The organism is Streptomyces sp. NPDC043854 (genome assembly GCF_056436005.1).
Genome location: NZ_JBWKDK010000003.1, coordinates 113872 through 169036, shown reverse-complemented (window position 1 = coordinate 169036; position 55165 = coordinate 113872). Strand labels below are relative to the sequence as shown.

The window sequence follows — 55165 nt, the reverse complement described above, 5'->3', positions numbered from 1 at the left end:
AGATCAACCGGGCCCGAAAGAGTCAGGGGCGGCTCGGCGTCGATGGCCTGGCCGTGCAGGTCGCCTTCGCCGCATTCGGCGGACGCACCCCAGCCGAGATCCGCGAGGGCCTGGTCCAGCTCGCCTCGCTCGCCGTGGCCGCCATCGAGCAGATCGACCGGGAGGAGCGGTGAACGAGCCGCTGCCGGGCAGCCCCGGCCCGACCCTGACCCGCCTGTACGAGGAGCTGGAGCCCGACGTGCGCGAGACCGTCCTCGTCCGGCTGCTGGACGGCTCATCGGCCGAGCGCCTAGCACTGGTCCTGCGCCGGCACGGACACACCGTGAGCGCCTCCACCATCCGCACGTACCGCCGATCCCTTCGCGATGGAGTATAAAGTTTGAACCAGACGGAACTGCTGAACGACCTGCTTGCCACACCGGCCGCACCGGCCATCGCTGCACGGCAGACCGACCCAGACAGGGATTTCACCCGTCAGATCGAGGTCACTGGCGACGCGGCCGAGGTGACCGTCCGGGGCCCCGAGGGCATCGACCCCGAGTCAACGGCGGCCGACGTGCTCCGCGCACACCAGCTCGACCCTGCCGAGTGGGAGGTCACAGGCTTCCGCTCCTCGGAGTGGACCATGGCCAACGGTGAGCCGGGGGTCTCCGCCCGGTTCTCATTCGGTCGCCGCAAGGTGTCGGCGGCTGCCGAGCGGCCGAGTATCGACGAGCTGCTGAAGGTGTTCGACGAGGCGCCGGGCTGGATGCCCCTCCATGTGGAGGGGGAGCACACTCTGATCGTCGCGCTGGGCGACATGCAGTTCGGCAAGATCGACGGCGACGGATACGAGGGCACGCTCCTGCGGGCGATGCACTGCATCGACAAGGCCGCGGATCTCCTCGACGTGTACCGCACCCGCTTCAAGATCGAGCACGTCCACCTCGCGTGGCTCGGCGATCACGTCGAAGGCTTCCAGAGCCAGGGCGGCGCGAACGCGTGGCGCACCGGTCTGACCCTCACCGAGCAGATCCGTCTCACCCGGCGCCTCATGGCCCACGCGATCATCAAGTTCGCTCCCGAAGTATCCCGCCTGACCGTCGTCGCCGTTCCCGGAAACCACGGCGAGGCCGTGAGGTTCGGCAAGGGCATTACCCGCTACGACGACAGCCACGACACCGACGCCCTGATCTCCGTCAGTGAAGCCCTTGCTCTCGCAGGCGAGGAGTTCGCGCACGTTGAGGTGTACGTCCCGGAGACGGACGAGCTGACAGTCGTCGTCGACTGCTCAGGCACGGTCGTCGCGCACGCGCACGGCCACCAATGGAAGGGCGGCAAGCATTTCGACTGGTGGCGGGGCCAGGCGTTCGACAAGACGAGCGCCATGCACACTGCCGATCTTCTGCTGGCCGGTCATCTGCACCACGAGTTCATCGACACGGACGGCCCGCGGACTTTCGCGCAGGTGCCGGCGATGGAGTCGGAGTCGACGTGGTGGCGGCACAGGAAGGGCACGCGGGGTGCTCCCGGCCTTCTTGTCCTGGTCACCAAGGACGGCGAAGTGCCGGTCAAGGAGGTCGTCAGGTGAGTACCCCACCGGCCGCCGACTGGCGAATCCTTGACCTGCCCGCGGTCGTGGCCCTTGCGGGCCGTGCCGCCCGCCGAATCGCGGACGGCTACGAGGACACCCTGACCATGGAGTACGAAGACGCCCGGCAGGAGGCACTGATCATCCTGGCGACGAAGCCCGCCATGGTGAACGAATGCCTTGCTGACCCCACGCTCGGCCTTGGGGTGCTCTATCACCGCCTGGTCCTAGACCTGGTTGACCGCGTGAAGACAGAGGCCAAGCGGCGCATCCGCCACACCTCCTTTGAGGCGGCCTGCGAGGCGGCCGAGAGGGGGCGCGTGTGAGCGGATACGAGCGGCGGCTCGTCGAGCACCTGCTTCCCGCCGTATGGGACGTGGAAGCCGCGTACGGCATCCGCAACCCGCAGGCCCCCGACGCGGACATGCCGAAGGGCACGGTCGACAAGAAGGCCGCGGGGACGCTGTTCGCCCACCTCGCGGACATCCGGCGGGGCTGGAAGTCGGCCCCCCTCTCCCTGGCAGAGAGGCGCGCGCTGTTTATGCGCTTCGCCCTCGACTGGGACGACCAGCGGATCGCAGTCCGCGAGACAGTGACCGACCGAGCAGTCCGCTACCGCCTCGAGCGCGGTGTCGGCAAGCTCGCGGCCCACCTCAACGGCGGCGAGTACATCGACAGCTACGACGAAATGGACACCGCAGCGTGAGCGAACCCCTGCCCGAGGAGCCGCCGATCCAGGAGCCCCAGCCTTCCGTGGACCCGCCCGCCGGCATGAACCCGGAGGACCTCGAGTTTTGGGACGACGCGACCCTGACCTTCTACGAGCGTCGCGCAGACGGAACGGTCGTCGCCCGGCCCTACTCGGAGGCCGAAATCGCGCACCACGAAGAGGAGCTGACACTCGACAGCTTGCACGCCGAGGCCGGGTCTGCGATCGACTATCTCGACGAGCGAATCGACCTGAGCCTCGCCTACCTCGCCCTGCCCGCACCAACCGGCGAGGAGACGGCAGGACAGGTCCGGGTGCTGTCCGACCTCTCGTCCTACAGCGCCGGCACCCTCAAGCGGCTGATCAAGGTCTTGGCCGTCATGCTGAACAAGCCGATCTAACCCCGCGCGACATGCCGGTGCGAGTAACTACCGTGCCATGCAGCCCAGTTGGGCCCTCCAAAGAGGGCCCTTCTGGCGTTTCCGCAGGTAGACTGCTTGCATGACGTTCAAGATGACGTGGGCGCTGATCGCCGAGCACGCGAACGAGTGGACCGGCAGCGACTTCAGCGAGGCTGCGTCGGTGCTGGAGAAAGAGGTTGGCGCGGCCGTCTCGGCGAGCGGCATGAATGAGGGCACTCAGACGCACTTCCGCGAGACGTTCCTCGCCCCTGTCCGCGACGACATTCCAGGTGCCGGAAGGGAAGCAGTCGAGGCCGGACACGGCTGGGATAAGGCCGCAGGGCCTCTGCTCGTCGTCCTCGCGCCGACACTCTGACTGGAGAAGTCGCGAAGACCCCGCCACCCAGAGAACTGTGTCGAGGTCATCGCCACTCATGCGTCAGGCTGACACCCTCAGCCTCTTCACCATGATCGCGAAGACGGGCGAATCGTCGAAGGGCTGCTGCTCACCAGCCTTCTCGTACCCCCATGACTGGTAGAGCGCCTGCACCTTGGGGTGGGTCACGTCGACCAGGAGGGTCGCCACGTCCTCATCGCGACTGTCGACGAGGGCCGCATGGAGCTGAGTGGACACGCCGGTCTTCCGCCACTCCTCCATGACCATGAGCTCAGACAGGGCAAACACCGTGGCTTCCGGCGCAACGGAGTCGGGACGGTCTGAGCTCTTCCACCAAGCGCCGGGCTTGAAGGCCGCACCGTACGCGAAGCCCGTGGGTGCCCCCTTGTCGAAGCCGACTACGCAGGCCCAGGTCTCATTGCCACTCCAGTGATCCACGAACCAGGCGAAGCGTTCCCGCTCGTGGAAGCGGTCCTCCTCACCGTCGTAGACGGCATCGTGCATGTCGAGAAGCATCTCCCGGATGTCGGCAGCGTCCTCGTGGGTATACGTCTTCAGATCCATGCCTGTGCCCTCTCTGCCCAGTCCAGAACGCTGGGCTCCCTTGTTCCCGACGACACCATGAGCTTGCGGACGTTCGCCAGGGTGTCAGTGGTCCGCTTCGAGCCGCGGACGCGCCCCAGGAGTTCCGCCGCTCGGTCGCCAGTTACGCAGGCCGATTCGAAGTCCCCCTGCCTGGCCTGTGCCAACGACAGATGCGCGATGTAGTACGTCCGGTTGCGCACGCGGTCGGGATGGATGGCAGCCAGCGCACGATGCAGGTGATACTCGGCGCGGTCCGGTTCGTTCAGACGTAGCCAGACGATCGAAGTCAGCCCGTCAAGCTCCGCCCCGTCGAAGAACTCGATCCAGGGCGGTCGCTGGATGGGGGCGTGCCGGCCGAATGACCGCTCGGCTGCCCCGAGGGCCTTCATTGCTGCCGAGCGATCGTTCCGGCCAGCGTAGGCGTGAGCGTTCCTCATGTGAGCGAGCGAGGCGTAGAGCGGGTCCTTCTTGGCGATCGACAGACTCTTCGCTGCGTCAGCCGCTGCGGACACTTCCGCGTGGTCCTTGCGCTGCCCGGCAACCATCGAGAGGTGGTTCCAGACGTGGTACTGCGTTTCGCTGTCTCCGGACAGACCGGCGAACGTGACGGCTGTGTCCAGGTGGCCTCTGGCACGGCTTCGGGCTTGAGCATCAATCGCGGCGAAGGCCGCGGAACACGTCACGTCGGAGGCGAGGCAGTACAGCTTGGTCCGCACCCTCGTTGAAGCAGCTCTGCCTCCGGCCAAGGCCGACTTGATCCGCATGGCAAGCTCCACCGCATCGTTTTCGACCTTCTGAGCGCCGCCGAATTCCTGGTCCTGAGCGATGATCTTGGCGTGCTCGGCCTCGAAGCGATGCACGTCGCTCTGACCCAGGCGTCGGGTGGCGCCGACCGTAGCTGCGACGGCTGTTCCGACGGCGAGGGTGAAGATGGAGCGGCGGTGCATGGGGTCCTCCGGAGGCGCCTGTACTGCTTTCTTGGACCGGGGGACGAAACCTAAGTCGGTCGCCGAACGGCCAAGGACCTTCTCGATGCTCAGCCGCTGCTTCGCGTGCGGCCACCGGGTCTGGCCAGCCAGCAAGCGCCGGACGTCGCGGTCCGTCATGTGTCCAGGCTGACCGGTCAGGGTCTCGATTTCGGCATTGACGCGTCTGGCTAACTCCGCCTGTCCCATCTGGCAGTCAGTCATCGCCGCAGCCAGTTCGCGGTTTTCTCCCACAGCCGCACGGTAGCGGGGCCACCCACGCGGGCGACACCCCGAAGGTAAAAATCACCGGGGTCACTCCGCGTGCGTCTTGGGAATTCACCTGTCCTCACTGGCCGCCCGGCGGTGAACTTTCCTAGTCGCAAGCCGCAGTAAAGGAGGCAGGCACCGCCCATGGCGCCTGGCTGCATGGAGGACAGCACCCGCCCACCCCCTCGGTGATGAGGTGCTCCACCGCTCCCGAAGGGAAGACCCCTTGACCATGATCGCGACCAGATCCAGCGCCGTTGACGTCCCCGGCTATAGCGAGACGTTGCCCTGCGAGGCCGAGTCTGTGAGTCGGTCCCGCCGTCTCATCCGGACCGCCCTGAACGCCTGGGGACTCGACAGCCTGATCGACAGCGGCGTTCTGGTCGTCTCCGAGCTGGTGGCCAACTCCGTACAGCACAGCGGATGCACGCTGGTGCGTGTAAGCGTTCAGCGGCGGGCCGAAGACCGGGTACGCGTCACGGTATCCGACAAGTGTCGTGACGTGCCGGTGGTCGGCGGTCCGGGGGCAGACGACGAGACGGGCCGCGGCCTGGTCATCGTGGAATACCTCGCTGACGTCTGGACCGTTGACCGTCGACGCTGGGGCAAGGTCGTATGGGCAGAGCTAACCGTCGAGGCGAGCGCCTGATGGGCAGGCACGCGAAGCCCCGGAGGTTCGCACTCATCCGCGATGTCCTTCCGTCCGGCGGCCCGAACGATCTGCGGGTAGCCGGGGAAGCCTGGGGGCACGAGTTACCGGAGCAGGGCCACCTCGTCGAGTACGCCTTGGAGGCAACGGACACCGCAACGCTGCGGCGTTTCCTGGAGGCGATGCGCCGCCAGCTCGTGTCGGAGCAGGCCGGCACACCGGTTCGGATCACACCCGAGACGATCCGGCAGACGGCGGAGTACGTGTTCAGTGGGCACCTCGACGAGGTCGACGATGCCGAGCTGATTGCCACGGTGCTCACCTTGCGGGGCTACCTCGCTGCCTTGGTGGACGAGGCGGAAGGGCTGCTGGATGGCGGTCGCGTGGTGGTCCGCGAGCTGATCGGCCGCGCGAGAGCAGTCGTCGATGAAGACGGCTGCCCGAACTTGCTCATCGCCCAGCACGCCGCGGCTACTGCCCGGGACCTCCTCTCGCTGCTCGAACGGGAAGGCTGGCATGGGGCTGACGCCAGGGAGGCCGTCAGTGCGTAGTCAACCGATCGCCCGACTACGGCTGCACTCGCGGCGCCGCAAGCAGCCGATCTCGAACTACGAGCGGAATTTACAGCGCATCGTCAATCCGCCCCGTCCCTCGCTTCTCAGCAGGATCAGCCGGATCGCTTGGGTAGTCGAGGAGTTCTGGTGCCGCCACGTCGCGCAGCGTGAGCTTTACCGGCGGCTCGACGAGCTGCGGGTCGTTGTGCAGGCCACCCTCCCGCCGGATCGGCGGGCGCTCGAGGAGGCGCGTCGCGGCCTCCAACGCATCAGGGACGCTGTCGCCGCCGAACAGGAGAAGCCGGACTGATGCCCTTCACGCTTCCGCCATCGGCGGGGTGCCGGCAATCAAGCGACCGGCCGAGACCCCAATTGATGGCGGACGCCCGCGCCGCGCGACAGACGGACGGGCGCCCCGAATCCAACCGGGTCGGGACCTATCAGAGAAAGGGGGTCGCACGATGCCCGCGACCATCCAGACGACCGAGACGGACGCTCCCAGGGCCGTCGAGAGCGACACCGATATCGCCGAGCAGCCGGACGAGAACGGCTCCACGGGCATCGAGAGCGAGACCGCCGAACCGCTCGGCGCGTACGCCGTGCTCATCGCGTAGCACGGCTCCGCCCACATGCTCCGCCCGGAACAACCCTGGACAGGTCGAGCCGGGCGGCCCGGCGCGGTCGGCTTCCCCCGAGGTCGACCGCGCCATCCAACAGCCCATCCACTCAGAGGAGCCTTCATGGCGATCGCATTGCAGCCCACCACCGGCCGTCCGTGGGGAATCGGCCGGCTGGCGCCCTACCCGACCACCACCCACCGCCCGCACACCACGATCACCATCGACCCCGACACCCAGCTCGGCGTGTTCCGCGACCGCTCCGGCCACGTGATCGAGATGGGCAAGCACGGCACCAGCTCCGGGACCGAAACGTCCACGACGACGAACTCGGACTCCAAGAACGACCAGGGCCACGACCAGGACAGCAACCAGGACTGATGACAGCGACCGAGAAGAGGCCAGTCCTGGTGGCCACCGAGGCGGACGACATTACCGCCGACATGGTGATCGCCGAACTCAACCGGCGCGATGCACCGGTTGTCAGGTTCAATCCCGCTGACATCGGCACGGACCTCACGGTCTCAGCTCGGTTCGGCACCTGCCCGGCCCCTGTGGCTGGGCAGGTGCGTACCCCGTCGAGGACCGCCGACCTGACCAGCGTCCGATCCGTGTACTGGCGCCGCCCAGAGTGGCCCACGTTTTCGCACCTGCCGCCGGACGACTCCCGGTTTGCGGCAGCGCAAGTCCGCTACGGGCTCGGAGGCACTCTCTACGCCCTCGACGGGCCGCTCTGGGTCAACCACCCGTTGCGTGTCGCCGCGGCCGACTACAAGCCCGCTCAGCTCGCCCTCGCCCAGCAGCTCGGCTTCACCATCCCGCCTACCCTCGTCACCAACGACCCGGACGAGGCACGCGAATTCGTCCGCGCCCAAGGGGACGCGATCTTCAAGACGCTTCGGTGGACCCCGTACACGCGCAACGGCGTGCCGGTGACTGGATGGGCCGATCCCGTCACCGCCGACGAGATCGACGACAGCATCCGCGTCGCCCCCCATCTGTTCCAGGCCCGGGTGGACAAGGTCGCCGACCTCCGCGTCCTGATCGTGGGTCGGCACACGTTCGCCTTGCGCATCGAGTCAGGGCTGTTGGACTGGCGCAAGGACTACAGCGTCCTGACCTACACCGTCGAGCACCTCCCCGCCCGCGTGGAGAAGGCGCTGCGCGCCTACCTGGACCGCTTGGAGCTGGTATCAGGGAGCTTCGACCTCGCGGTGGACCGGGCAGGGGACTACTGGTGGCTTGAGCTGAACCCCAACGGTCAATGGGGCTGGCTGGAGACGGAGACCGGCCTCCCCATGTCCGCGGCCTTCGCCGACCTACTCATGCAAGGAGACAGCCAGTGACCGACTCCGCGTCCGAGCGGCGGCGCATGGCCGCCATGCTCGCAAGCAAAGGCGTCCTGACATCCCCATGGCTACGCAGAGCTGTCGAAGCCGTGCCGCGCGAGCAGTTCCTCTATCCCGGCGTCTTCCTCGACGAGGGGCGGGCCTGGCGGCCCGTCACCGCGCTCGGCACCGACTCCGACGAGTGGCTGAAGATCGTATACAGCGTCGAGACTCTCACTACCCAACTCGACGGCCACCTCACCGCCGACCAGGCCAGCGAGCCTGTCACGGGCGTGCCAACGTCTTCGTCGACCGACCCGACCACCGTCGTCGGCATGATTGAGGCCCTGGACCTGAACGCGGACCACCAGGTCATGGAGGTCGGCACCGGCACCGGTTACTCCACAGCGCTGATGTGCCACTACCTCGGTGAGGACAACGTCACCACGATCGAGGTCGACCCGCAGGTCGCAGCACGCGCCGACACCGCCCTGGAATCCGTCGGCTACTCGACGTGGACCGTGACCGGCGACGGGCTTCTCGGCCAGCCGCGCCGGGCGCCGTACGATCGGGTCATCGCCACCTGTGCGGTCCGCCGCATCCCATACACCTGGGTCAGGCAGACGAAGCCAGGCGGCATCGTCCTCAGCACTGTGGGCTCATGGCCTTGGGGGACCGGTCTCGCCAAGGTGACGGTCGGCGACGACGGCACCGCCGAGGGGACGATTGTCGGACGGTCCTCATTCATGCAGGCCCGCGCCCAGGCTGTGACCCCCGTGGCCGGTGATCTGTCGGCCCGCACCGCCTATGCCGACAGCGAGCGAACGGCCAAGGTGGCACCGCTCATGCTGGAGGAGTGGGTGCCCGCATTTCTTGCACAGCTCTCCGCCCCCGGCGCACACTTCGTCCGCGCGGCCACGAGCGACGGCGCGCGACTCCTGTACCTCTTCGATCCTGAGCGCGAGTCCTTCGCCGAATTCAGGGCGGACGGCGATGGTTGGATCGTCCGCCAGGGTGGCCCCGTGGCCCTGTGGGACAACATCGAGCGGACCCTCGGCGCGTGGCAGAGCGCCGGCAGTCCCGACATCACCTCTGTGCGGCTCCGGATCACGGACAGGTCCCACACGTACTGGATCGGCGATCAACCCGAGCTGCGCTGGGAGCACCGTCTCGACGCCGCCTACTGATCTATACAGCGACGCTAGGGTTGGCGCATGGACGAGGAACCTCTCTCGGAGTGGGCGGAGCGCCGGAACGCAAAGGTCGGGCGACTGCGAGCCATCCCGATTGTCTCGGGCGACAGCCCCAAAGGTTCCCACGTGCAGCCTGATGCGCCGCGCGCCATTGAACGGTGGAACGGGCACGACTGGGAGCCCTACGCGTTCGCCGCCAGCCTCGCGGAGGCCAAACGCACCCTGTTCCCCGAGGCCAACATCCCTGCTGCCCCGTCGACCAACCCCGCGAGCCAGCCACTCGCCCCAGGCAAGGGCAGACACCGAAAGCCGTAGGCACCAGAGCCCCGGCTCGTTCACCTCGCGTGAGGGACGAGCCGGGGCTCTGGCGTGTGGAGCAGGACCCCAAGTTCATCCAGCACCGATCCAGCACGGTGCAGGTGATGAGGGGTGATGACGGGTGACGAGGTGTCAGATTATCCAGCACCCATCCAGCACGGTGAAAAGCTAGGGGCCCACCCCCGGAGAGGCGGGCCCCTTCTGACCTGCGCATTTGCTAGATCAGCGATGTGGTGCTATGTAACCCACTACACGTTGAAGCGGAATTCGACCACGTCGCCGTCCTGCATGACGTAGTCCTTGCCCTCCATGCGGGCCTTGCCGGCGGCGCGGGCCTCGGCGACCGAGCCGCACTCGATCAGGTCGGCGAAGTGGATCACCTCGGCCTTGATGAAGCCCTTCTGGAAGTCGGTGTGGATGACTCCCGCCGCCTCGGGGGCCGTGGCGCCCTTCTTGATGGTCCAGGCGCGGGATTCCTTCGGGCCGGCCGTGAGGTAGGTCTGGAGGCCCAGGGTGTCGAAGCCGACGCGGGCCAGGGTGGCCAGGCCGGGCTCCTCGGCGCCGACGGACTGGAGGAGCTCCATGGCGTCCTCGTCGTCGAGCTCGGCGAGGTCCGCCTCCAGCTTGGCGTTCAGGAAGATCGCCTCGGCCGGGGCCACCAGGGCGCGCTGCTCGGCCTTGAAGGCGTCGTCCATCAGCTCGTCCTCGTCGACGTTGAAGACGTAGAGGAAGGGCTTCGTGGTCAGGAGGTGCAGGTCGTGCAGGAGCTCGGCCTTCTCGGAGCCCTGGACGATGCCCTGGGAGAAGAGGGTGTCGCCCTTCTCCAGGATCTCCTTGGCCGCCTCGACGGCCGCGACCTTCGGGGCCACGTCCTTCTTGATGCGGGCTTCCTTGGCCAGGCGCGGCAGGACCTTCTCGATGGTCTGCAGGTCGGCGAGGATCAGCTCGGTGTTGATCGTCTCGATGTCGTCCTTGGGCGAGACCTTGCCGTCGACGTGGACGACGTTCTCGTCCTTGAAGGCACGGATGACCTGGCAGATCGCGTCCGACTCGCGGATGTTCGCGAGGAACTTGTTGCCCAGGCCCTCGCCCTCGCTCGCGCCGCGCACGATGCCGGCGATGTCGACGAAGTCGACCGTGGCGGGCAGGAGCCGCTGCGAGCCGAAGACCTCGGCGAGCTTGGCCAGGCGCTCGTCCGGGACACCGACGACGCCCACGTTGGGCTCGATGGTGGCGAACGGGTAGTTGGCCGCCAGTACGTCGTTCTTGGTCAGGGCGTTGAACAGGGTCGACTTGCCGACATTCGGCAGGCCGACGATTCCGATCGTGAGCGACACGTTGGCGACTTCCCGTAGCTGGAGGGGCGGCGGCCCGGGAGCGGGCCACCGGACAGTTTACTTTCCGATGAGCGGGTCGCGTTGTACGCGTGTCCCCACGGGGATAGCGCACCCCGCCCGCCTAGTTTTGGGGGGTGGAGCACTACAGGACGCGTTCGGTCTCTCACCACCCGCAGCGGCAGCAGCCCCGGCGCCCCGGCGGTGTGCCCGCCCAGGGCGGCGGGCGGCCCCGGCCGGCTGCCGTGCGCCGGCTGCCGCGGCCGCTGCTGACGGGGCTCGGCGGCGGGCTGTTCGCGTGCGTGGGAATGATGCTCGTCGCCGGGCTGGTCTGGCTGCTGTTCGACGGCTCGCTGTTCGTGTACGGGCTGCTGTTCGTGCCCGTCGCGGCCGCGACCGCGCTGTGGGTGCGGCCCGCCGACCTGGTCACCGCGCCGATCGCCGTGCCGATCGCCTTCGCCGTCGGGGTGTGGCCGATCTCCGGCGACTCGGGCGGCCTCGGCGCGCAGGTCATGGGCGTGGTGTCGGCCCTGTCGCTGCACGCCGGATGGCTGTACGGGGGGACGCTGGTGGCCGCGCTGGTCGCCGTCGTGCGCAAGGCCGTGCTGATCGGGCGGCGGCGCCTCCCCCGCCGGGCTTCGCCCTCCTGAGCGACGCTCAGCCCTTTCGGTCCTCCTGCCCGGCCGCCGCCATCGCCGCGCCCACGATGCCGGCGTTGTTCTGGAGCTCCGCCGGGACGATCTCCGCCCGGATCCCGTCGATCAGCGGCAGGAACTTCTCCGGTTTGCGGCTGACGCCGCCGCCCAGGATGAACAGGTCCGGTGAGAGCAGCATCTCCACGTGCGCCAGGTACTTCTGGAGTCGGCGCGCCCAGCGCTCCCAGCTGAGGTCCTCCTCCTCCTTGGCCCGTACCGACGCCCGCTTCTCCGCGTCGTGGCCCTTGAACTCCAGGTGGCCGAGCTCCGAGTTCGGGACCAGCCGCCCGTCCGTGAACACGGCGCTGCCGATGCCGGTGCCCAGGGTCAGCAGGATGACGGTGCCGCCGCGGCCGCGGCCGGCCCCGTAGGTCATCTCGGCGATACCGGCGGCGTCGGCGTCGTTGAGGACGGTGACCGGGCGGCCGTCCAGCCGCCGCGCGAGCAGGGCGGCGGTGTCGACGCCGATCCACGACGGGTCCATGTTGGCCGCCGTTCGGGTGACGCCGCCGGTGACGACGCCCGGGAACGTCACCCCGACGGGGCCGTCCCAGTCGAAGTGGCGGACCACCTCGACGACACAGCCGGCCACCCCGTCGGGGGTGGCCGGCTGCGGTGTCAGTACCTTGTGGCGCTCCTGGGCCAGGCCGCCGCGGTCCAGGTCCACGGGCGCGCCCTTGATCCCGGTACCGCCGATGTCCACGCCGAAGATGTGCATGGACTCAACCGTACGGAAAGGGCTACTCGTCGGCGACCAGTGCGGCGGCTTCCGATCGGAGGTCGCGGCGCAGTTCCTTCGGCAGGGAGAAGGTGATGGACTCCTCGGCCGTCTTGACGATCTCCACGTCCGCGAAGCCGCGCTCGGCCAGCCACTCGAGGACCTGCTCGACCAGCACCTCCGGCACCGAGGCGCCCGAGGTCAGGCCGACGGTGGTGACGCCGTCCAGCCAGGCCTCGTCAATCTCGCTCGCGAAGTCGACCAGGTGTGCGGCGCGCGCGCCCGCGTCGAGCGCGACCTCGACCAGGCGGATCGAGTTCGAGGAGTTCTTGGAGCCGACGACGATGACCAGGTCGGAGTCGCCGCCCATGGCCTTGACCGCGGCCTGCCGGTTGGAGGTGGCGTAGCAGATGTCGTCGCTGGGCGGGGAGACGAGCAGCGGGAACTTCGTCTTGAGCGCGTCGACGGTCTCCATGGTCTCGTCGACCGACAGGGTGGTCTGCGAGAGCCAGACGACCTTGGACTCGTCGCGGACGGTGACCTTGTCGACGTCGTCCGGGCCGTCGACGATCGTGATGTGGTCCGGGGCCTCGCCGGAGGTGCCGATGACCTCCTCGTGGCCCTCGTGGCCGATCAGGAGGATGTCGAAGTCCTCCTTCGCGTACCGGATGGCCTCCTTGTGGACCTTGGTGACCAGCGGGCAGGTCGCGTCGATCGTCGCGAGCCGGCCGCGCGCCGCCTCCTCGTGCACGACCGGGGCGACGCCGTGGGCGGAGAACATGACGATGCTGCCCGGGGGGACCTCCTCCGTCTTCTCGACGAAGATGGCGCCCTTCTTCTGCAGCGTCTGGACGACGTACTTGTTGTGCACGATCTCGTGCCGGACGTAGACCGGCGCACCGTACTGCTCGAGGGCCTTCTCGACAGCGATCACGGCTCGGTCGACGCCCGCGCAGTAGCCGCGGGGGGCGGCGAGCAGGACGCGGCGGGAAGCGGGAGCAGGGGCGGCGGCAGCACTCATGCGGTCCATCGTACGGGGGTCCCGGTCAGGCCGTACGCCGCCCGTTCGGCCGGGCCTGCGCGGCCGTGTCATACGTCCGTTCCGGGTGCCCCCTGCAGGAATGACGGCGTCCGTGACGGATTCCGCCTCCCGCGCGGGTACGGCGCCTCCGGGGCGGCCCGGGACCGCCGCCCTCACCCGGAGCCTCGGCTTCCGGGGCCGTCGTCGGGGCGGCGGTCGCCGCCGGCGGCGGGGGTCGTCGGGGCGGCCCCGCAGACGCTGTCGGTCCCGGCGGCTAGCCTGCCTGCATGGGTCTGAATACATCGGCCGACGCGCCGCTGCCGGTCGGCCAGGTGTCCCGGCTCATCGGGGGCTGGATCGACCGGCTCGGCCAGGTCTGGGTGGAGGGGCAGATCACGCAGCTCTCGCGGCGTCCGGGGGCGGGGGTGGTCTTCCTGACGCTGCGCGACCCCTCGCACGACATCTCGATCGGCGTGACCTGCTTCCGGCAGGTCTACGAGGAGGTGGCGGACGCGGTCACGGAGGGCTCGCGGGTGGTCGTGCTGGCCAAGCCCGAGTGGTACGCCCCGCGCGGCCAGCTGTCCCTGCGGGCCGCCGAGATACGGCCCGTCGGCATCGGCGAGCTGCTCGCCCGGCTGGAGCGGCTCAAGCGCTCGCTGGCCGCCGAGGGCCTGTTCGCGCTGGACCGCAAGAAGCCGCTGCCGTTCCTGCCGCAGCTGATCGGGCTGGTGGTGGGGCGGGCCTCGGCGGCCGAGCGGGACGTGCTGGAGAACGCCCGGCGCCGCTGGCCGGCGGTCCGCTTCGAGGTGCGCAACGTCGCCGTGCAGGGGATCCACGCGGTGCCCCAGGTGATCCAGGCGGTCAAGGAGCTCGACGCCCTGGACGAGGTCGACGTGATCATCGTGGCGCGCGGCGGCGGCAGCGTGGAGGACCTGCTGCCGTTCTCCGACGAGGAGGTCGTACGGGCGGTCGCGGCGGCCCGTACACCGGTGGTCTCGGCGATCGGGCACGAGCCGGACTCGCCGCTGCTGGACCTGGTCGCCGACCTGCGCGCCTCCACCCCGACGGACGCGGCGAAGAAGGTGGTGCCGGACGTCGGGGAGGAGCTGGAGCGGGTGCGCCAGTTCCAGGAGCGGGGGCTGCGCGCGGTGCGCGCCCTGCTCGACCGGGAGGAGCGGGGGCTCGCGCACGCGCTGGCGCGGCCGGTGTTCGTCCACCCGCAGCGGATGGTGGAGACCCGCCAGGACGAGCTGGAGTCCCTGCTGGGGCGCAGCCGGCGCACGCTGGGGCACCTGCTGGACCGGGCGGACTCGGAGCTCGCGCACACCCTGGCCCGGGTGGTCGCGCTGTCGCCGGCGGCGACGCTGGAGCGGGGGTACGCGGTGCTCCAGCGCGCGGACGGGCACGTGGTGCGCTCGCCGCAGGAGGTGGCTCCGGACGAGGTGCTGCGGGCGCGGGTGGCCGAGGGCGAGTTCTCGGTACGGGTCGCGGAGCTCTCGGAGCGGACATGACACATTTTCCCGTCGCATTGGCGGGCACGACATCGGAGGCGGTACAGGAATGACGGAAACCGATACCTCGTTGGGGTACGAGCAGGCCCGCGACGAGCTCGTCGAGGTCGTCCGGAGGCTGGAGGCCGGCGGCATCTCCCTGGAGGAGTCGCTCGCGCTCTGGGAGCGGGGCGAGGAGCTCGCGAAGGTCTGCCGCCACTGGCTGGAGGGCGCCCGCGCCCGCCTGGACTCGGCGCTCGCGGCCCGCGAGGCGGCGACCGAGGCGCAGGAGGGCCGGGAGGGGCGGGAGGCGTGATCCACGCCACTCCCGGCCGGATTTAGTTGAAAGTTCGACTAACTCGGCCGTAGAGTCGGTGGCGACGCTCCACCCCCGCATGGAAGAAGGCTTTCCGATGTCCCTCGTTCTCGACACCGCCGCCCAGGACCTGCTGTTCCGCGAGGCCCGCACCACCAGCGCGTTCTCGGACGAGCCGGTGACCGAGGAGCAGGTCCAGGCGATCTACGACCTGGTCAAGTACGGCCCCACCGCCTTCAACTCGACGCCGCTGCGCGTCACCCTGGTCCGCTCCCCCGAGGCCCGCCGGCGCCTGGTGGAGCTGATGGACGAGGGCAACCAGGCCAAGACCGCCGCCGCGCCGCTGGTCGCGATCCTCTCCGCGGACAACGAGTTCCACGAGGAGCTGCCCACCCTGCTGCCGCACTTCCCGCAGGCCAAGGACGTCTTCTTCAGCGAGCGCCCGGCCCGCGAGCGGTCCGCGCTGATGAACTCCGCCATGCAGGCCGCCTACTTCATCGTGGGCGTCCGCGCCGCGGGCCTGGCCGCGGGCCCGATGGGCGGCTTCGACCACGTAGGCATCCAGAAGGAGTTCCTGGACGACGACCACACCCCGCTGATGGTCGTCAACATCGGCAAGGCCGAGGGCGAGGTCGCGCACCCCCGCGGCCCGCGTCTGACCGCCGACGAGGTCATCACCACCGTCTGAGCCGTCGGACGGTCACGCACAACGCGCACAACACGCACAAAAGGCCGTGCGCCCCGGGACTCCGGGGCGCACGGCCTTTTCACCGTTCCGTGTGGTGTGCAGGGCGCCGTTCCGCGGGGTGCGCAGGGCGCACCGGGGGTCACCGGCCCTGCTTGAACTCCAGGGCCGCCGCCATCTTGCCGAGGTCCTCGAACGGGGCCGTCCCGGTCACCACCGTGACGTGGCCCTGCTCGCGCCGCACGAGGGCGTCGTACTTCTCGCCGTCCCAGCGCTCCCACGCCGCGTCGCCGACCTGCTGCATCTGCCCGGTCGCCTCAGCCTTCTGGGTGACCTTGGAGAGGTACTTGGGTGAGACGTCGCTGGACTGCTCGACGGCCACGTACTGGCCGCCCGGGTCCAGGAAGCCCAGGTGCCAGGCGTGGGAGTCCTTGCGGTCGAAGGTGACCGACGTCGCCCGCCACTCGGCCGGCAGCCCCACCGGCGCCCCGATCGGGTACGGCGCCGCACGCCGGGCCGTGATCGTCTCCACGCGGTAGTCCACCACGTGCGTGGGATCGGCTTTGTCGTCGTGCGGGATGAAAATGTAGATCACCGCCACGACGATGCCGATCACCGCCAGCGACCGGACCATGTCCCAGACCGTCTGCTTGCCCTTCATACCTGCCACGCCACCATCGTCCCCCATGGCTCCGGGCGATCACCGCCGGGGTGGGCGCGGCGCACGGACGCCCGTCCGCAAGGTCTCCGCACGCCCGTCCGCACGGGCCGCACGCGCGTCCCCACGGCCTCCGCACGCCCTCCGCAGAGCCTCTGCGAGCCCTCCGCAAGACGTTCGCTCAGGACAACCGCCTGACCGATAATCCGCTCATACGTGACCCGCCCTGCTCAGTTTGTCGACGTAGCGATAGAGTTCGAGCACCCTCACCTTCCCGGCCGTCGTCGTACAGAAAGGTGCGCTCCGATGACCGAGCACAACCTGCCGCCCCAGCTCGAAGTCGCCCCCGAGGCACCCGACCGCAACCTCGCCCTGGAGCTCGTCCGGGTGACCGAGGCCGCGGCCATGGCCGCGGGCCGGTGGGTCGGACGCGGGGACAAGATCGGCGCCGACGGCGCCGCGGTCAATGCGATGCGGACCCTGATCTCCACCGTCTCGATGAACGGCGTCGTCGTCATCGGCGAGGGCGAGAAGGACGAAGCCCCGATGCTCTACAACGGCGAGCGGGTCGGCGACGGCACCGGCGCCGAGGTCGACATCGCCGTGGACCCGATCGACGGCACCACCCTGAACGCCAAGGGCATGCCGAACGCCATCGCCGTCCTGGCCGCCGCCGACCGCGGCACCATGTTCGACCCCTCCGCGGTCTTCTACATGGACAAGCTGGTCACCGGCCCCGAGGCCGCCGACTTCGTCGACATCAACGCCCCCGTGTCGGTCAACATCCGCCGGGTCGCCAAGGCCAAGGGCATGGCCGTCGAGGACGTCACCGTGGTCATCCTGGACCGCCCCCGCCACGAGGGCATCGTCAAGGAGATCCGCGAGACCGGCGCCCGGATCAAGTTCATCTCCGACGGCGACGTCGCGGGCTCGGTCATGGCGGTGCGCGAGGGTACCGGCGTGGACATGCTGATGGGAATCGGCGGCACCCCGGAGGGCATCATCTCGGCCTGCGCCATCAAGTGCCTGGGCGGTGTCATCCAGGGCAAGCTGTGGCCGAAGGACGACGCCGAGCGGCAGAAGGCCGTCGACGCGGGCCACGACCTGGACCGGGTCCTGCACACCAACGACCTGGTGTCCGGCGAGAACGTCTTCTTCGTCGCCACCGGCATCACGGACGGCGAGCTGCTGCGCGGCGTCCGCTACCGCTCGGAGACCGCGACCACGTCCTCCCTGGTCATGCGCTCGAAGTCCGGCACGATCCGGCAGATCGACTCCACGCACCGCCTGTCGAAGCTGCGCGCGTACAGCGCCATCGACTTCGACCGCGCGAAGTAGGAGACCGGATCCCGGATCCGGAAGGCCCCCATCCGGGCCGCCGGGTCCGGGACTGCCGGACCCGGGGCTGCCGGGTACGAGCGCGTCCGGCCGGCGACTGCGCCGGCACAGCGAGAGGGGCGGTTCCCGTGTGCGGCGGGACCGCCCCTCTCGCATGCGCGCGTACGGTCACGGCCCCCGGCCGTCCGACGCCCGCCCGTACGGGCCTCAGCCCGCGGCGGCTATCGGCCCGGCCCCCGGCCCCGTCTGGCGCAATTCCGCCGCCCGCCGCCGGCGCCGGGCCAGCACCACCCGGCGCTCGGCCGCGGTGAGCCCGCCCCACACCCCGTACGGCTCGGGCTGGAGCAGGGCGTGCTCGCGGCAGGCGACCATCACCGGACAGCGGGCGCAGACCCGCTTCGCAGCCTCCTCGCGGGACAGGCGGGCCGCCGTGGGCTCCTTGGACGGGGCGAAGAACAGTCCCGCCTCGTCCCGCCGGCACACCGCCTCCGCGTGCCACGGGCCGTCATCCTCCCGCGCAGGCACCCGCGCCTTCGGCACGGCGGCCGGACGTGCCTGAAGGGTCTGTACGGCGGCTACCTGCAGGGACTGATGCGGCGGATGCTGCACGGTCTACTCCTGACGACGGATACGCAAGCGAGAGACGATGCACCTGTCCCTACCCGCTGTACGCGCCCCTATGCACTGCGTGCGGCGCCCCCGGCGCTCCGGGAAAACTCGACCGAAATCCGACGCAGCAAGAGGGCGCGGCTGCGCGGGCGCGGCCGGGCCGTCGGCCGGCCGTCGACTGGCCCGTCGGCCCGGTCGTCGCTAGCCGGCAGCTAGCCGTGCAGGCGCTTGTGCAGTGTGTGGGCCAGGTCAACCAGGCGGGAGCCGACCTTGGGGCGGGCCTCGATGTTGCCCAGCAGGGCGAAGCCTCGGATGATCACTACCGGGGCGTTCGGGTCCGTGCCCGGCCGGCCCTCGCCGTGGACCTCGAAATTGCCGAGGACACCGCTGCCGTGGCCGCGCAAGGTGACGTTTTCCGGGACCAGGATCTCCACGTTCCCGAGCACGCACGCCACGTTGATCTCAGTGACCTGCTGCTCGAAAACGGCCCCGGTGAGGTCGATGGTGATGTCGCCCAGGACGGAGACCGCACGGGTCCGCGCGGCCGGCCGCCACCGCCCCTTGCGTGCGGAGCTGCTGCACACGGCGACCACCGTCTCGGCGGAGCCGGGCAGGCCCGCCGGTCCCGCCGGGGCGCGGCCCGCGGGGCCCGGCGCGTACGCGGACGAGGCCGGGGCGCCGCCGGGCGCGGGCAGGTCCCGCACCAGAAGGTCCAGCTCGGCGACGGTCTTCAGGGTGTACAGGGAGTCCAGGCGCTCGGAGTGCTCGTCCGGGGTCAGCCGGCCCTCGGCGAGCGCGTCGGACAGGATCTGCGCGATCCGGTCGCGGTCGGCGTCGGAGGCGCGCAGCCCGTCGGCGGCGGGGGCCGCGGGCGCGGCCGGCGCCACGGCCGGGGTGGCGGACGCGGCCGGCGCGGCGGGGGCGGCGGCGGGGTCTGCGGGGTGCTTTTCCATGTCCACGCCGACCAGCATAGCGAGACACGATAGATCGCGATAGTCGCTGGTGAGCCTTACCTCACAGACACATCCCCACAACGAGGTCCTACGCTGGTTGACCGCGCTGCCAAATCGGTCGTCAGCGCTGTCTGCCGAGTGAGGAATGGCCACACGATGCCGGAGTTCGCGTACACCGACCTGCTGCCCCTGGGCGAGGACACCACCCCCTACCGGCTGGTGACCTCCGAGGGCGTGTCCACCTTCGAGGCGGACGGACGCACCTTCCTCAAGGTCGAGCCGGAGGCGCTGCGCAAGCTCGCCGAGGAGGCCATCCACGACATCCAGCACTTCCTGCGCCCGGCCCACCTCGCGCAGCTGCGGCGGATCATCGACGACCCCGAGGCCTCCGCGAACGACAAGTTCGTCGCCTTGGACCTCCTGAAGAACGCGAACATCGCGGCGGCCGGCGTGCTGCCGATGTGCCAGGACACGGGCACGGCGATCGTCATGGGCAAGCGCGGCCAGAACGTCCTCACCGAGGGCGGCGACGAGGAAGCCCTCTCCCGCGGCATCTACGACGCGTACACGAAGCTGAACCTGCGCTACTCGCAGATGGCCCCGCTGACCATGTGGGAGGAGAAGAACACCGGCTCGAACCTGCCCGCGCAGATCGAGCTGTACGCGACCGACGGCGGCGCGTACAAGTTCCTCTTCATGGCCAAGGGCGGCGGCTCCGCCAACAAGTCCTTCCTCTACCAGGAGACCAAGGCGGTCCTCAACGAGGCCTCCATGATGAAGTTCCTGGAGGAGAAGATCCGCTCGCTCGGCACGGCGGCCTGCCCGCCGTACCACCTGGCGATCGTCGTCGGCGGCACGTCCGCCGAGCACGCGTTGAAGACCGCCAAGTACGCCTCCGCCCACTACCTGGACGAGCTCCCGACCGAGGGCTCCCCGCTCGGCCACGGCTTCCGCGACACCGACCTGGAGGAGAAGGTCTTCGAGCTCACCCAGAAGCTCGGCATCGGCGCCCAGTTCGGCGGCAAGTACTTCTGCCACGACGTCCGCGTGGTGCGCCTGCCCCGCCACGGCGCGTCCTGCCCCGTCGCCATCGCGGTCTCCTGCTCCGCCGACCGCCAGGCGGTCGCGAAGATCACCGCCGAGGGCGTCTTCCTGGAGCAGCTGGAGCGCGACCCGGCCCGCTTCCTCCCGGACACCACGGACGAGCACCTGGACGAGTCCTCGGACGTGGTCTCCATCGACCTGAACCAGCCGATGGACGACATCCTGGCCGAGCTGACCAAGCACCCGGTCAAGACCCGCCTCTCCCTCACCGGCCCGCTGGTCGTGGCCCGCGACATCGCCCACGCGAAGATCAAGGAGCGGCTGGACGCGGGCGAGGACATGCCGCAGTACCTCAAGGACCACCCCGTCTACTACGCCGGCCCGGCGAAGACCCCCGAGGGCTACGCCTCGGGCTCCTTCGGCCCGACCACGGCCGGCCGCATGGACTCGTACGTCGAGCAGTTCCAGGCGGCGGGCGGCTCCAAGGTCATGCTGGCCAAGGGCAACCGCTCGCAGCAGGTGACCACCGCCTGCGGCGCGCACGGCGGCTTCTACCTCGGCTCGATCGGCGGCCCCGCCGCCCGCCTCGCCCAGGACTGCATCAAGAAGGTCGAGGTCGTCGAGTACGAGGAGCTCGGCATGGAGGCGGTCTGGAAGATCGAGGTCGAGGACTTCCCGGCGTTCATCGTCGTGGACGACAAGGGCAACGACTTCTTCCAGAACCCGGCCCCCGAGCCCACCTTCACCCACATCCCGGTCCGCGGCCCCGGCCTGGCCTGACCGGTAGCGGCACCCGTCGAGAGCCCCCGGCACCCGCCGAGGGCTCTCGGCCCGCCCAGTGGTCTCGCGTCCGGTCGGATCCGAGACCGGTCGACCCGGGCCCGCGGCCCGGAGCGTTCCGGTTCAGTCGATCGGTTTGCCCTTGTGGACACCGTCGACGCAAACCCACGAACCTGTGGTCGACTCATACTCCACGGAACCGCCGCCGTCCATGCACGTCTGCCCGTCGATGGTCGGCACAGCAGCCTGTGCGACGTGGGCCACGGTGCCGAGAGCGGCAAGCACGACGGCGGCGATGAACCCGATGAATTGTCTACGCATCGGAGACCTCCGATAAGGACGACGACACGGTCCTCACCAGCTTCACGCTGCACCGCGGACAGGTGCGCACCCCATTGCTCCATTCGGGTGACGGCTGCATGTCCCGTCGTTTCAGGAGGGACACTCCCGACACGCGTGCCCGAGGGGCGTTCGCGCACGTGCGGGGGCAGCCTGGTGCCATGGAGAACAAGCCCGCCGTAGTCATATCGCCACCGGATGACATCGGCTTGCGGAAAGTCGTGATCGACGGCAAGACCGAGGGCAACGTGCGGGGCCCTGGCGAACTGCAGAAGGTATTGAACCGTGCCGGCGTGGGACCCAAGTTCCACATCGAATGGCGCGGGGGAGACAGTACCGTCTGGCCAGCCCTCAAGGGTGGACGACGGATCACCGTCATGGCGGCCGGGTTCCTGTCGACTGCCGCCGTTTGCGGCTGGATAGGCTTTCATGACACCTTTGACGCCCTCAGCTTCGCTGGTCGGGTGACGGGATTCATCTTCCTGGCCATGGCCGTCGTGGAGGCACTCGCCTTCGCAGCAGTTTTTGACTACTGGGGCAAGCGGAAGATAAAGGCCTCAGGGCCTGCCCTTCTGGTCGGAGCATCGGTCGAGTTCCTAGTCGGTGTGGTGCTGCTCTGGATGCACTTCAAGTACAGGGGCTGGACGTACACGCCATACCTGCTGCTCTGGACAGCCATCATGGCCTGCTCGGTGTACTCCTTGGTCGCGATGATCAAGCGCCGGGCATGGAGAACACTGCGCTACCCCGGTCGAATTGCGATCGGAGCGGTTGGTTCCACTCTCCTCGTCATCACCAACTTGGCGTATACGCAGGTCTACGTTCCCTCTGTGTCACGCCCATTGGTGCAGGCCTCCGCCGAGCTCGGAAAGCCGAGTTTCGACAGGAACGAGATGTATCTGCGGGTCCGCTTGCGACTCAAGAACTCCGGTCAGGTTCCGGTCCACATCATCGGCAGCATCTACTGGATCCACGCCAAGCTCGCGAGCGACCCGAAAGACAAGTACAAATTGCTCAAACCTGGCGAACTAATCAGGCCGCCAGGGCGGGAATTGGGCCCGGAGGAGGAAATCTCCCAGGATGTGGTCGTTGAAATCAAAAATCCCAAAGGGATGACCTACGAAGCGATCGCGGCTCAGGTCGAGGCTTGGGCCATCAGGCACGACAGGATGAAAATGGCCGCCGATTTCGAAAAATCCGGGACGTGGCGGGGGAAGCTCGTGAAACAAGGCAAGGACGACGAGCCCCAGGCGCCGCCGCCGACCCACAGGGAGTACTTCAGGTACCAGGCGGACATCTCCAACAGCAGTGAGCTCCTGAACGTGACCCGAGGCCGGGAACGCGTGACGGTGTGGTGGCTGTACCGCCAGAAGCCTGCTCTTTATGTGGATGTCTCCAGGCCGGGCGACAGTAAGCCCTTCAACCTCGTTGATCCCGAGAAGCAACGACAGGCCAACGATAGATACGGTCTGACACACGTGCGCGGCTCCATGGCCCAAACACCGTTCGCGCAACTCCTGAAGGAAGCTCAGGAACAGCGCCCGCTCTGACCCGCCGGCGGCCCGCTCTCCTGCGGACCGCGGCCGGTCCGCAGCCGGTCGATCAGCTCGGCCTCGACCGGGGTTGCGTCGAGGCCGTGGTGCCGGGCCTCGACCAGCTCGCGCAGGGTCAGGCCGAACACCTCGCGTACGGCCTTGAGGGGCGCCCCGTCCGGGCCGCCGACGGCTACGCGGACCGTGCCCTCCTCGGCGACGATCCGCTCCCGTACCCAGGGCGGCGGCGGGCCCCAGCCCCGGCCACAGGCCTGAGTGCCGTAGGCGGAGCAGTACTCCTGCTCCTCCCAGCGCAGGCGCCCGTCCACGATGAGCTGCCGCGCCTCGTGGCAGGAGGGGCAGGGCTCGCAGTGGAGTGTCATCAGGTGTTCGGCCACCTGTGGATGATGCGGTACCGGCCGCTCCATCGCAGCCGGTTAACGTCTCCCCTATGACACAGCTGCTCCCCACCGCCCGCGACGTGCGGGTCATCGCCCACCGCGGGGCCTCCCACGAGCACCCCGAGCACACCCTCGCCGCGTACCGGCAGGCCATCGCCGACGGCGCGGACGCGCTGGAGTGCGATGTGCGGCTGACCGCCGACGGGCGGCTGGTGTGCGTGCACGACCGGACGGTGGAGCGCACCTCGGACGGGCGCGGGGTCGTCTCCGCGATGACGTACGAGCAGCTCACCGCGCTCGACTTCGGCGGCTGGAAGGGCGAGGAGCACCGGGGGGCGCAGGTGCTGCTCTTCGAGGACCTGCTGAAGGAGGCGCTGGCCGCGGACCGGCCCGTCGGGCTGGCCGTCGAGACCAAGCACCCCACCCGGGCCGGCGGCCGGCTGGAGGCCGAGCTGGTGCGGGTGCTGAAGGACCACGGGCTCGCCGACGGCGCCGACGGCCTCGTCGAGGTGATGAGCTTCTCGCGGAACGCGCTGGTCAGGATGAACCGGCTCGCGCCCGGGCTGCCGGCCGTGTACCTGATCGAGCGGGCCGTGCGGCCGCCGCGGCCGCCGTTCGCGGGGCATGCCGGGCCGGGGATCGACCTGGTGCGGCGGGATCCGGGGCTGGTGGCGCGGCTGAAGGCCAAGGGGCTGCGGGTGCGGGTGTGGACCGTGGACGAGTTCGAGGACGTCGAGCTGTGCCTGCGGCTCGGGGTGGAGACGATCATCACCAACCGGCCGCGCGAGGTGCGGGAGTACGTCAACGCCCGCTGAAACCGGTGTGTGCTCCGCCGATCGGCGGACGGCCGCTGTCCGGGCTCCCGACGGGGCTTGTCCCGTGGGGAAGATCCGCGGCACGGTCCTGTCCGCCGCCGCTGAACCGCTGCGCGCCGTTGGACCGCTGCCCGCATGAGAACACCCGGCCTGGTCGTCCGGCCGGGTGTGGGGGTCGTACGGGGGAAGTGGCGGTCAGGCGAAGCGCTGGTTGGCGGAGCCGTTGCAGGGCTGGAGCCGGAGGGGGTCCTTGGCCGCGCCGAGCGTCAGGCACATGCCGGTCGCGGCGGCCGGGCGGACGGTGGCGCCGTCGCGGACGAACTTCTGGTTGGCGCCGCCGTGGCAGTTCCACAGGATCAGGCCGGTGCCGGCCCCGTAGGCGCCGCCGGGGGCGTCCAGGCAGCGGTCGTGGGTGAGCTCGGTGTGCAGCGACCGGCCCGCGGTGTCGTACCACCAGCCCTGGTTGCGGCCGCCGTGGCAGTCCCAGCCGATCACCTTGGTGTCGTTGGCGCTGGAGCCGCCGTTCGCGTCGAGGCAGGAGCCGGTGGCCTCGTTCCCCAGCGGCCGGTACAGGTCGTCCCAGGCCCCCGTCTGGAGGACGGGCGTGCCGGTGGACGCCGGGTCGGCGCAGGAGGCCTCGCGCAGGCCCGAGTCGTACAGCCGGGTCAGGCAGGACGCGAACGCGCCGTGGCCGCGGTGGTTGGGGTGGAAGGACTGGCGGGCGGTGTTCTCGTCCCACGGGAAGTGGTCGCCGAGGTCCAGGTAGAGGCCGCGGGCCCAGGTGTCCTCCATGCACACCTCGTGGCCGTGGAAGAGCCGCGAGTTGTCCAGGTAGATCGCACCGGAGTTGCGGGCTGCCTCCCGCATGCCCTTCTCGAAGGCGGGTACGGCGTGGTTGCGGCCCCAGGTGGCGTCGGAGTCGTAGCCGGCGCAGCCGCCCGGGAGCTTGCCCGGGAAGTTCGGGTTGTCGTAGAAGTCGGGGCCGATGGGGCTGGGGTAGCCCATGACGACCAGCTTGTAGTCGGAGTCGGCGTATCCGGCACCGCGCATGACCGTCTTCAGGTCGGCGACCGTGGCCTCGACCTTCGGCCGCAGCCCGTCCACGCGCGCCTGCCAGCCGGGGGCGTACTTCGGCTCGCAGGCGCCCTGGATGAGCACCCAGCGGGTGACGCAGTCGGTCATGACGGGGCCGAACTGGAGGTCGTCGTTGGCGCCGGCGACGAGCAGCACCAGCTTGATCCGGGTGTTGCGGGCCGTGATGGCGAGGCTGTCGCTCTGCACCAGCTCGTCGGCGTACTGCTTGCTGCCGCCGATGCGGATGTTGCCGGTGTACGCGCCCGAGCAGGCGGCGTTGAAGGTCAGGTCGGCCGGGATGCCGGTGCGGTGGATCGCGGCGTCGGGCGAGCGGTGGCACTGGTTGTTCGGCGTGTTGGTCGCGGGATCGTAGTTCCCGATGCCCTCGCCGGAAATCTCGCTGTCGCCGAGCGAGATCAGGCCGGTCTTGCGCTCGCCCATCGGGCGGATGGCCGGGTCGCCGTAGATCCGGGTGGCCTCGGCCGCCCGGACGGCCTCCAGTTCGGGCGGCAGGGGGGTGACGGCGCCGGAGGCCGCCGGCGCGACAGCGGGCGCAGCGGCCGGCGCGGCAGCCGGGAGCGCCGGGGCGGCCGCGTGGGCCAGGGGGGTGACGGCGGTGACGCCCCCGAGGGCGGCCGCGAACGCCGCGGCGGCGGCAACGGTACATCTGAGCCTGGGTGTCCTGCCTACACGTGTCATGTACGCCTCCCCAAGATGGTGTTACCGCCGGTATTTACTGCTCGGTAGGGGAGATGGGAACACTTCCAACCAGACAATTGCTCAACTTTTCGAGGAGGCCACGAACATGACGAACAATCAGCACGACGCCGGCCGGGGCCCGACCGGCCCGCACCGCATCGAGCACGACTCGATGGGCGAGGTGAAGGTCCCGGCCCACGCCAAGTGGCGGGCCCAGACCCAGCGCGCGGTGGAGAACTTCCCGCTCTCCGGGCAGCGCCTGGAGCGCGCCCACATCGAGGCGCTCGCCCGGATCAAGGCCGCCGCCGCGACGGTCAACGCCGAGCTGGGGGTACTCGACCGCGAGCTCGCCGAGGCCGTCGTCGCCGCCGCGGCCGAGGTGGCCGAGGGCCGCTGGGACGACCACTTCCCCGTGGACGTGTTCCAGACCGGGTCCGGGACCTCGTCCAACATGAACACCAACGAGGTGATCGCCACCCTGGCCGCCGAACGGCTCGGCCGCGAGGTGCACCCCAACGACCACGTCAACGCCTCGCAGAGCTCCAACGACGTGTTCCCGTCGTCCATCCACATCGCCGCGACCGCCGCCGTCACCCACGAGCTCATCCCCGCCCTGCGCCACCTCGAACTCGCCCTGGAGCGCAAGGCCGCCGCCTTCGCCGAGGTGGTCAAGGCCGGCCGGACCCACCTGATGGACGCCACACCGGTCACCCTGGGCCAGGAGTTCGGCGGGTACGCCGCCCAGGTCCGCCACGGCATCGAGCGGCTCGAGGCGGTCCTGCCCCGGCTGGCCGAACTGCCGCTGGGCGGGACCGCGGTGGGCACCGGGATCAACACTCCGGCGGGCTTCTCGGCCGACGTGATCGCCGAGGTGGCCGCCGCGACCGGACTGCCGCTGACCGAGGCCCGCAATCACTTCGAGGCCCAGGGCGCCCGCGACGCGCTGGTGGAGACCTCGGGCATGCTCCGCACGATCGCCGTGTCGCTCACCAAAATCTGCAACGACCTGCGCTGGATGGCCTCCGGGCCGCGCACCGGATTGGCCGAAATCAATCTCCCGGATCTCCAGCCGGGGTCCTCGATCATGCCCGGGAAGGTCAACCCGGTCGTCCCCGAGGCCGTACTGATGATCGCCGCGCAGGTGACCGGAAACGACACCGCGGTCGCGGTGGCGGGCGCCGCGGGCAACTTCGAGCTCAATGTGATGCTCCCCGTGATGGCCCGGAACCTGCTCGAGTCGATCCGCCTGCTGTCCTCCGCGTGCCGCCTGCTGGCCGACCGCACCATCGACGGCATCACCGCCAACGCGGCCCGGGCCAGGGAGTACGCCGAGTCCTCCCCCTCCGTGGTGACCCCGCTCAACCGGTACATCGGCTACGAGGAGGCGGCCAAGGTGGCCAAGCGGTCCCTCGCCGAGCGGAAGACGGTCAGGGAGGTCGTCCTGGAGTCCGGCTACGTCGACCGGGGCGACCTGACCCTGGAGCAGCTCGACGAGGCCCTCGACGTCCTGCGGATGACCCGGCCCTGAAATCCGTTCCGGCCGGGGGCCGGATCCAGTCGTGTCCCGTCCCCGAACACCTCCGTGACCTGCACCGCAGCGAGTACAGGCGCCCCAGCCCTAGTATCTGCGCATGACAGGTACCGGAGGCCGCGGGGGCGGCGGCGCACAGGGCAACCGCTGGCGGCCGGGGGAGCAGATCCTCTGGCGGTACCGCGACCACGCCCCGGGCCTGACGGGCGCGGTCCACATCTGCCGCCCGGTGACCGTGGTGCAGGACACCGCGGACCTGCTGGCCGTGTGGATGGCACCCGGCACCGAGTGCGTCAAGCCGGTGCTCGCCGACGGCACCCCCGTGCACGAGGAGCCGCTCGCCACCCGCTACACCGCGCCCCGCACCACCGTGCGCGCCCGCTGGTTCGGCACGGGCGTGCTGAAGCTGGCCCGGCCCGGGGACCCGTGGTCGGTGTGGCTGTTCTGGGAGCACGGCTGGCGGTTCAAGAGCTGGTACGTCAACCTCGAGGAGCCGCGGTCGCGCTGGGCCGGCGGGGTCGACTCCGTCGACCACTTCCTGGACATCTCCGTCTACCCGGACCGCACGTGGAAGTGGCGCGACGAGGACGAGTTCGCGCAGGCGCAGCGGGCCGGCCTGATGGACGCCGGACAGGCCCTGCGGGTACAGCGGGCCGGGCAGGACGCCCTGGACGTCGTCAAGGCGTGGGGGGCTCCGTTCTCGGACGGGTGGCAGGACTGGCGGCCCGATCCGGCCTGGGGCGTTCCGGCCCTGCCCGAGGGCTGGGACCGCACCCCGGCGCACATGACCTCATGAGACCCTTGATACGCCCCCGGGGTTGAACCGTAATATCTCCCTCCGCAAGGTCGCGTGCGGGTGCCGCACCCGGCCGCAGTGCCGTAAACGTCGTACCGGGCGCGGAACTTGACTGGAGGTCAACGGCCGGGCGAGAGGGTAACGTGCGGGTGGGGTCGCCGCCGACGAAGCCGGTGCGGGCGTCCCTCCGGACGAAGTATGGGGAGGAACCGCGGGGCGATGGTGTCCCCGCCGCTGAGCGGGTATACCGCGACTGACCGAGTTGAGTGCAGCGCACATCGAGCGCAGACGGACGGAATGCCACGCGTGACGGAGTACCCCACCTCGCAGGAGGGCCCGCAGCCTGCCGCGGCCGCCGCGGCACCGGCCCCGGGCGGCACCGGCCTGCCCTCCTCCGCCGCCGGTGCCGCGGAGGGGCGCGCCCGCGCCGCGGTCTCCGGCCGGTGCGCGGACGAGCTGGGCCACGGGAAGGCTCCCGCCCCGGCCGCCGAGGGCGTACGCGGTGCGGCCGGGCCCGGCGCCGACCCCGTACGGGCGCACGCGGACTCCCCCGGCCGCGGCGCCGACGTCCCGCGCCCGCGCGACGGCGAGGCTGCCCCCGGCCCGGGTCCCGCGGCCGCGCCCGCCCGCGAGGAGGGCCGTCCGGCGGCGCAGGCCGCACCGCGGGCCCGCGGGCGCCGGGGCGGCCGTACCCGGGACGCCGAGGCCGCCCGGGGTGCCGCAGGGGCCCGCCCCGAGCGCGGGGCGGGCCCGGCGGCCGGACAGGCCGCAACGGGAGCGGCAGCGGCGGCGGGTGACGCCATACCGGATGCGGTGCGCCACCGCGCGGCCGCCGGCGTCAGCACGGACACACCCGGCACCACCCCCGGCACCGGAACCGCAACCGCAACCGCAACCGGAGCCGGCTCCCCGGCCGCCGCCGGGCTCGACCCCGTCGACCTGGTCGACCCGGTCGACCCCGCCGACCCGGACGGCGCCCCGCAGGACGGCGCGCCCGACGGCTCCGACACGACCGAGGCCGAGGCGGAAGCGGAGGCGGCGGCCGGCACCCCGGCCACCGTCGGAACCGTCGAGGGCGCCCTCGCGCGCCGCGAGGGCGACCGGCTGCGGTTCGTCGGCGCCGCCACGCGCCGCATCGCCCGCGGCATCGACCTCGACGAGATCGTGCTCGGGCTGTGCCGGGCCACCGTGCCGACCTTCTCCGACGCCATCCTCGTGTACCTGCGCGATCCCCTGCCGGTGGGCGACGAACGGCCGGTCGGCCCGGTCGTTTTAAGGCTGCGCCGCACCGACCGGCTCCGGCCGATCGACGACCTGACCGGAGCCGAGGGCGCCGGTGCCGCGGGGGGCGCCGGGGAGCTCGACTTCAGCCAGCTGCCGATGGTCGGCCCGCAGGGTGACCTGCCCGCCGCCGAGCTGTGCGAGATCCTGCCCGGCGGGGCGCTCGCCGAGGTGCTGCGCGGCGTACGGCCGGTCTTCGCGTCCTCCGAGGGTGCGCAGGACGCTCTGCCGGAGCTGCTGGGCGCGGAGCACCCCGTACCGCGCGGCCGGAGGGCCGTCCTCGCGCCGCTGCGCGGCCGCCGCCGGGTGATCGGCGCCGCGGTGTTCCTGCGCAGCCCCGAGCGGCCCGCGTTCGAGCAGAACGACCTGCTGGTCGCCGCCCAGCTGGCCACCCACACCGCGCTCGGCATCGACAAGGCCGTCCTGTACGGCCGTGAGGCGTACATCGCCGACGAGCTCCAGCGCACCATGCTGCCCCACAGCCTGCCGCAGCCCACCGGGGTCAGGCTGGCCTCCCGCTACCTGCCGGCGGCCGAGACGGCCCGGGTCGGCGGGGACTGGTACGACGCCATACCCCTGCCCGGCAGCCGGGTCGCGCTCGTCGTCGGCGACGTCATGGGCCACTCCATGACCTCTGCCGCGATCATGGGCCAGTTGCGGACCACCGCGCAGACCCTGGCACAGCTGGACCTGCCGCCCGCAGAGGTGATGCACCACCTGGACGAACAGGCGCAGCGGCTGGGCTCCGACCGCATGGCGACCTGCCTGTACGCCGTGTACGACCCGGTGTCGCACCGGATCACCATCGCCAACGCCGGCCACCCGCCGCCCGTGCTGCTGCACCTGGGCGGCCGCGCCGAGGTGCTCCGGGTGCCCCCGGGCGCCCCCATCGGCGTCGGCGGCGTCGACTTCGAGGCCGTGGAGCTGGACGCCCCGGCCGGGGCCACGCTGCTGCTCTACACGGACGGGCTGGTGGAGTCCCGGCTGCGGGACGTGTGGACCGGCATCGAGCAGCTCCGCGAGCGGCTGGCCACCACCGCGCAGCTGACCGGGCTGGACCACCCGCCGCCGCTGGAGGCCCTCTGCGACGACGTCCTCGACATGCTGGGCCCCGGCGACCGGGACGACGACATCGCGCTGCTCGCGGCCCGCTTCGACGGGATCGCGCCCAGCGACGTGGCGTACTGGTTCCTCGATCCGGAGGAGACCGCTCCGGGGCGGGCCCGCCGGTTCGCCCGCCGGGCGCTGGCCCGCTGGGGCCTGGAGGAGCTCGAGGACTCGGTGGAGCTGCTCGTCAGCGAGGTGGTCACCAACGCCGTCCGGTACGCGGAACGGCCGGTGACCCTGCGCCTGCTGCGGACGGACGTGCTGCGCTGCGAGGTCGGCGACGACTCCCCGCAGCTGCCGCGCCAGCGCCGGGCCCGGGAGACCGACGAGGGCGGCCGGGGCCTGTTCCTGGTCAACCGGATGACCCGCCGCTGGGGTGCGACCCGGCTGAGCAGCGGCAAGGTGGTCTGGTTCGAGCTCCCGCTGCCGGCGGCCCGCGACCGCCGCTGAGGGCCCGCTGAGCGGCCTCGGGCCGCTGAGGCCGAAAGGGCCGCCGCCCGGCAGCTCGTGTGCTGCGGGGCGGCGGCCCTTTTCGCGGTCCGCTCGACCTACTGGCTGTTGAACGGCGGCTGTATCGGCGGGGTCGCGCCGGTCTTCGTCGGGTCCGGCTTCGGCGAGCTGCTCTTGCTCGGGTCCGGCTTGCCGCTGCTCTTGCTCGGGTCCGGGTTGGGCGAGACCTTGCTCGGGTCCGGGCTGGGCGAGAGCTGGCTGGAGCTCGGCGACGGGCTGGTCGTACCCGCCGAGCTCGACGGGGAGGCGCTGCGCGACGGGGTCTGCACCGGGCCCATGTCCGCTTCGGACAGGTCGAACTTCGCCGTGCTCGCGCCCTTGAGCGCGGCCAGGGTGTACGCCTTCCAGATATCCGCCGGGAAGCTGGAGCCGCCGGCGCGTCCGCCGCCCGCGGTACCGGTCAGGGTGGTCTGCTTGCCGGTGCCCGGCTCCTCACCGAACATCGCGACGACGGTGACGAGTTCGGGCGTGTACGCGGTGAACCAGGCGGCCACGTTGGACTCGGTGGTACCGGTCTTGCCGGCGGCCTCGTACGCGGAGCTGCGCACCGCCTTGCCGGAGCCGTCGTTCACGACGCCGGTGAGCACCTTGGTCACGGTGTCGGCGGTCTCGCGGGTGATGACCTGCTGGCCGGACTCGGGCTTGGTGAACTCGCGCTCCGCGTGCTCGGCGGACTTGATGATCGAGGGCGTGACCTTCTTGCCGTGGTTGTCGAGGGTGGCGTAGACGGCGGCCATTTCCACGGTGTTGGCGCTCATGGTGCCGAGCGACATGGCCGGCTTGTCCTCGGGCCAGCCTTCGCGGTCCTTCATGCCGAGCTCGATGGCCGTCTTCTTCGCGTTCGGCGGCTTCACGTCGACGATCATCTGGGCGTACACGGAGTTCACCGAGTGGTTGGTGGCCTCCTGCACCGTCATCAGCGGGGTGCCGTAGTCCTTGTCGTCCTGGTTCTGCGGGTTGAACGGGATCTTGCTGCCGACGACCTGGCGCTTGCTGGTGCCGTCGTACAGGGCGTTCGGCGTGATCGGCTTCTTGTCCTGCGTGGTCGCCTTGTTCTCCAGGGCGGAGGCCAGCACGACCGGCTTGAAGGTCGAGCCCGGCTGGAAGTCGGTGCGCAGGGCGTTGCTCGCCCAGTGGTCGGACAGGCCGGTACCGCCGTACATGGCGACGATCGCGCCGGTCTTGGGATCAACGGAGGTGGCGCCGGCCTGCACGGCGGCGTCGACGGGCCGGTTCTTGCGGTCGAGCTGGCTCTCCAGCTTCTCCGTGACGGCCGTCTCCAGGGCCTTCTGCTTCTTCGGGTCGATGTTGAGGGTGATCTCCCAGCCGCCCGCCTGGAGTTCGGCCGCGGTCATCTTGGTCTGGCGGCGCAGCTCGGCGTCGGCGGCCTGCTTCAGGTAGCCCTTCTGGCCCTCCAGGCCCGGGGCGGGCTTGGGCTTGATCGGCTCCTGGAACTTCATCGTCTGGCGCTTGGCCTCGTCGAGCGCGCCCATCTCGACCATGTTCTCGAGGACGCCGTTGAAGCGGATGGTGACGAGCTTCTTTCCCCGGTCGCTGGCGGTCGCCCAGTCGTAGTCGCTGGGGGCCTGGAGGACGGCCGCGAGGTACGCGCCCTGTTCCAGCGTCAGCTTCTCGACGTCGACGCCGTAGTAGGCCTGGGCGGCGGCCTGGATGCCGTACGCGCCGCGCCCGAAGTAGCTGGTGTTCAGGTAGCCCGCGAGGATCTCGTCCTTGGTCATGCGCTCGTCGACCTTGAGGGAGATCACGAGCTCTTTGAGCTTGCGTGTGGGGGTCTGGTCCTGCGTCAGGTAGAAGTTCTTGACGTACTGCTGGGTGATCGTCGAACCGCCCGCGGCGCCCTTGCCGGTGGCCGTGCGGAACAGGCCGCGGGCCACGCCCATGAAGTCGACGCCGCGGTCCTCGTAGAAGGACTTGTTCTCGATGGCGATGAACGCCGTCTGGATCTCCTTCGGGACCTTCTCGATCGGGACGAGCTCGCGGTTCCTCTCGCCGACCCGGGCCATGAGGGTCCCGTCGGCGTACTTGTACGTGTTGCTCTGCTGGATCGCCTCGGCGTTCGGGTTCGGCGGGTCCACGTAGAAGTACAGACCGACGAGCGCGGCCATGCCGAGCAGCATCATCCCGAAGAAAGTCCCGAGGACCGTCTTCCAGTTGACGAAGCGTCGTATGCCGGTGCGCTTGCCGGTCTGCCCTTTTCCGCTGGCGCGCCCGCGCGGCGCCCGCCGCGCGGTGCGCTGCTGCTGCGCCTTACGCGCTTCTGCTCGGCCCATCGCTCCCGCTCCGCTCGAATTCCCCCCCGACGTCAACTCAGAAAGCTAACACCGCAGGTTGTGGCAAAGGTTTGCCAATTCCGAATAAAACCGTTCAATTCGGACGTGAGAATCAGCACCCACATCAAGGGAACCGACGCACGTGCGCCCCCGAGGGTTGCGGTGGCCCCGAAAAGTGATATCACTTTGCTAGGACGTCCGATCGGTCGGACCAGCCGAAACGGGGGCATGACATGACAGACACGACGCAGGCCGCGACGGGCGTACGGGAGTTCCCGGCGCGCGATGTGGGCGGCGGACTGGCCCTCCTGCTCGGGCTGGCGGGGGCGGCGGCCGGGGCGCTGCTGATCGCCTTCGGCGCCGGCGCGGAGAGCGGCGTGCGGCATGTCGGGCTGATCGCGCCCGGGGTGCTGCTGGCGATCGTCTCGCTGCTGGCGATGAGCGGGCTGAACACGGTGGCGCCGGGCGAGGCCCGGGTGGTGCAGCTCTTCGGCCGCTACCGCGGGACCGTCCGCACCGACGGCCTGCGCTGGGTGAACCCGCTGACCTCGCGGGAGAAGGTCTCCACCCGCGTACGCAACCACGAGACGGCCGTTCTGAAGGTCAACGACGCCTACGGCAACCCGATCGAGCTGGCCGCGGTCGTGGTGTGGCGGGTCGAGGACACGGCGCGCGCCACCTTCGAGGTGGAGGACTTCGCCGAGTTCGTGGAGACCCAGACCGAGGCGGCGGTCCGGCACATCGCGATCGAGTACCCCTACGACGCCCACGAGGAGGGCGGCCTGTCGCTGCGCGGCAACGCCGAGGAGATCACCGAGAAGCTGGCCCTCGAGCTCGCCGCGCGGGTGGACGCGGCCGGCGTCGAGATCATCGAGTCCCGCTTCACGCATCTCGCGTACGCTCCGGAGATCGCCTCCGCGATGCTCCAGCGCCAGCAGGCGGGCGCGGTCGTGGCGGCCCGCAAGCAGATCGTCGAAGGGGCGGTCGGCATGGTGGAACTGGCCCTGACCCGCCTGCAGGAGGAGGACATCGTGGAGCTGGACCCCGAGCGCAAGGCCGCCATGGTCTCCAACCTGATGGTGGTCCTCTGCGGGGACCGCGCGGCCCAGCCCGTCGTCAACACGGGCACCCTCTACCAGTGAGCCCTTCCGGTGAGGCGGCGGGCCCGGAGCGCGAGCCCGAGCCGAAGCGGGCCACGCGGGCCGCGCGGCAGGCGCGCAAGCAGGTGCTGCTGCGGCTCGACCCGCAGGTGTACGAGGCCCTCGCGCGCTGGGCCGGCGAGGAGCTGCGCAGCGCCAACGCCCAGATCGAGTTCCTGCTGCGGCGGGCCCTGGCCGAGACCGGCCGGCTCCCGGGCGGGGCGGCCCCGATCCCGCCGCGCGGCCGGCCCCGGTCCGGGCCGGGCGCCTGAGGACCGGCGGGGGCCTTCCCGGCCGCCGCCTCCGGCTCCGGCTCCGGCTCCGGCGCCCGTACGCGCAGGTGAAGCCGGTCTCCCAGTGGGGGCGTGGTCCGTACACGACTGCGCCCTTCTCTACACCACATGTATACACAGCGCGTATACACCGCATGTATAGTCGTGGGCATGTCCATCGGTCACACTCTTCTCGGCCTCCTGGAGGCCGGCCCGCGGCACGGCTACGACCTCAAGCGCGCCTTCGACGAGAAATTCGGCCACGACCGCCCCCTCGCCTACGGGCAGGTCTACTCGACCATGTCCCGGCTCCTGAAGAACGGCCTCGTCGAGGTCGACGGGATCGAGGCGGGCGGCGGCCCCGACCGCAAGCGGTACGCCATCACCGACGCCGGCATCACCGACGTCTCGGCCTGGCTCGCGCACCCCGAGAAGCCCGAGCCCTACCTCCAGTCGACCCTCTACACCAAGGTCGTCCTCGCCCTGCTCACCGGCCGCAGCGCCGCCGAGCTGCTGGACACCCAGCGCGCCGAACACCTCCGGCTCATGCGCATCCTGACCCAGCGCAAGCGCAAGGGGGACCTCGCGGACCAGCTCGTCTGCGACCACGCCCTGTTCCACCTCGAGGCCGACCTGCGGTGGCTGGAGCTCACCGCCGCCCGCCTCGACCAGCTCCGGCAGGAGGTGACCCGGTGACCCCCGCAGGCTCCCTGCTCGCCGCCACGGGCCTCCGCAAGGCGTACGGGACCACGTACGCCCTGGACGACGCCGACTTCTCCATCCACCCCGGCGAGGTCGTCGCCGTCATGGGCCCCTCCGGTTCCGGCAAGTCCACCCTGCTGCACTGCCTGGCCGGCATCCTGACGCCCGACTCCGGTTCGATCACCTACGCGGGCCGCGAGCTGACCACGATGAGCGACGCCGAGCGCAGCGCCCTGCGCCGCTCGGACTTCGGCTTCGTCTTCCAGTTCGGCCGGCTCGTCCCCGAGCTGACCTGCGTGGAGAACGTGGCCCTGCCGCTGCGGCTGACCGGCGCCAAGCGCAAGGAGGCCGAGCGGACCGCCCTGCACTGGATGGAGCAGCTCCAGGTCGACGACCTGGCCCGCAAGCGCCCCGGCGAGGTCAGCGGCGGCCAGGGCCAGCGGGTGGCCGTGGCCCGCTCCCTGGTCACCGGCCCGCGGGTGGTCTTCGCCGACGAGCCCACCGGGGCTCTCGACTCCCTCAACGGCGAGCTCGTGATGCAGCTGCTGACCGAGTCCGCCCGGGCCGCCAACACCGCCGTCGTCCTCGTCACGCACGAGGCCCGGGTGGCCGCCTACTCCGACCGCGAGATCGTCGTACGCGACGGCAGGTCCCGCGACATGGAGCGGATCGTATGAGCCTGCTCCGGACCTGGGCCCGCGACCTGGCCATGGGTGTCCGGTTCGCCGTCGCCGGCGGCCGCGAGGGCTGGATACGCACCCTGCTGACCGGCGTGGGCGTCGGCCTCGGCGTCGCCCTGCTGCTCGGCACCACGGCGGTGCCCAGCGCGATGGCCTCCCGCGACGCGCGCGGCGACGCCCGCGAGACGATCACCTCGCCGACTGCCGACCGGCCGGGGCGGGACACCCTGCTGATCGCCCGCGGGAACATGACCTACCACTCGGCCGACGTGAGCGGGCGCCTGGTGGAGCCCGAGGGCCCCGACGCGCCGCTCGCGCCGGGGCTGGAGAAGTACCCGGGCCCGGGCGAGCTGGCCGTCTCCCCCGCCCTCGACCGGCTGCTGAAGAGCGACGAGGGCAAGCTGCTGCGCGAGCGCCTCGACGGGCGGATCACGGCCGTCATCGGCGACGCCGGCCTCACCGGACCGGGCGAGCTGTACTACTACGCGGGCACCGACCGGCTCTCCAAGGAGCCCGACAGCCCCTACGTCGAGCGGATCACCGCCTTCGAGAACGACCTCGAGTCCCAGCCCCTCGACCCGGTCCTGGCCCTCCTCGTGCTGGTCATGTTCACCGCCCTGCTGGTGCCGGTCGCCGTGTTCGTCGCGGCCGCCGTCCGCTTCGGCGGGGACCGCCGCGACCAGCGGCTCGCCGCCCTGCGCCTGGTCGGCGCGGACGGCCGGATGACCCGTCGGATCGCCGCCGGGGAGGCGCTCGCCGGCTCGCTGATCGGCCTGCTCCTGGGCGCCGGGTTCTTCCTGGCGGCCCGCCGGCTCACCCCGTACCTCAGCCTCCAGGGCCGCAGCCTCTTCCCCGAGGACCTCGCCCCGGCCTGGCCGCTGGCCCTGGTCGTCGCGGTCGCCGTCCCGGCCGCGGCCGTCCTCGTGACCCTGTTCGCGCTGCGCAACGCCGTCATCGAGCCGCTGGGCGTGGTGCGCTCGGCCGCCCCGGTCAGGCGCCGCATCTGGTGGCGGCTGCTGCTGCCGCCGGCCGGACTCGGCCTGCTGGTCCCGATGACGGGCCGCGGCAACGAAGGCGGCCGGTTCAACCAGTGGCAGGTGTCCGCCGGGGTGGTGCTGCTCCTGGTCGGCATCACCGTCCTGCTGCCGTGGCTGCTGGAGCGGGTCGTCGGCCGGCTCGGCGGGGCCGGACCGGTCTCCTGGCAGCTGGCCCTGCGCCGGCTCCAGCTCACCAGCGGCACCGCCGCCCGGCTGGTCGGCGGCATCGCGGTCGCGGTCGCCGGGGCCATCGCCCTGCAGATGCTCTTCGCGGGCGTCGAGGGCGACTACTCCAAGGAGACCGGCCAGGACCCGAGCCGGGCCTCGATGTCGATCCTCACCCGCTCCGGCACCGAGGACCGGGTCGACGCCCTCGGCAAGGCGGTGGCCGGCACCAGGGGCATCGCCAAGGCCGTTCCGCTGGCCTCGACCTCGGCCGTCCGCGACCCGGCGGACGTGGAGTCGGGCACCATCGATCTCACCATCGGTACGTGCACGGCCCTCGGCGAGGTCGCCGAGCTGCCCTCCTGCCGGGACGGCGACGCCTTCGTCCTGACGGGCGGCACCACCGTGCCCGGCGAGAGGGCCGGCGCGGCTCCGGGCGAGAAGCTGTTCACCGGGAACCTCCGCGACCCCGACGGCCCGGCGCCCACCGCCTGGACCGTGCCCGCCTCCACCCGCCCGGCGCAGGCCCGCAAGGACCCGATCGGCCTGCTGCGCAGCGGCCTGCTGGTCACCCCGGCCGCCGCCCCGAAGGTGCACCGCTACGGCTCCGCCCAGGTGTACGTCACGCTGGACCCGGGCACGCCGGACGCGCTGGAGCTGGCCCGGACGGCGGCCTACAAGGCGGATCCGCTGGCCACCGCCATGACCCTCCAGTCGACCCGGACGGCCCCCGAGTTCGGTTCCATCCGGACCGGCCTGTTCATCGGCGCCACCCTGGTGCTCGTCCTGATCGGGGCCAGCCTGCTGGTGTCCCAGTTGGAGCAGCTGCGCGAACGCCGGAAGCTGCTGGCCTCCCTGGTCGCCTTCGGCACCAAGCGCTCGACGCTGAGCCTGTCGGTGCTCTGGCAGACGGCCGTGCCGGTCCTGCTCGGCCTGGCCCTGGCCACCGCCATCGGCCTCACGCTCGGCGCCGTGCTGATGCGGATGACCAACGTGCCCGTCCGCATCGACTGGGCCTCGGTCGCGGCGATGGCGGGCATCGGCGGCGGCGTGGTCGCCGCGGTGACCCTGCTCAGCCTGCCGCCGCTGCTGCGCATGATGCGCCCGGACGGCCTGCGCACCGAGTGACCGGAGCGCCGGCCGGCGCCGTGCGTACGCCCGTTCCCGGTGGTCCGCCCTACGCGGCCGGCCACACCGGGAGCGGGCGTACGGCTTCGCGCAGCGCGCCCGCGACGGCCCGGAACTCCTCCTGCCGGGCGGTGCCGGTCCGCATGGCGAGCGCGATCCGCCGGGTGGGTGCGGGCTCGGCGAAGTACCCGGTGGCCAGGTACTCGTTGCGGGCGGTCTCCAGCCGCAGCGCGGTGCGCGGCAGGAGGGTGACGCCCAGCCCGCCCGCGACCAGCTGGACGAGGGTGGACAGTCCGGCGGCGGTGGTGGTGACGTCGGCCCCGTCGGTGCGCCCGGCCTCGCGGCAGATGTCCAGGGCCTGGTCGCGCAGGCAGTGGCCCTCGTCGAGCAGCAGCAGCTGGAGGCCGCGCAGTTCCTCGCGCGGGATGTCCCGGCGCCCGGCGAGCGGGTGCTCGCGGGGCGCGAGCAGGACGAAGTCCTCGTCGAACACCGGGAGTTCGGTGACCCCGGGCACCCCGAGCGGCACGGCGAGCAGCAGCAGGTCGAGCCGTCCGGCGGCGAGCCCCTCCAGCAGCGAGGCCGTCTGCTCCTCGTGCACCTGGAGGTCCATGCCCGGGTAGCGGCGGTGGAACAGGCCGAGTACGGTCGGCAGCAGGTAGGGGGCGACCGTGGGGATCACCCCGAGCCGCAGGACCCCGGTGAACGGGGCCCGTACCGCCTCGGCCTCCTCCAGCAGGGCGCCCATGGCGTCGAGGACGGCTCGGGCCCGGGTCGCCATCCGCTCGCCGGCCGGGGAGAGCAGCACCTTGCGGGTGGTGCGCTCCAACAGCTGTACGCCGAGGGCCTCCTCCAGTGCGGAGACGGCGCCGGAGAGCGCGGGCTGGCTCATTCCCAGGGCGGCGGCGGCGTCCCGGAAGTGCAGGTGCTCGGCGACGGCGGCGAACGCGCGCAGCTGTGCGAGCGTCGCCTGCTTCGCTCCCCTGTTACCGACAGCCACTGATAGGTACCTCCGATCACCCACTACAAGATTAGCTATTTCCGCAATCAATACTGGCTGTGCCAGCATGTGAGATACGTCCAACCCCTCGAAAAGCGCCCAATCAGGGCGCTTTTCTCTCGCAAGGAGAGCACGTGCTCACTGTCGGTGACAAGTTCCCCACGTACGACCTGACCGCCTGCGTCTCGCTCGAGGCCGGCAAGGAGTTCGCTCAGATCGACCACAAGACCTACGAGGGCAAGTGGCGCGTGGTGTTCTTCTGGCCGAAGGACTTCACCTTCGTGTGCCCCACCGAGATCGCCGCCTTCGGCAAGCTGAACGACGAGTTCGCCGACCGCGACGCCCAGATCCTCGGCGTCTCCGGCGACTCGGAGTTCGTCCACCACGCCTGGCGCAAGGACCACGCCGACCTGCGTGACCTGCCCTTCCCGATGCTGGCCGACTCCAAGCACGAGCTGATGCAGGCCTGCGGCGTGCAGGGTGCGGACGGCTTCGCGCAGCGCGCCGTCTTCATCGTCGACCCGAACAACGAGATCCAGTTCTCGATGGTCACCGCCGGCTCCGTCGGCCGCAACCCCAAGGAGGTCCTGCGGGTCCTCGACGCCCTGCAGACGGACGAGCTGTGCCCCTGCAACTGGAACAAGGGCGAGGACACCCTGGACGCCGGCGCCCTGCTGGCCGGTGAGTGACGGATGTCCCTCGACTCCCTCAAGTCCGCGATACCGGACTTCGCCAAGGACCTGAAGCTGAACCTCGGGTCGGTCATCGGCAACCAGGACACCCTGACGCAGCAGCAGCTGTGGGGCACGGTCCTGTCCTGCGCAATCGCCGCCCGCTCTCCGCGCGTCCTGCGTGAGCTGGAGCCCGAGGCGAAGGCGGCCCTGTCGCCGGAGGCGTACACGGCCGCCAAGTCGGCCGCCGCGATCATGGCGATGAACAACGTCTTCTACCGCACCCGCCACCTGCTCTCCGACCCGGAGTACGGCACGCTGCGGGCGGGCCTGCGGATGAACGTCATCGGCAACCCGGGCGTGGAGAAGGTCGACTTCGAGCTGTGGTCGCTCGCGGTCTCCGCGATCAACGGCTGCGGCCAGTGCCTCGACTCGCACGAGCAGGTCCTGCGCAAGGCCGGTGTCGGGCGCGAGACGATCCAGGAGGCCTTCAAGATCGCTTCGGTGATCCAGGCCGTCGCGGTGACCCTCGATGCCGAGGCCGTCCTCGCCGAGTAGCACCCCGTACGAGGGCAGGGGCCCCGCCGCCGTGCCGGCGGCGGGGCCCCTGCCCTCGCTGCTACTTCCGCAGCCGGGCCATCAGGATCCGCATGTCCTCGATCATGGCCGCCTTGACGGCGTCCTCGTCGGGCTGCGGGCCCCCGGCGCCCGCCTCGTCGGTGTCCCCGAGCCAGCCGACGGACAGCGTGAACACCGCCCCGCCGTCGAGCACCTGGAGCCGGGGGCCGGAGGTGTACGGGGACTTGGCGTTCATCAGCGCCCGCTCGCCGAGCCCCGCCACCTGCTCCGCCTCGCCGGCCTCCGGCACCAGCTCCCGGAAGGCGCCCGGGGCGACCCCGAACTCCGCCGCCGGGTCGGTCTTCTTGTGCAGCTCGACCATGATCTGCATCTGGTACGAGGTGCCCTTCTCCTCCCACTCCGTGAAGTACTCGCAGTGGGACCAGTCCAGGGCCGGGCTCTCCCGGTGGGCCCGGTGGTTCGACATCACGGGTGCGGTCGTCTTCACGAGCGTGTCGAGCCGGGTCTCCTTGCACAGGTCCTCGCTGTGCCGGTACGCGACGCGCGGCGCCCCGAAGGAACGGTCCTGCAGCACCGGTAAGGCCGCCCACACCGCCGAGGCCAGCACCGCCCCGCCCAGCGCCCACAGCCACGGCGCGCGCGCCCTGCCGACGGCGCCGTCCGCACCGCCCTGCTGCTGCTCCGGAGCGGCGGGCCGGTCGTCCTCCCAGCCACCCTCCAGTTCAGGCTCGCTGATCACTGCCGGCCTCCCGGGCGGCCTGCTCCAGTGCGGTCGCCCCGTGCGGGCCGGGGCCGATCGGCGCGGCCCCGTGCAGGAGCTGGTCGCGCGAGTAGGCCTTCAGGTAGCCGACCACGGTGTTGGTGACGGCGACCAGCGGCACGGCGACCACCGCCCCGCCGATGCCGGCGACCATGCCGCCCGCGGCCACGACCAGCACCACCGCGAGCGGGTGCACCCGTACCGCCCGGCCGAGGATGAACGGCTGGAGCACGTGCCCCTCGATCTGCTGCACCGCCAGCACCACGGCCAGCACCAGCAGGGCGGAGACCGGCCCCTGCGTCACCAGGGCGACGACCACGGCCAGGGCGCCGGAGACCACCGCGCCGACCAGCGGGATGAAGGCGAACAGGAAGATGAACACGGCCAGCGGCACCGCCATCGGCACGTTGAGGAAGTAGATGCCGAGGCCGATGAAGATGGCGTCGATGAGCGCGACGAGGACGGTGCCGCGCACGTACGCCGTCAGCGTCCGCCAGGCGCGCGGGCCGGCGCCGGCCACGCCCGGGCGGGCGGCGGCCGGGACCAGGCCCAGCGCCCAGCCCCAGATGCGCGCGCCGTCGTAGAGCAGGAACAGCGTCGAGAACATCGCGAGCAGCATCCCGGTGAGCACCTCGACGAGGACCGTCACGCCCTGGAGGCCGGCGGAGGTGATCTGCTCGGTGTTGGTGCCGATGGTCTCGCTGAGGTTCTTCGCGATGTCGTTGATCTGCTTCTCGGTCACGTGGAACGGACTGGCCAGTGCCCAGAGTTTGAGCTCGTTGATGCCGTCGCGGACCCGCGCGGAGAGGTCGTCGAGGTTCTCCATGACCTGCCAGACCACGAACCAGCCGACCAGGCCGATGACCACGAAGCCGAGGACGGCGGTGACGGCGGTGGCGAGCCCGCGGGGCAGCCCGAGCCGGCGCAGCCGGACCACGAAGGGCTGGAGCAGCGCGGTGACCAGCATGGCCGCGGCGAACGCGAGGACGACCAGCCGGACTTCACTGATCACCTTCATCAGGACCCAGAGCATCCCCGCGAGCAGCAGCAGCCGCCAGCTGACCTCGGCGGCGACCCGCATGCCCCAGGGGATCACGCTCGCCGGGTCGGGGCGCCCGGGCAGCACGGGGTGCGCGGGCGGAGCCGGGCGGTCCGGGTGCTCGGCGGAGGTGCCGGGCGCCGGGGTGGGCGGCCCGTCGGGAGTGGTCCCGGCGGGCGGGCCCTCGTCGGCGGTCTCGGCCTCGACCACGGCACGCCGGGCGGCCAGTCTGGCCTCCATCCGGCTCAGCCTGTTCCCGAGCCGGCCGAGCCAGCCTGCCCTGTTCGCCATCTCGTTCCTTCCCCCGCCTGCGGACGCACTCCGACAGACCGTACACGCGGGAAGCCCCGCACCGTCGGACGGTGCGGGGCTTCCCGGATTCGAGCGGCTGCGGCTCGGGCCGGGTGTCTAGTACCAGCCGTTGGCCTGGTGGAAGCTCCAGGCGCCGCAGGGGCTGCCGTAGCGGCCGTTCATGTACTTGAGGCCCCACTCGATCTGCGTGGCCGGGTTGGTGCGCCAGTCGTCGGCGACCGAGGACATCTTCGATCCGGGGAGCGCCTGAACCAGGCCGTACGCGCCCGAAGACGGGTTCACGGCCTTGTAGTTCCAGGTGGATTCCTGGTTGACGATGTTGGAGAAGCACTGGAACTGGCCGGCCGGGACGATCTGCCGGGCGATCTCCTTGACCTGCGCGACCGTGTACGAGGTCTGGACCGCGAAGTCGCCGGCGCTGCGCGTGGCGGAGCGGCTGGCGATCGCTTCCTTCTCCTCGCGCTCCTTCTTGGCCTTCTCGTCCGCGGCCTTCTGGGCCTCGGCCTTCCTGGCCTTGGCGTCCTCGGCGGCCTGGACGCGGGCGGCCTCCTCGGCCGACCGGCGGGCCTCGGTGTCGGCGCCGTGCGCGATGGCGTCGGCCTGCTGCGCCAGGGAGCCGCTCTGGACCTCGGCCTGCTCGCCGACCGGGATGTCGGCCAGGAGGGTGGCCCCGGACGCGGTGGTCTCGAGGTCGTTCGCGGAGGGGTCGCCTGCGGCGACGCCCACGACTGCGCCCACGGTGGTGACCGCGGTGGCCGACGCCACTGCGAACCCCCGGACCGAGATCCGGCTCACACGATGTCCTTCCAGCAGCGTCCGCGGTGACCGGGCGGGCGCAAGAGTGCCCCTGACACTGGCCTCCGTTGAACTTCGGTCACTGGAGGCGCGGACCCGTGGGCAACTCCCCTGCGGGGGCTGCCGCGTGGTGCTCGGGCGGCATACGGCGAACGAGTGTGGAGTTGTGGTGGTGCACGTATCTCACGGGAGATACAGCTGTGCCGTATGCGGGGCCTGACGGAAAACAGACTCTGCCGGACCCCGATACCGCAAGGCAATTCCGCGTTGCGTGGGAAAGGTCACACCTGGCATGTCGGCACTTGTTCTGCCGAAGGCCTGTGCAGCACGACGCCGCCCGGCTAGGCTCCTGGGCCTTTGCCGGGCGGCGCCAACCAACTGTCCCACTATGGGGTTTTCACCCCGTTTCCGCCTACAGGTTCTCCAGCATCTCCGTCACCAGCGCCGCGATCGGCGAGCGCTCGGATCGGGTCAGCGTGACGTGGGCGAAGAGCGGATGCCCCTTCAGTTTCTCGACAACGGCGACGACTCCGTCGTACCGGCCGACCCGGAGGTTGTCGCGCTGGGCGACGTCGTGGGTCAGGACCACCCGCGAATTCGCCCCGATCCGGGACAGAACGGTCAGAAGGACATTGCGCTCCAGGGACTGCGCCTCGTCGACGATGACGAACGCGTCGTGCAGCGAGCGGCCGCGGATGTGGGTGAGCGGCAGGACCTCCAGCATCCCCCGGTTCAGCACCTCCTCGATGACCTCCCGCCCGGCCACCGCCGAGAGGGTGTCGAAGACCGCCTGCGCCCAGGGGCTCATCTTCTCGGACTGGTCCCCCGGCAGGTAGCCCAGCTCCTGCCCGCCCACCGCGTACAGCGGCCGGAAGACCATCACCTTCTGGTGCTGCCGGCGCTCCAGTACGGCCTCCAGGCCCGCGCACAGCGCCAGCGCCGACTTGCCGGTGCCGGCCCGGCCGCCCATGGAGATGATGCCGACCTCGGGGTCGAGCAGCAGGTCGAGCGCGATGCGCTGCTCGGCGCTGCGGCCGTGCAGCCCGAACGCCTCGCGGTCGCCCCGCACGAGCCGCACGTTGCCGTCGGCGGTGACCCGGCCCAGGGCCTTGCCGCGTTCGGACTGGAGGACCAGTCCGGTGTGCACGGGCAGTTCGGCGGCCTCCGGGACGTAGAGCCGCTCCTCGGAGTAGAGGAGGTCCACCTGGTCCGCGGAGAGGGCGAGCTCGCTCATGCCGGTCCAGCCGGCACCGGTGATCGCGAGCTCCGCGCGGTACTCCTCGGCGAGCAGCCCCACGGAGGAGGCCTTGATGCGCAGCGGGAGATCCTTCGAGACGACCGTGACGTCGTAGCCCTCGGCCTGGAGGTTGCGGGCGACCGCGAGGATCCGCGAGTCGTTGTCCCCCAGCCGGAAGCCCGCCGGCAGGACGCCGGGGTCGGAGTGGTTGAGTTCGACACGCAGGCTGCCGCCGAGCTCCCCGATCGGGATGGGGGCGTCGAGCCGACCGTTGCGGACCCGGTAGTCGTCCAGCAGGCGCAGGGCCTGGCGGGCGAAGTAGCCGAGCTCGGGATGGTGGCGCTTGGCCTCCAGCTCCGTGATCACCACGATCGGGAGCACGACCTCGTGCTCGTCGAAGCGGGTGATGGCGTTGGGGTCTGCCAGCAGGACGCTGGTGTCGAGGACGTAGGTCCGCCTGTCATTGAGGCGGCGCTTAGTGCTGGTCACCACGGAAGGACGTACCCCCTCGTAAGAGGTCGGGCCTTGAAGACCGGACCGGTCATCGGCACCCCTGCGGGGGCCGGATTCCGGCCCTCCCACTTCGTCCGTGCGAACCGCACGTGCGTCCTGGTGCAAAGGGCCTCCCGGGCGGACGGCCCCATGCCGCCCGCTGAGACTCGACACCCGTGGATCGGGCATCGACCTGAAAGGGATATTCCCCGAACAGCCTCCGCCATGCCATGGCATATGACGGACGCTCGGTGAATCCCAGGTGAAAGCCTTGCGCCGGGGGCCGGAGGTGTGGGAGGGGGTGGAGGGGGCCGAGGGGGCGTCAGACGCCCCCTCCCTCAGACCCCGTAGCGGCGGTGGCGGGCCGCGTAGTCGCGCAGTGCGCGCAGGAAGTCGACCTTGCGGAAGGCCGGCCAGAACACCTCGCAGAAGTAGTACTCGGAGTGCGCGCTCTGCCACAGCATGAATCCGGACAGGCGCTGCTCGCCGCTGGTGCGGATGACGAGGTCCGGGTCGGGCTGGCCGCGCGTGTAGAGGTGCTCGGCGATGTGGTCGATGTCGAGGATCTCGGCGAGCTCCTCGATGGAGGTGCCCTTGGCGGCGTGCTCCAGCAGCAGCGAGCGGACCGCGTCGGTGATCTCCTGCCGGCCGCCGTAGCCCACGGCGACGTTGACGAGTATCCCCTTGACCTCGTGCGTGGCCTGCTCGGCCTCCTTGAGCACGGCCTGGGTCTGCGCGGGCAGGATGTCGAGGTTGCCGACGTGGTGGACGCGCCAGCGGCCGTCCGCGGCGAGGCCCCGGACGGTGTTCTCGATGATGTTGAGCAGCGGGCGGAGCTCGTCCTCCGGCCGGTCCAGGTTGTCCGTGGAGAGCATCCACAGGGTGACGACCTCGACGTCCGTCTCGGTGCACCAGCCCAGCATCTCGGAAATCTTGTCGGCCCCGGCCTGGTGGCCCTGTTCGGTGGTGCCTCCGGACGCCTTCGCCCAGCGCCGGTTGCCGTCCAGGATCACACCGATGTGCTTGGGCGACGCGGCGTGGTCGAGGCGGCCTTCCACCCGGCGTGCGTACAGCCTGTACACCAGGTCCCGCAGCTTCACGATCTTCCAGCCCCTCCGTGCAGTGCCCCCGTGCGAAATGCGGTCCGTCCCCCGGTCCGCCACATTACTGCGCGCTGGGATCGGGTACCCAACTTGGTCTGTCACAGCTCCGTGATAGAGAGGACAACGTGACTGATAACAATCCCTTTCGGGCAGAGTCGGCCCGCTACGACGCCATGGAGTACCGGCGCAGCGGCCTCAGCGGCCTCAAGCTTCCCGCGATCTCCCTCGGCCTCTGGCACAACTTCGGCGACGACAGGTCGCTGGAGTCCCAGCGGGCGATCCTGCGCCGCGCCTTCGACCTCGGTGTGACCCACTTCGACCTGGCGAACAACTACGGCCCGCCGCCCGGCTCGGCCGAGCTGAACTTCGGCACGCTCTTCGCCCAGGACTTCGCGCCGTACCGCGACGAGCTGGTCATCTCCACCAAGGCCGGGTACCTGATGCACCCCGGCCCGTACGGCGAGTGGGGCAGCCGGAAGTACCTCCTCGGCTCCCTCGACGCCTCGCTGAAGCGGATGGGCGTCGACTACGTCGACATCTTCTACTCGCACCGCTTCGACCCGGAGACCCCGCTGGAGGAGACGATGGGCGCCCTGGCGTCCGCGGTCCAGCAGGGCAAGGCGCTGTACGTCGGCATCTCCTCCTACACCGCGGAGCAGACGGCGGAGGCGGCGCGGATCCTGCGCGGGATGGGCGTGCGGCCGCTGATCCACCAGCCCTCGTACTCCATGATCAACCGCTGGACGGAGGAGGACCGGCTGCTGGACACCCTGGAGGAGGCCGGCATGGGCTGCATCTCCTTCGCGCCGCTGGCCCAGGGCCTGCTGACCGGCAAGTACCTCGGCGGCATCCCGGAGGACTCGCGCGCCGCGCAGGGCAAGTCCCTCGACCCGGGCCTGCTCTCGCCGGAGGTGCAGCGCCGCCTCAGGGGCCTGAACGAGATCGCGGCCCGGCGCGGGCAGTCGCTGGCGCAGCTGGCGCTGACCTGGGTGCTGCGGGACGAGCGGATGACCTCGGCACTGATCGGCGCGTCGAGCGTCCGGCAGCTGGAGGAGAACGTGGCCGCGCTCGCGGGTTCGCCCCTGACCGAGGAGGAGTTGAAGGAGATCGACTCCTTCGCGGTCTCCACTCCGGGCACCAACCTCTGGGCCCAGCGCGGCTGACCTGCGCTTTTGCCGAGGGCGACGCGGGGATGGGGCGAAAAGGAAAACGGGCCGGTCCGTGGGGGGGATACGGACCGGCCCGAGGGGGGGGTTCCACCATAACCCTTCGTAAAGCCTGATGCGTGCATCAGCGCCAAATGATTACGCTCCGAAACCACCCAGGAGCACTCCGGTGAGCGCGCCGGCCGCCATGAAGGGGCCGAAGGGGAACGCCCGCTTCCGGCGATTGGGGCTGCGCAGGACCAGTCCGAGGCCGTAGAGGGCTCCGTAGAGGAAGCCGAGGAAGGCTCCGAAGAGCCATACCCCCCACCCGTACCACCCAAGAGCGACCCCCAGGGCGAGCGCCAGCTTGACGTCCCCGAAGCCCATTCCGGCCGGGTTGATGAGGAACAGCAGGAGGTACGCGGCGCCCAGCGCGGCCCCGCCGAGGAGCGCGAGCCGCCAGGAGCCGGCGGCGCCGGGCATGAGGGCGGCGGCGCCGAGGGCGGCTGCCGCGGCGGCGGCCAGGGGCAGGGTCAGCACGTCCGGCAGGCGGTGCACGGCGAGGTCGACGAGGGCGAGCAGGACGAGTACGGGCGCCAGCCCGGCGAAGACGGCCGCCTCGGGCCGGGGGCCGGCGGCCCCGGCGAGGGCGGCGCAGACGGCACCGGTGAGCGCCGCGACCCGGCCGCCGCGGGCCCCGTAGCGGTGGCCGGGGGCGCCGGGTCCCGGGGCGCCGGGGGCGGGGGCGGGGCGTGGGGCGTCCGGTGCCGGGGTGCCGGGGGCGAGCGGCCGGGCGCCGGTCCCTGGGGCGGCCGGCGCCGGGGCGCCGGGGGCGGAGGTGTCCCGGGCCGGGGTGCCGGGACAGCGGGCGGGGCCCCACCAGCCGCGCAGCGGGTGCCCCTCGGGGCAGTGGCCGCGCCAGGGGAGGTCCGGCTCGACGGAGAGCCGGTAGGCGGCGCGCGGCAGCAGCAGTCCGGCGGCGACGCCGTACCCGGCGGCAAGGATGATCACGACCACGGCCATCCGCCGAAGGTAGGCGGCGGCGACCCGTCCGGCATGGGCCCGTGGACCCAACCCCGCCGGGGCAGGGCCGTCCGCCAGGGGCAGGGCCGTCCGCCAGGGCGGGACCGTCCGCCGGGGCGGGGCCCGGTGCCGGCCGGCCGGCCGCCAGGGCAGGGACGCCCGTCCGCACATGGCCGGGAACCGCCGTCGGCCCGGCCGCGGTCCGTTGGGGCGCCCTAAGGTGGCGGCCATGGGGCGGCGGTGGACGGACGGCGAGGGCGTGCTGCGGGCGGGCGCGGACGGCGCGCCGGTGCCGCTGGAGATCGCGGCCTCGTACCGGGCCCGCACCCGCGGCCTGCTGGGCCGGGACGGGATCGCCGGCGCCCTGCTGCTGACCCCGGCCGGGAGCGTGCACACCTTCGGGATGCGGTTCGCCATCGACGTGGCGTACCTGGACCGGGACCTGCGCGTGATCGCCCTGGCCTCGATGGCCCCGGGCCGGCTGGGGCTGCCCCGGCTGCGGTCCCGGCACGTGCTGGAGGCCGAGGCGGGGGCGATGGCGGCCTGGGGGCTCCGGGTCGGCTCGCAGGTGTCGGTGGCCGGTCCGTCTCATCTCGCACTGGGCGGTGGGCCTGCCCGGCGGTAGGTTGGGGCGGTTGAGCCGGGGTGGCAGGGGAGCGGATGACGGAGAACGCGCGGGTCAAGGCGCTGGAGCAGATCATGCCCGCGACCCACGGCGCCGATGAGGACATCGACTGGCAGGTGGCCGAGGCCGTCTGGGACACCCGTTTCCCGTCCGATTTCGTGGCCTTCATGGGCCGCTTCGGCGCGGGCAGCATCAACGGCGAGGCCACCGTGCTGCTGCCGGTGCCCAAGCCCGGACTCCAGTGGGATCCGGCCGAGATGGCCGAGGAGACCGCCAACGCCCGCAAGCGGTGGGAGGAGGAGGGCGGCCGGGCCGCCTTCGACGTGGACCCCGGGTCGATCATCGCCTGGGGTGTCACCGGCGGCTCCGACATCCTGTGCTGGCTGGCCGCCGACCCCGATCCGGACCGCTGGCCGGTCCTGGTCATCGGCCGGCACACGGCCGACGCCTTCGCCGTGTACCCGTACGGCATGGCCGAGTTCCTGCTGCGGCTGTGCTCGGACGAGTTCGACGTGAGCCCGGTCGGCATCACCTTCTGGGACGGCGGGCGGCTCAGCTTCGTGCACTGGCGCAAGGCCCAGCGCCGCTGGCAGGAGGGCCGCAACCCCGAGACGGGGGACCCCGACCCGTACGCGGGCGAGTTGACCGACTGACCCGATCCGGCCCCCGCCCGTTTCCCGGACCCCATCCGGCGGAAACGGGCTTTTCGGCATGTCTACGCGCGTCGTGTTTCCGGACCCCATATCGGAAAACACCATGCGGAAAAGCCGCGCTTGGAGAATTGAACACAAAGCCCGCCGCCGTGGAACGAATCGCCCGCCCGCAGGAGAGAATTCCGGCCAGCGGGCCGCGGACGGACACCCCTGGCCCGGAGTGATGCACAGGCACTGACGGGAACACAAGGAATTCAGGGGAATAGACCCGTGCAACGAAGAATCTTCCGCACGGCCGCGACCGCGGTCGTGCTCGGTCTGCTGGCGCCGCTGTCCGGCTGCGGTTCCGGCGGCGGCGCCGGCGACGAGGGCACCCTGCGCCTGGTCGCCGCCGAATACGGCACCGGCCAGGCCACCAGTTCCAAGGCTTTCTGGGACAAGGTGACCAAGGATTTCACCGCCGCCCACCCCGAAATCAAGGTCGAGGTGCAGCTCCTGCCGTGGGCCGACATCGACCGCGAGGTCTCCCGGATGGTGAAGGCCAAAAACGCCCCCGACATCGCGCTCATGGGCTCGTATTCGGATTTCGCAGCCGAGGGCGAACTGTATTCCGCGGACGAACTCCTCTCGATCAACGCCGAGGCGAACTTCCTCCAGCCGCTCGCCGAGGCCGGCTCGGTCGGCAACACCCTCTACGGCCTGCCGTGGGTGGCGAGCAGCCGGCTCCTCTTCTACAACGAGGGCCTGTTCAAGCAGGCCGGCGTGGCCGCCCCGAAGAACTGGTCGGACCTGAAGGCCGCCGCCAAGGCGCTCAAGGACAAGGGCGTGAAGATCCCGTACGCCCTGCCGCTGGGCCCCGAGGAGGCGCACGCCGAGGCGATGATCTGGGAGCTGAGCAACGGCGGCGGGTACGCCGACAGCGCCGGCAACTACCACCTGGCCTCGGACCAGAACATCCAGACGTTCCGCTGGATCAGGGACAACCTGGTCTCCCCCGGGCTGACCGGTCCGGTCCCGCCGTCGCAGCTCAACCGGGCCGACGCGTTCGCCGCCTTCCTGCGCGGCGAGGTCGGCATGCTCAACGGCTACCCGTCGCTCTGGCACGAGGCGCGCGCCAGGGGGATCGGCGTGGGCACCGTGTCCATGCCGGTCTCGGACACCATGGGCGCCGGGGAGGCCCCGCCGGCCGTGGGCGTCGCCGACTGGATGATGGCGTTCAGGCAGCACGGCAAGCGGGCGCAGATCGGGGCCTTCCTGGACTTCGTCTACCAGGACAGGAACCTGGCCGACTTCGCGGGCCGCTACCACCTGCTGCCCTCGACCGTCTCGGCCTCCCGCGACCCGGCCGGCGGCGGCCTGGACAAGAACGACGAGCAGTTCCTGACCGCCCTGCGCGGTGCGCAGCTCTACCCGGTGAACGACCCCTCGTGGGTGGAGGTCAGCGACACGATCAAGCGCAACATCGGCCGCGCCGTCGAGCCGGGCGGGGACCCCAAGGCCGTCCTGGAGGAGATCGCCGCGAAGGCGAACCAGGCCGGCAAGCGGCACTGAGCAGACGCCGAACAGACGCCGAGCGGGGCCGGGCAGACGCCGAACAGGTGCCGGGCAGGTGCCGGGCAGCAGTGCTTCCGCCGGGGTCCCGTCGTCCTCCGTCCGGGGGAAGCGGTGACCGAAAAACGATCTTTGCCTCTGCCGCACGCCACCCCGTGCGACAGAATGGCTTCCGCGGCCCCTGATCCGAGGCCGCCGGCCAGCCGCCCGCGGCGCGCCCACAAGGTGCGCGGGACGGCCGGCCCTCCTCAACCCGCCCCGCCTTCGCCCGAGCCGGCGCGCAGGCCGCAGCGGACCGGCCGTCCCGAGGACGGCGGTGAGGGGTGGGGGTGGCGGTGTGTCAGGCCTGGCCGGTTTCGAAGCGGCTGATGTGGCCGCCGTCGGTGACGGTGAACTTCCAGGCGGTCCGCATCTCGCCCCAGGTGTCGTTGCGGTAGTTCACGACGAGGCTCCGGCCGCCCCGGGACTCCGAGACGACGTCCATGTGGCCGCCCGAGGAGAAGATTTCCTTGTCGGCCCAGACCCGCAGGTCGCGGTCGGAGCCGTCGTCGGACATGGTCGCATCGGGCGTGAGGACCTCGTAGAAGGCCGCCTCGTTGTGGGCGTTGACGGCGTTGACGAAGGCTCTGACGACCGGGTCGGACAGGTTGTTCGGGGCGATGGTCACGGGGGCTCCTGGTCGGTTTCCTCGGTGTGGGGCGCTGGTGTGCCCGTACGCTCAGGGAACACCCGGCGGAGCGGGTTGCCGCCGATCCTCACCCGTTCGCCGCCGGACGGCGTGTCAGGGCGTGTCGGGGGCGGTGCGCACCGGGAAGCCGGTGGGGCGGCCCTGTTCGTCCAGCCAGGCCAGTACGCGGTCGAGGGCCTCGACGGTCTGCCGGCGGTCGCCGCCGCCGTCGTGGAACAGGATGGTGGGGCCGTTGCCTATGTGCCGTTTGACGGCGTCGACGATGGCGTCGGCCCCCGGCTTCTGGAAGTCCTTCGTGTCGATGTTCCAGCCGAGCGGACGCATGCCGTTGGCGGCGGCTATGCGCCGGCTGTCGGGGGTGAACGCGCCGCCGGGGGCGCGGTAGTACTCGACCTTGGCGCTGCCGCCCGCCGCCTCGTCGATCAGCTTCTTCGCGTCCAGGATCTGCTTCTCCTGGTACTCGACGGGCTTCTTGTCCATGGAGGTGTCGTGGTCCATGGAGTGGTCGCACAGCCGGTGGCCGCCCGCGACGACCCTCCTGACCAGGTCGGGGTGGGCCTTGGCCCGCGGGCCGACCATGCAGAAGGTCGCCTTCACGTCGTGCTTCGCCAGCACGTCGAGGATCTTCGGGGTCCAGTTGGGGTCCGGGCCGTCGTCGATGGTGATGTTCACCGCGTTTCCGCCGCTCTCGGAGGCGTGGGCTATGGACTCGGGCATCTGCGGGCCGCTGCCGCCCGGGGCGCCGCCCTTCGCGTCGCCCTTCCCGTCGGCCTTCCCGCCCCCGTCGGGGCTGCCGTTCGCGCCGTTGTCGGGGCTGCCGCCCTTGCCGCCGCCGGTGCTGCCGCCGGTGTCCGCGTCGTGCTCCCGCGAGAGGTTCTGCTGGGCCGCGCCGTTCGGTTCGGCGAGGGTCGCCACCCCCCACACCGTCGCCGCCACCGCAACGGCCGAAGCCGCGATGGCGATCCGGGAACGCGTACCCAGCCTGCGCATGCGTGCCGTGAAGTCCATGAACCGTCCACTCCCCTCTCCGCGTTGCCGCGCTCTGAGGTTCATGACGTGCATGCCCGGGCTCGGGTTCCCACCAATTTCCCCATTGGAACCGGTTGATGACCTTGGTCCTCGATCTCCCGGAATAAAGTCCTGACCTGGGACGAAACCGGCAGCGCGCGGCTCCCGGAGGACACACGGAAGGCCCCGGCCCCGGCGGGGATCCGCCGGGGCCGGGGCCTGCGTGGGAGGAGGGGCCGATGGGCCCGGTGAGGGTCCGTCAGTGGGCGACCGGCTCGGCCGCCGCCGGCTTCCCGGCGCCGCCCGCGCCGGCCTCGGCCGGGGCCGGGCCCGCGCCCCGCAGCGGGACCTCCTTGACGAACCAGGCCGCCAGGAAGCCCAGTACGGCCACGAACGCGCCGAGCAGGAACGCGGAGTGCGTACCGGCGGCGACCGCGTGCTGGTACGCCTCGCGCACCGCCTCCGGCAGCTTGGCCAGGCTCGCCGCGTCGAGCTGGGCGGATCCGACGGAGCCGGCGGCCTGCGGGCCGAGGCGCTCGACCATGGCGTCGGCGACCCTGCTGGTGAACAGGGAGCCCATCAGGGCCACGCCGAACGAGCCGCCGAGCGTGCGGAAGAGGGTGGCCGAGGAGGACGCGACGCCCATGTCCTTCATCTCGACGCTGTTCTGCGCGACCAGCATGGTGATCTGCATCAGGAAGCCGAGTCCGGCGCCGAGTACGGCCATGTAGACGCCGGAGACGAGGCGGCTGGTGCCGGTGTCCATCTGCGCGAGCAGGTACATGCCCACGACCATGAGCGCGCCGCCGATGATCGGGAACATCTTGTACTTGCCGCTGCTGGTGGTGATGCGGCCCGCGATCAGCGAGACGACCATCATCGACAGCAGCATCGGGAGCAGCAGCAGGCCGGAGTTGGTGGCGGAGGCGCCCTGGACCGCCTGCTGGAAGAGCGGGAGGTAGAGGACGCCGCCGAACATCGCGAAGCCGACGAGGAAGCCGATCACCGACATGAGGGTGAAGTTGCGGCTGCGGAAGATGTGCAGCGGGATGACCGGCTCGGCGGCCTTGGTCTCGGCGAAGAGGAAGGCGGCGATGGTGACGACGCCCAGCAGGATCAGGCCGAGGATCTCGGTGGAGCCCCAGGCGTACTCGGTGCCGCCCCAGGTGGTGACGAGCACGGTGGAGGTGATGGCCACCGTCAGCAGCGCCGCACCCAGGTAGTCGATCTTGCCCTGGGACTTCTTCTTGGGCAGGTGCAGGACGGCCGTGACCATGGCGAGGGCGACGGCGCCGAGCGGCAGGTTGATGTAGAAGGACCAGCGCCAGCCCATGTGGTCGGTGATGGTGCCGCCGACCAGCGGCCCGCCGATCATGGCGAGGGCCATCACGCCGGCCATCATGCCCTGGTACTTGCCGCGGTCGCGGGGCGGGATCAGGTCGCCGATGATCGCCATGACGCCGACCATCAGACCGCCGGCGCCCAGGCCCTGGACGGCGCGGAAGCCGATGAGCTGGCCCATGTCCTGGGCCATGCCGCTGAGCGCGGAGCCGATCAGGAAGATGACGATGGAGGTGAGGAAGGAGCCCTTCCGCCCGTACATGTCGCCGAGCTTGCCCCAGATGGGGGTGGAGGCCGCGGTGGCCAGGGTGTAGGCGGTGACCACCCAGGACAGGTGCTCCAGCCCGCCGAGCTCGCCGACGATCGTCGGCATCGCGGTGCCGATGATCATGTTGTCGAGCATCGCCAGCAGCATCGCGATCATCAGCGCCATCAGGACGACCCGTACGC

General features: G+C 70.9%; 59 protein-coding genes (2 of these 59 running past the window's edge). 37 read left to right on the top strand and 22 right to left on the bottom strand.

What is annotated here, in order from left to right:
- The 7 genes from AC068A_RS04345 to AC068A_RS04315 form a co-directional block, all read left to right on the top strand.
- A protein-coding gene (locus tag AC068A_RS04345; protein WP_478580508.1) for a hypothetical protein crosses the window boundary here: on the top strand, positions 1 to 173 show its end. 178 nt of this gene lie to the left of the window's left edge; the window shows 173 of its 351 coding nt (coding positions 179–351); its start codon lies off the left edge, out of view; it ends in the stop codon at positions 171 to 173.
- Positions 170 to 376: a hypothetical protein gene (locus AC068A_RS04340; protein WP_478580506.1), complete on the top strand. Its 207-nt coding sequence runs from the start codon at positions 170 to 172 to the stop codon at positions 374 to 376. The genes AC068A_RS04345 and AC068A_RS04340 overlap by 4 nt, the downstream gene beginning before the upstream one ends.
- Positions 377 to 379: 3 nt before the next feature.
- The gene (locus AC068A_RS04335) at positions 380 to 1570 is read left to right on the top strand and encodes a hypothetical protein (RefSeq protein WP_478580503.1); all 1191 of its coding nucleotides are present in this window, start codon (positions 380 to 382) and stop codon (positions 1568 to 1570) included.
- On the top strand, positions 1567 to 1896 hold the full coding sequence (locus AC068A_RS04330) for a hypothetical protein (RefSeq protein WP_478580500.1): 330 nt from the start codon (positions 1567 to 1569) through the stop codon (positions 1894 to 1896). Before AC068A_RS04335 ends, AC068A_RS04330 begins: the two co-directional genes overlap by 4 nt.
- Positions 1893 to 2276, top strand: a complete 384-nt coding sequence (locus AC068A_RS04325) for a hypothetical protein (protein ID WP_478580497.1) — start codon at positions 1893 to 1895, stop codon at positions 2274 to 2276. The genes AC068A_RS04330 and AC068A_RS04325 overlap by 4 nt, the downstream gene beginning before the upstream one ends.
- Positions 2273 to 2680 (top strand): hypothetical protein, encoded by a 408-nt coding sequence (locus AC068A_RS04320; protein WP_478580494.1) that lies wholly within the window; start codon positions 2273 to 2275, stop codon positions 2678 to 2680. Before AC068A_RS04325 ends, AC068A_RS04320 begins: the two co-directional genes overlap by 4 nt.
- Positions 2681 to 2780: 100 nt before the next feature.
- Positions 2781 to 3056 carry a hypothetical protein gene (locus AC068A_RS04315; RefSeq protein WP_478580491.1) on the top strand — a complete coding sequence of 92 codons (276 nt, stop codon included), beginning with the start codon at positions 2781 to 2783 and terminating at the stop codon, positions 3054 to 3056.
- A gap of 63 nt (positions 3057 to 3119) precedes the next feature.
- Here AC068A_RS04315 and AC068A_RS04310 read toward each other — a convergent pair whose 3' ends face one another.
- Positions 3120 to 3641 (bottom strand): GNAT family N-acetyltransferase, encoded by a 522-nt coding sequence (locus tag AC068A_RS04310; RefSeq protein WP_478580488.1) that lies wholly within the window; start codon positions 3639 to 3641, stop codon positions 3120 to 3122.
- The gene (locus AC068A_RS04305) at positions 3632 to 4882 is read right to left on the bottom strand and encodes an XRE family transcriptional regulator (RefSeq protein ID WP_478580485.1); all 1251 of its coding nucleotides are present in this window, start codon (positions 4880 to 4882) and stop codon (positions 3632 to 3634) included. Before AC068A_RS04305 ends, AC068A_RS04310 begins: the two co-directional genes overlap by 10 nt.
- A 247-nt stretch (positions 4883 to 5129) precedes the next feature.
- On the opposite strand from AC068A_RS04305, the gene AC068A_RS04300 reads away from it, so the two are divergent.
- From AC068A_RS04300 to AC068A_RS04265, 8 genes are all read left to right on the top strand, one after another.
- Positions 5130 to 5546, top strand: coding sequence for an ATP-binding protein (locus AC068A_RS04300; RefSeq protein ID WP_478580864.1), 417 nt, complete (start codon positions 5130 to 5132; stop codon positions 5544 to 5546).
- The gene (locus AC068A_RS04295) at positions 5546 to 6097 is read left to right on the top strand and encodes a DUF6415 family natural product biosynthesis protein (protein WP_478580482.1); all 552 of its coding nucleotides are present in this window, start codon (positions 5546 to 5548) and stop codon (positions 6095 to 6097) included. The genes AC068A_RS04300 and AC068A_RS04295 overlap by 1 nt, the downstream gene beginning before the upstream one ends.
- The gene (locus AC068A_RS04290) at positions 6090 to 6410 is read left to right on the top strand and encodes a hypothetical protein (RefSeq protein ID WP_478580480.1); all 321 of its coding nucleotides are present in this window, start codon (positions 6090 to 6092) and stop codon (positions 6408 to 6410) included. The genes AC068A_RS04295 and AC068A_RS04290 overlap by 8 nt, the downstream gene beginning before the upstream one ends.
- A gap of 151 nt (positions 6411 to 6561) precedes the next feature.
- Complete coding sequence (locus tag AC068A_RS04285) at positions 6562 to 6714, top strand: hypothetical protein (protein ID WP_478580478.1); 153 nt, start codon at positions 6562 to 6564, stop codon at positions 6712 to 6714.
- Between the two features lie 126 nt (positions 6715 to 6840).
- Positions 6841 to 7098: a putative ATP-grasp-modified RiPP gene (tgmA, locus tag AC068A_RS04280; RefSeq protein WP_478580475.1), complete on the top strand. Its 258-nt coding sequence runs from the start codon at positions 6841 to 6843 to the stop codon at positions 7096 to 7098.
- On the top strand, positions 7098 to 8063 hold the full coding sequence (gene tgmB, locus AC068A_RS04275; protein WP_478580474.1) for an ATP-grasp ribosomal peptide maturase: 966 nt from the start codon (positions 7098 to 7100) through the stop codon (positions 8061 to 8063). Before tgmA ends, tgmB begins: the two co-directional genes overlap by 1 nt.
- A complete protein-coding gene (gene tgmC, locus AC068A_RS04270) occupies positions 8060 to 9232 on the top strand; it encodes an ATP-grasp peptide maturase system methyltransferase (RefSeq protein ID WP_478580471.1) in 1173 nt (390 codons plus the stop codon). Before tgmB ends, tgmC begins: the two co-directional genes overlap by 4 nt.
- A 27-nt stretch (positions 9233 to 9259) precedes the next feature.
- Positions 9260 to 9553, top strand: a complete 294-nt coding sequence (locus tag AC068A_RS04265; protein ID WP_478580468.1) for a DUF6087 family protein — start codon at positions 9260 to 9262, stop codon at positions 9551 to 9553.
- A 251-nt stretch (positions 9554 to 9804) separates the two neighbouring features.
- On the opposite strand, the gene ychF is transcribed toward AC068A_RS04265, so the two are convergent.
- Positions 9805 to 10893, bottom strand: coding sequence for a redox-regulated ATPase YchF (gene ychF, locus AC068A_RS04260; protein ID WP_478580465.1), 1089 nt, complete (start codon positions 10891 to 10893; stop codon positions 9805 to 9807).
- Between the two features lie 134 nt (positions 10894 to 11027).
- Between ychF and AC068A_RS04255 the strand changes: the two genes are divergently transcribed.
- Positions 11028 to 11540 (top strand): DUF6542 domain-containing protein, encoded by a 513-nt coding sequence (locus AC068A_RS04255; protein ID WP_478580462.1) that lies wholly within the window; start codon positions 11028 to 11030, stop codon positions 11538 to 11540.
- 7 nt (positions 11541 to 11547) lie between these two features.
- Here the strand turns inward: AC068A_RS04255 and ppgK are convergent, their stop codons facing one another.
- Both ppgK and AC068A_RS04245 read right to left on the bottom strand, forming a co-directional pair.
- Positions 11548 to 12303: a polyphosphate--glucose phosphotransferase gene (ppgK, locus tag AC068A_RS04250; RefSeq protein WP_478580459.1), complete on the bottom strand. Its 756-nt coding sequence runs from the start codon at positions 12301 to 12303 to the stop codon at positions 11548 to 11550.
- A gap of 22 nt (positions 12304 to 12325) precedes the next feature.
- The gene (locus AC068A_RS04245; RefSeq protein WP_478580457.1) at positions 12326 to 13333 is read right to left on the bottom strand and encodes a 4-hydroxy-3-methylbut-2-enyl diphosphate reductase; all 1008 of its coding nucleotides are present in this window, start codon (positions 13331 to 13333) and stop codon (positions 12326 to 12328) included.
- A gap of 278 nt (positions 13334 to 13611) precedes the next feature.
- Between AC068A_RS04245 and xseA the strand changes: the two genes are divergently transcribed.
- The 3 genes from xseA (at position 13612) to AC068A_RS04230 (ending at position 15818) form a co-directional block, all read left to right on the top strand.
- The gene (gene xseA, locus AC068A_RS04240) at positions 13612 to 14835 is read left to right on the top strand and encodes an exodeoxyribonuclease VII large subunit (protein ID WP_478580454.1); all 1224 of its coding nucleotides are present in this window, start codon (positions 13612 to 13614) and stop codon (positions 14833 to 14835) included.
- A 49-nt stretch (positions 14836 to 14884) separates the two neighbouring features.
- Positions 14885 to 15130, top strand: coding sequence for an exodeoxyribonuclease VII small subunit (locus AC068A_RS04235; RefSeq protein WP_478580451.1), 246 nt, complete (start codon positions 14885 to 14887; stop codon positions 15128 to 15130).
- A gap of 97 nt (positions 15131 to 15227) precedes the next feature.
- The gene (locus AC068A_RS04230; RefSeq protein ID WP_478580448.1) at positions 15228 to 15818 is read left to right on the top strand and encodes a malonic semialdehyde reductase; all 591 of its coding nucleotides are present in this window, start codon (positions 15228 to 15230) and stop codon (positions 15816 to 15818) included.
- A 139-nt stretch (positions 15819 to 15957) separates the two neighbouring features.
- Here the strand turns inward: AC068A_RS04230 and AC068A_RS04225 are convergent, their stop codons facing one another.
- Positions 15958 to 16476: a DUF4245 domain-containing protein gene (locus AC068A_RS04225; protein ID WP_478580861.1), complete on the bottom strand. Its 519-nt coding sequence runs from the start codon at positions 16474 to 16476 to the stop codon at positions 15958 to 15960.
- Positions 16477 to 16779: 303 nt separating this feature from the next.
- Between AC068A_RS04225 and glpX the strand changes: the two genes are divergently transcribed.
- Positions 16780 to 17811: a class II fructose-bisphosphatase gene (gene glpX, locus AC068A_RS04220; RefSeq protein ID WP_478580445.1), complete on the top strand. Its 1032-nt coding sequence runs from the start codon at positions 16780 to 16782 to the stop codon at positions 17809 to 17811.
- A gap of 207 nt (positions 17812 to 18018) precedes the next feature.
- Here glpX and AC068A_RS04215 read toward each other — a convergent pair whose 3' ends face one another.
- On the bottom strand, positions 18019 to 18420 hold the full coding sequence (locus AC068A_RS04215; RefSeq protein WP_478580442.1) for a WhiB family transcriptional regulator: 402 nt from the start codon (positions 18418 to 18420) through the stop codon (positions 18019 to 18021).
- Between the two features lie 212 nt (positions 18421 to 18632).
- A complete protein-coding gene (locus AC068A_RS04210; RefSeq protein WP_478580439.1) occupies positions 18633 to 19379 on the bottom strand; it encodes a DUF1707 SHOCT-like domain-containing protein in 747 nt (248 codons plus the stop codon).
- Positions 19380 to 19529: 150 nt separating this feature from the next.
- On the opposite strand from AC068A_RS04210, the gene AC068A_RS04205 reads away from it, so the two are divergent.
- A complete protein-coding gene (locus tag AC068A_RS04205; protein WP_478580436.1) occupies positions 19530 to 21197 on the top strand; it encodes a fumarate hydratase in 1668 nt (555 codons plus the stop codon).
- Between the two features lie 123 nt (positions 21198 to 21320).
- On the opposite strand, the gene AC068A_RS04200 is transcribed toward AC068A_RS04205, so the two are convergent.
- On the bottom strand, positions 21321 to 21518 hold the full coding sequence (locus tag AC068A_RS04200; RefSeq protein ID WP_478580433.1) for a hypothetical protein: 198 nt from the start codon (positions 21516 to 21518) through the stop codon (positions 21321 to 21323).
- A 179-nt stretch (positions 21519 to 21697) separates the two neighbouring features.
- Between AC068A_RS04200 and AC068A_RS04195 the strand changes: the two genes are divergently transcribed.
- Complete coding sequence (locus tag AC068A_RS04195) at positions 21698 to 23086, top strand: hypothetical protein (RefSeq protein WP_478580430.1); 1389 nt, start codon at positions 21698 to 21700, stop codon at positions 23084 to 23086.
- Here the strand turns inward: AC068A_RS04195 and AC068A_RS04190 are convergent.
- Positions 23065 to 23466 (bottom strand): hypothetical protein, encoded by a 402-nt coding sequence (locus AC068A_RS04190; protein WP_478580427.1) that lies wholly within the window; start codon positions 23464 to 23466, stop codon positions 23065 to 23067. The genes AC068A_RS04195 and AC068A_RS04190 overlap by 22 nt on opposite strands.
- Before the next feature lie 53 nt (positions 23467 to 23519).
- On the opposite strand from AC068A_RS04190, the gene AC068A_RS04185 reads away from it, so the two are divergent.
- Positions 23520 to 24284, top strand: coding sequence for a glycerophosphodiester phosphodiesterase (locus tag AC068A_RS04185; protein WP_478580424.1), 765 nt, complete (start codon positions 23520 to 23522; stop codon positions 24282 to 24284).
- 195 nt (positions 24285 to 24479) lie between these two features.
- Here AC068A_RS04185 and AC068A_RS04180 read toward each other — a convergent pair whose 3' ends face one another.
- On the bottom strand, positions 24480 to 26057 hold the full coding sequence (locus tag AC068A_RS04180; protein ID WP_478580421.1) for a ricin-type beta-trefoil lectin domain protein: 1578 nt from the start codon (positions 26055 to 26057) through the stop codon (positions 24480 to 24482).
- A gap of 106 nt (positions 26058 to 26163) precedes the next feature.
- On the opposite strand from AC068A_RS04180, the gene AC068A_RS04175 reads away from it, so the two are divergent.
- The 3 genes from AC068A_RS04175 (at position 26164) to AC068A_RS04165 (ending at position 31222) form a co-directional block, all read left to right on the top strand.
- Positions 26164 to 27585 (top strand): class II fumarate hydratase, encoded by a 1422-nt coding sequence (locus AC068A_RS04175; RefSeq protein WP_478580418.1) that lies wholly within the window; start codon positions 26164 to 26166, stop codon positions 27583 to 27585.
- A 103-nt stretch (positions 27586 to 27688) separates the two neighbouring features.
- Positions 27689 to 28384: a cytidylyl-2-hydroxypropylphosphonate hydrolase gene (gene fomD, locus AC068A_RS04170; RefSeq protein ID WP_478580415.1), complete on the top strand. Its 696-nt coding sequence runs from the start codon at positions 27689 to 27691 to the stop codon at positions 28382 to 28384.
- A gap of 456 nt (positions 28385 to 28840) precedes the next feature.
- The gene (locus tag AC068A_RS04165; protein ID WP_478580858.1) at positions 28841 to 31222 is read left to right on the top strand and encodes a SpoIIE family protein phosphatase; all 2382 of its coding nucleotides are present in this window, start codon (positions 28841 to 28843) and stop codon (positions 31220 to 31222) included.
- A gap of 98 nt (positions 31223 to 31320) precedes the next feature.
- Here the strand turns inward: AC068A_RS04165 and AC068A_RS04160 are convergent, their stop codons facing one another.
- Positions 31321 to 33573, bottom strand: a complete 2253-nt coding sequence (locus AC068A_RS04160) for a transglycosylase domain-containing protein (RefSeq protein ID WP_478580412.1) — start codon at positions 33571 to 33573, stop codon at positions 31321 to 31323.
- Positions 33574 to 33806: 233 nt separating this feature from the next.
- On the opposite strand from AC068A_RS04160, the gene AC068A_RS04155 reads away from it, so the two are divergent.
- The 5 genes from AC068A_RS04155 to AC068A_RS04135 all read left to right on the top strand — a co-directional run bounded on the left by AC068A_RS04155 (position 33807) and on the right by AC068A_RS04135 (position 38696).
- The gene (locus tag AC068A_RS04155; RefSeq protein ID WP_478580409.1) at positions 33807 to 34715 is read left to right on the top strand and encodes an SPFH domain-containing protein; all 909 of its coding nucleotides are present in this window, start codon (positions 33807 to 33809) and stop codon (positions 34713 to 34715) included.
- Entirely contained in the window at positions 34712 to 34984 is a 273-nt protein-coding gene (locus tag AC068A_RS04150; RefSeq protein WP_478580407.1) for a type II toxin-antitoxin system antitoxin, read from the top strand. The genes AC068A_RS04155 and AC068A_RS04150 overlap by 4 nt, the downstream gene beginning before the upstream one ends.
- 171 nt (positions 34985 to 35155) lie before the next feature.
- The gene (locus AC068A_RS04145; protein ID WP_478580404.1) at positions 35156 to 35680 is read left to right on the top strand and encodes a PadR family transcriptional regulator; all 525 of its coding nucleotides are present in this window, start codon (positions 35156 to 35158) and stop codon (positions 35678 to 35680) included.
- Positions 35677 to 36363, top strand: coding sequence for an ABC transporter ATP-binding protein (locus tag AC068A_RS04140; RefSeq protein WP_478580402.1), 687 nt, complete (start codon positions 35677 to 35679; stop codon positions 36361 to 36363). The genes AC068A_RS04145 and AC068A_RS04140 overlap by 4 nt, the downstream gene beginning before the upstream one ends.
- Positions 36360 to 38696: an ABC transporter permease gene (locus AC068A_RS04135; RefSeq protein WP_478580399.1), complete on the top strand. Its 2337-nt coding sequence runs from the start codon at positions 36360 to 36362 to the stop codon at positions 38694 to 38696. The genes AC068A_RS04140 and AC068A_RS04135 overlap by 4 nt, the downstream gene beginning before the upstream one ends.
- A gap of 49 nt (positions 38697 to 38745) precedes the next feature.
- On the opposite strand, the gene AC068A_RS04130 is transcribed toward AC068A_RS04135, so the two are convergent.
- A complete protein-coding gene (locus AC068A_RS04130; RefSeq protein ID WP_478580396.1) occupies positions 38746 to 39693 on the bottom strand; it encodes a hydrogen peroxide-inducible genes activator in 948 nt (315 codons plus the stop codon).
- A gap of 134 nt (positions 39694 to 39827) precedes the next feature.
- On the opposite strand from AC068A_RS04130, the gene AC068A_RS04125 reads away from it, so the two are divergent.
- A complete protein-coding gene (locus tag AC068A_RS04125; RefSeq protein ID WP_360640180.1) occupies positions 39828 to 40382 on the top strand; it encodes a peroxiredoxin in 555 nt (184 codons plus the stop codon).
- A 3-nt stretch (positions 40383 to 40385) separates the two neighbouring features.
- Positions 40386 to 40922: an alkyl hydroperoxide reductase gene (locus tag AC068A_RS04120; RefSeq protein ID WP_478580393.1), complete on the top strand. Its 537-nt coding sequence runs from the start codon at positions 40386 to 40388 to the stop codon at positions 40920 to 40922.
- A gap of 61 nt (positions 40923 to 40983) precedes the next feature.
- On the opposite strand, the gene AC068A_RS04115 is transcribed toward AC068A_RS04120, so the two are convergent.
- The 5 genes from AC068A_RS04115 to AC068A_RS04095 form a co-directional block, all read right to left on the bottom strand.
- Positions 40984 to 41682 carry a hypothetical protein gene (locus tag AC068A_RS04115; RefSeq protein ID WP_478580390.1) on the bottom strand — a complete coding sequence of 233 codons (699 nt, stop codon included), beginning with the start codon at positions 41680 to 41682 and terminating at the stop codon, positions 40984 to 40986.
- The gene (locus AC068A_RS04110) at positions 41666 to 43033 is read right to left on the bottom strand and encodes an AI-2E family transporter (RefSeq protein WP_478580387.1); all 1368 of its coding nucleotides are present in this window, start codon (positions 43031 to 43033) and stop codon (positions 41666 to 41668) included. The genes AC068A_RS04115 and AC068A_RS04110 overlap by 17 nt, the downstream gene beginning before the upstream one ends.
- Positions 43034 to 43150: 117 nt before the next feature.
- Positions 43151 to 43849, bottom strand: coding sequence for an aggregation-promoting factor C-terminal-like domain-containing protein (locus AC068A_RS04105; protein ID WP_478580384.1), 699 nt, complete (start codon positions 43847 to 43849; stop codon positions 43151 to 43153).
- Between the two features lie 412 nt (positions 43850 to 44261).
- On the bottom strand, positions 44262 to 45578 hold the full coding sequence (locus AC068A_RS04100; protein ID WP_478580381.1) for a PhoH family protein: 1317 nt from the start codon (positions 45576 to 45578) through the stop codon (positions 44262 to 44264).
- A gap of 338 nt (positions 45579 to 45916) precedes the next feature.
- Positions 45917 to 46678: an isoprenyl transferase gene (locus AC068A_RS04095; protein WP_478580378.1), complete on the bottom strand. Its 762-nt coding sequence runs from the start codon at positions 46676 to 46678 to the stop codon at positions 45917 to 45919.
- A gap of 128 nt (positions 46679 to 46806) precedes the next feature.
- On the opposite strand from AC068A_RS04095, the gene mgrA reads away from it, so the two are divergent.
- Positions 46807 to 47844, top strand: coding sequence for an L-glyceraldehyde 3-phosphate reductase (gene mgrA, locus AC068A_RS04090; RefSeq protein WP_478580375.1), 1038 nt, complete (start codon positions 46807 to 46809; stop codon positions 47842 to 47844).
- A gap of 141 nt (positions 47845 to 47985) precedes the next feature.
- On the opposite strand, the gene AC068A_RS04085 is transcribed toward mgrA, so the two are convergent.
- Positions 47986 to 48849, bottom strand: a complete 864-nt coding sequence (locus AC068A_RS04085; protein WP_478580372.1) for a prepilin peptidase — start codon at positions 48847 to 48849, stop codon at positions 47986 to 47988.
- 229 nt (positions 48850 to 49078) lie between these two features.
- On the opposite strand from AC068A_RS04085, the gene AC068A_RS04080 reads away from it, so the two are divergent.
- The 3 genes from AC068A_RS04080 to AC068A_RS04070 all read left to right on the top strand — a co-directional run bounded on the left by AC068A_RS04080 (position 49079) and on the right by AC068A_RS04070 (position 51678).
- Entirely contained in the window at positions 49079 to 49474 is a 396-nt protein-coding gene (locus AC068A_RS04080; RefSeq protein ID WP_478580369.1) for a DUF192 domain-containing protein, read from the top strand.
- A gap of 35 nt (positions 49475 to 49509) precedes the next feature.
- Complete coding sequence (locus AC068A_RS04075) at positions 49510 to 50127, top strand: SMI1/KNR4 family protein (protein WP_478580366.1); 618 nt, start codon at positions 49510 to 49512, stop codon at positions 50125 to 50127.
- Positions 50128 to 50397: 270 nt separating this feature from the next.
- A complete protein-coding gene (locus AC068A_RS04070) occupies positions 50398 to 51678 on the top strand; it encodes an extracellular solute-binding protein (protein ID WP_478580363.1) in 1281 nt (426 codons plus the stop codon).
- A 340-nt stretch (positions 51679 to 52018) separates the two neighbouring features.
- Here AC068A_RS04070 and AC068A_RS04065 read toward each other — a convergent pair whose 3' ends face one another.
- From AC068A_RS04065 to AC068A_RS04055, 3 genes are all read right to left on the bottom strand, one after another.
- The gene (locus AC068A_RS04065; protein WP_478580361.1) at positions 52019 to 52345 is read right to left on the bottom strand and encodes a nuclear transport factor 2 family protein; all 327 of its coding nucleotides are present in this window, start codon (positions 52343 to 52345) and stop codon (positions 52019 to 52021) included.
- A 114-nt stretch (positions 52346 to 52459) separates the two neighbouring features.
- Positions 52460 to 53374: a polysaccharide deacetylase family protein gene (locus AC068A_RS04060; RefSeq protein WP_478580359.1), complete on the bottom strand. Its 915-nt coding sequence runs from the start codon at positions 53372 to 53374 to the stop codon at positions 52460 to 52462.
- A gap of 259 nt (positions 53375 to 53633) precedes the next feature.
- A protein-coding gene (locus tag AC068A_RS04055; protein WP_478580357.1) for an MDR family MFS transporter crosses the window boundary here: on the bottom strand, positions 53634 to 55165 show its 3' portion. Its footprint extends 55 nt past the window's final position; 1532 of the gene's 1587 nt are visible here — the last part of the coding sequence; its start codon lies off the right edge, out of view; it ends in the stop codon at positions 53634 to 53636.

What these genes read in the sequence shown, in the direction of transcription:
- AC068A_RS04160 (WP_478580412.1), bottom strand. Translation starts at nt 33,573, where the DNA reads ATGGGCCGAGCAGAAGCGCGTAAGGCGCAGCAGCAGCGCACCGCGCGG.
- AC068A_RS04085 (WP_478580372.1), bottom strand. Translation starts at nt 48,849, where the DNA reads ATGGCCGTGGTCGTGATCATCCTTGCCGCCGGGTACGGCGTCGCCGCC.
- AC068A_RS04265 (WP_478580468.1), top strand. Translation starts at nt 9,260, where the DNA reads ATGGACGAGGAACCTCTCTCGGAGTGGGCGGAGCGCCGGAACGCAAAG.
- AC068A_RS04120 (WP_478580393.1), top strand. Translation starts at nt 40,386, where the DNA reads ATGTCCCTCGACTCCCTCAAGTCCGCGATACCGGACTTCGCCAAGGAC.
- AC068A_RS04195 (WP_478580430.1), top strand. Translation starts at nt 21,698, where the DNA reads ATGGAGAACAAGCCCGCCGTAGTCATATCGCCACCGGATGACATCGGC.
- AC068A_RS04315 (WP_478580491.1), top strand. Translation starts at nt 2,781, where the DNA reads ATGACGTTCAAGATGACGTGGGCGCTGATCGCCGAGCACGCGAACGAG.
- fomD (WP_478580415.1), top strand. Translation starts at nt 27,689, where the DNA reads ATGACAGGTACCGGAGGCCGCGGGGGCGGCGGCGCACAGGGCAACCGC.
- AC068A_RS04300 (WP_478580864.1), top strand. Translation starts at nt 5,130, where the DNA reads ATGATCGCGACCAGATCCAGCGCCGTTGACGTCCCCGGCTATAGCGAG.
- AC068A_RS04180 (WP_478580421.1), bottom strand. Translation starts at nt 26,057, where the DNA reads ATGACACGTGTAGGCAGGACACCCAGGCTCAGATGTACCGTTGCCGCC.
- AC068A_RS04060 (WP_478580359.1), bottom strand. Translation starts at nt 53,374, where the DNA reads ATGGACTTCACGGCACGCATGCGCAGGCTGGGTACGCGTTCCCGGATC.
- AC068A_RS04230 (WP_478580448.1), top strand. Translation starts at nt 15,228, where the DNA reads ATGTCCCTCGTTCTCGACACCGCCGCCCAGGACCTGCTGTTCCGCGAG.
- AC068A_RS04235 (WP_478580451.1), top strand. Translation starts at nt 14,885, where the DNA reads ATGACGGAAACCGATACCTCGTTGGGGTACGAGCAGGCCCGCGACGAG.
- AC068A_RS04225 (WP_478580861.1), bottom strand. Translation starts at nt 16,476, where the DNA reads ATGAAGGGCAAGCAGACGGTCTGGGACATGGTCCGGTCGCTGGCGGTG.
- AC068A_RS04205 (WP_478580436.1), top strand. Translation starts at nt 19,530, where the DNA reads ATGCCGGAGTTCGCGTACACCGACCTGCTGCCCCTGGGCGAGGACACC.
- AC068A_RS04245 (WP_478580457.1), bottom strand. Translation starts at nt 13,333, where the DNA reads ATGGACCGCATGAGTGCTGCCGCCGCCCCTGCTCCCGCTTCCCGCCGC.
- AC068A_RS04200 (WP_478580433.1), bottom strand. Translation starts at nt 21,518, where the DNA reads ATGCGTAGACAATTCATCGGGTTCATCGCCGCCGTCGTGCTTGCCGCT.
- xseA (WP_478580454.1), top strand. Translation starts at nt 13,612, where the DNA reads ATGGGTCTGAATACATCGGCCGACGCGCCGCTGCCGGTCGGCCAGGTG.
- AC068A_RS04310 (WP_478580488.1), bottom strand. Translation starts at nt 3,641, where the DNA reads ATGGATCTGAAGACGTATACCCACGAGGACGCTGCCGACATCCGGGAG.
- AC068A_RS04110 (WP_478580387.1), bottom strand. Translation starts at nt 43,033, where the DNA reads ATGGCGAACAGGGCAGGCTGGCTCGGCCGGCTCGGGAACAGGCTGAGC.
- AC068A_RS04295 (WP_478580482.1), top strand. Translation starts at nt 5,546, where the DNA reads ATGGGCAGGCACGCGAAGCCCCGGAGGTTCGCACTCATCCGCGATGTC.
- ppgK (WP_478580459.1), bottom strand. Translation starts at nt 12,303, where the DNA reads ATGCACATCTTCGGCGTGGACATCGGCGGTACCGGGATCAAGGGCGCG.
- AC068A_RS04080 (WP_478580369.1), top strand. Translation starts at nt 49,079, where the DNA reads ATGGGGCGGCGGTGGACGGACGGCGAGGGCGTGCTGCGGGCGGGCGCG.
- tgmB (WP_478580474.1), top strand. Translation starts at nt 7,098, where the DNA reads ATGACAGCGACCGAGAAGAGGCCAGTCCTGGTGGCCACCGAGGCGGAC.
- glpX (WP_478580445.1), top strand. Translation starts at nt 16,780, where the DNA reads ATGACCGAGCACAACCTGCCGCCCCAGCTCGAAGTCGCCCCCGAGGCA.
- AC068A_RS04285 (WP_478580478.1), top strand. Translation starts at nt 6,562, where the DNA reads ATGCCCGCGACCATCCAGACGACCGAGACGGACGCTCCCAGGGCCGTC.
- AC068A_RS04135 (WP_478580399.1), top strand. Translation starts at nt 36,360, where the DNA reads ATGAGCCTGCTCCGGACCTGGGCCCGCGACCTGGCCATGGGTGTCCGG.
- AC068A_RS04075 (WP_478580366.1), top strand. Translation starts at nt 49,510, where the DNA reads ATGACGGAGAACGCGCGGGTCAAGGCGCTGGAGCAGATCATGCCCGCG.
- AC068A_RS04175 (WP_478580418.1), top strand. Translation starts at nt 26,164, where the DNA reads ATGACGAACAATCAGCACGACGCCGGCCGGGGCCCGACCGGCCCGCAC.
- tgmA (WP_478580475.1), top strand. Translation starts at nt 6,841, where the DNA reads ATGGCGATCGCATTGCAGCCCACCACCGGCCGTCCGTGGGGAATCGGC.
- AC068A_RS04145 (WP_478580404.1), top strand. Translation starts at nt 35,156, where the DNA reads ATGTCCATCGGTCACACTCTTCTCGGCCTCCTGGAGGCCGGCCCGCGG.
- AC068A_RS04155 (WP_478580409.1), top strand. Translation starts at nt 33,807, where the DNA reads ATGACAGACACGACGCAGGCCGCGACGGGCGTACGGGAGTTCCCGGCG.
- AC068A_RS04185 (WP_478580424.1), top strand. Translation starts at nt 23,520, where the DNA reads ATGACACAGCTGCTCCCCACCGCCCGCGACGTGCGGGTCATCGCCCAC.